Genomic DNA, 45,670 nt, shown 5'->3' with positions numbered 1-45,670 from the left:
GTTGGGCATCATGCCCGGCGTCGGGCGGGGACCGCCCGGACGCGGGGCACCCGGACGGGGTGCACCGGGACGGGGACCGCCCGCGCCGGCAGCCGCCGGACGGGGGGCACCCGGGCGCGGRCCGCCGGGACGGGGACCGCCGGCGCCGGGCTCGGCACTGCGTGGAGCACCGGGGCGGGGCATGCCCTGGGAGGTTGCAAACGGGTTGTTGCCGGGCCGCGGGCCGGCGACGCCCCCGGCCGCGCCGGCACCCGCGGGGCGGGGGGCGCGGTGGCCGTCACCACGGTTGTCGCCGCGCTCGGGGCGCGCACCGGAACGGGGCATGCCTTGCGAGGAGGCGAACGGGTTGTTGCCGGGTCGGGGGCTGCCCGCGGCCGGGGCGGCCTTTGGGGCGGGGGCCGGGGCCGGCTTGAAGCCGGGCTTGGCGGTTGCGCCCGCGGTGTTGGAGTCGGCCTGGGCCACGGCGGCGGGTGCCGTCGTCGGGCTTGGAGCCGCCGGGGACTGTGCCGCCGGGGCTGCCGCCGGGCTCGGTGCCGCGGGGGCTGCCGCCGGAGTCTGGGTTGCCGGAGGCACGTCCCGGGCCGGCGCTGCCGGTCCGGATGCCTGGGCGGGCTTGGATACCGCGGCCTTGGGGGCGGCGGGGAAGGCGTCGCGAAGCTTCTTCACGACGGGGGCCTCAATGGTGGATGATGCCGAGCGAACGAATTCGCCCAACTCCTGCAGCTTGTTCACTGCTTCCTTTGAGGTGATGCCGAGCTCTTTTGCAAGCTCGTGGACGCGGGCCTTGGCCACATTTCTCCTGTCTCGGCCCGCACCGGACAGGTACGAACCGCTTAATTCCTACTGCGACATTCCATGTCGGAATGGGCGGCTGAAGAGCACGTGAAAATGCTCATTGTTGGGCACTCATCGCTGGGTACTCATCGGGTTTCCATCGGTTTTCTGACCCGCTTTCACAAAAGGGACAATTCGGTTCGTATTGGTTACTCGCTTGGTCCGGACCACTTCGCCAGCTGCGCCTCAACAGCGCTGACATCGCTCACACCCGGCAGGGCGCGTCCGATGGCACGGCGTTTGAGGGCCAGCCGCAAACAGTCCGGGGTGGGGTGCAGCCACGCACCCCGACCAGGCATGCGACGTCGTAAATCAACCAACGCTGCCGGTTCCCCGGTGCCGTTGGTTGATTTGACCAGTCGCAATAGTTGCGTCCGGGTCGCGGTTTTCCGACAGCCAATGCAGGTCCGCACGGGTTGGGTCGAGACAGGGGTGTTGTTTCCTGTTTCAACGGCTTGCTTATCCAACTGTGTGTTGCCTCTATGGTGATGCCGAAGCGCCCTTACGGCCCGGTCGCTTCCAGTCTACCGCGCGTGGCGGCCGCTTACCTATTCCGCGGCGGCGTCGGAAACGATGTCGATTCGCCAGCCGGTGAGCTTGGCCGCCAGGCGGGCGTTTTGGCCCTCCTTGCCGATGGCCAAGGAGAGCTGGTAGTCCGGAACCACCACGCGGGCGGACCGGGCATCCTCATCGACGATGGTGACGGAGACCACTTTTGACGGTGAGAGCGAATTGGCAATGAACGTCGCGGCGTCGTCGTTGTAGTCGACGATGTCGATTTTTTCGTCGTTGAGTTCGGTCATGACGGCGCGCACGCGCGAGCCCATTTCACCGATGCAGGCGCCCTTGGCGTTAATACCGGGCTTGTTGGCCTTGACGGCGATCTTGGTGCGGTGGCCGGCTTCCCGGGCGAGGGCGACAATTTCCACGGAGTTGTCCGCGATTTCCGGGACCTCCATTTCGAAAAGCTTGCGGACCAGGCCGGGGTGGGAACGGGACAAGGTAATGGACGGTCCCTTGAGGCCGCGGTGGACGTCGACCACGAACGCGCGCAGGCGGGTGCCGTGGCGGTAGCTTTCGCCCGGCACCTGCTCGTTGGGCGGCAGCACGCCTTCCACGGCGCCCAGGTTGACCTGGATCATGTTCGGGTTGTTGCCCTGCTGGATCTGGCCGGCGACCAGTTCGCCTTCCTTGCCGCGGAATTCGCCCAGGACGTTGTCGTCCTCGACGTCGCGCAGGCGCTGGAGGATGATTTGGCGGGCCGTGCTGGCGGCGATGCGGCCGAATCCGGCCGGGGTGTCGTCAAACTCGCCGACCTTTTCGCCCTCGTCGTCCACTTCGGCGGCCCAGATGGTCACATGGCCGCTTTTGCGATCCAGTTCCGCCCGTGCGTGTTCGATGGCTCCGGGTGACTTGTGGTAGGCCATGAGCAGGGCCTGCTCAATGGTGGGGATCAGCAGATCCAGGGGGATCTCGCGTTCACGCTCCAGCAACCTCAGCGCGCTCATATCGATATCCATCTCAGCTATCCTCTCCATCGGTCGCGTCGCCGCTGGCCGGATCAAATTCCAAATAAAGCTCCGCCTCGTCCAGGCGGGCAAATTCTATTTCAACAATGCCGCGCCGAATCGCGGCAAACAAGATTTTCTCGGGCTCGCCCTGCTTGGCCTTCATGCCCTTCTTCACGGGGAGTTCCGGGCGCAGCAGGACGCCGTCGTCGTCCACGGCCAGAATTCGCCCCATCAGCTTCTCGCGATCGATGGCGTTGACCTTCACCATGCGCCCCAGGGCGCGCCGCCAGTGGCGCGGCAGGGTGAGCGGCCGGGTGGCGCCGGGGGAAGAGATTTCCAGGTCGTAGGGGCGGCCGTCGTCCCGGGGGTCGGCGTCCATCGCCTCGGATATGCTGCGGGAGACGTCCCCGATGGCGTCCAGCCCCACGCCGCCGGACTCCGTTTCGGGCAGGTCCACCACGATGGAAACGGTGCGGTGCTCCCCTGCCATGCGGACGGTGACGTCCTCCAAATAAAGGTTGGCTTGCGCCACGGTGGGCTTCAGGAGCTCGAACAAGCGCTGGGCTTCCGCCTGGGGGTCGACGCCGGACCTCAAGTTCCCCGAGATTCGGGCCGCTTTGGACCTATCCGGCTTGGTCATGGAACGCCCGCCTCCCTTTAAATGATGTTGTAGGTATATAGACTACCGAGTTTGTGCCCATGCCGTTGGACGTTTTGGCTGTGAGTAGCGACGCACGAGGCCCCGCACGGCGCATCCACACGGGCCCTGGTGTGCGCCGGACGGCCCGCTCATGAGATCATCAACAGTTGTGACTAATTCCCGTTCCCCGCGCCTCCTGCCTGCCGACGCCGCTGGCGACTCGACGCCCGCGGGATCCTCCGCCAAGCCGCGACGGGCGGGGAACCGGCGTGCTTCGTCCCCGGCGGGGTCGCCCCAGCAATCCACCACGGCTCCGGCCGCGCTGATGATCATTGGCGACGACGGCACCCCCCTCGCGCCCCCAACCTCGCCCACCGGCGGGGGGCCTGCGGCGAGTGGCTCGCCGGCCGGGCCGGCAGCGGTAACCGTGATGCCCGACGACGCCGCTCCGGGCGCGCTTGTTGCCCCGGTCGCGGCCGGCCCGGGTGACGCCGACGAGCCGGCCGCCGAGCCAGTGACCGACAAAGCCGACGCCACCGGCCCGACCCCCGACGCAGCGTCACGGGTAGTGCCTGTCGAGAGCGCCTCGCCGTCACCCATTGCATCACCGAAGGCCGAACCGGAGGGTGGCTCCAGTGCCGAAACCGGGGCCGAGCTCGGGTCCGGCGAGGAGCCCGCCTCGATCGGCGATGCAACAGCCGAAACGCTCACACCGCTCGCGACCCCGCCAACCGACGAAACAGCCCCCGAAGTCACGGCCGAGGAATCGTCCGCCGAGGTCACGGCCGACAAAACTGGTGCCGAATCCAGTGCCGAACGGGGGGCCGAGCTCGAGTCCGGAGAGGAGCCCGCCTCGATCGGCGACGCAACAGCCGAAACGCTCACACCCGCGGCGGGAACAGCCGACGAAACGGCCGCCGAAGTCATCGCCGAAGCAGCAGCCATGTCAACAGCCGGCGAAACAGCCGCCGAAGTCACGGCCGCCGAGCCGGTTCCGGCGACCCGCCGCGAGAGGCGGCTGGCCGAACAAACGCCGCAGCCCGGCGTCGTGCCCGTCCGCAATAGCCCCGTCCGGGACAGCCCCGTCCGGGACGGCAAAAAGTTGCCTGCCCGCCCGGCACCCAAAACGGTCAGGGCCACCGAAGGCACGCCGGTGGGCCGGGCGCGTCGAGGCGGGAAACTCCAAAAATTCTTCCCGTCCCTGCGCGGCTTTCTGTTCTTCCTGGTCATTGCCGCCATTGTGGTCGGCATGGGCACGGTCATTTCCGGCCAGTCCGCGGCCGACTTGGGGCCATCGCGCACCGAGGCCGCCCGGCAGGCCGCACTGGCCCAAACGAGGGTCCTGCTGGCCGAGTCGGCGGCGCTTGGGTCAACACCGGGCGCGGGAGCGAACGCGGCCTTGCTGAAGTCGGCCGCCGCCGCGTTGCAGGTCCATATCAAGGCCCTGGGCGACGGCCTGGCGCATCCGTCCCCGGAGCCATCGGCCACGGTGAAACCCGGACTGACCACCGCCGCCTTTGCCGGCGAGCTGGCAGCCAACGCCGGCAGGCTCTTGGACGAGGCAGTGGTCGCCGATGCCGCCATGGGACGGGTCTTTGCCTCCGTGGGCGCCAGCCAGCTGCTCCACGCCCAGACCCTCGGTCGGGAGAATGGCAAGTTCCTGCCCGCCTCCCCATTCCTCACGCCGCTGGAGGACCAGGGCGCCGGGGCGGGCGCGGATCCCGCACAACCAACCGTAGGGCCGCAATGCAAGTCCACCCTGGCGCCGCAGCCGGGCGTTTCAGCCGACGCGGCCCTCATCGCCGCGGCCCGCGGCGAACAGAAGGCCGTCTACGCGTACCAGGTGGCGGCCACCCGGTTGCCGGAGCCGGAATTCAGCACCGCCTCCGCCCTGCTCGTGCTGCACCAAAACCGCCTGAAGGCACTCAACGCGGCCCTGGCCACCAAGTGCCTGCCAAGGGTGACGATCGTGCCGGGCTTCGCGCTGGATTCGGCGTTCACAGCCTCCCCGTCTTCCGCCCTGGCGCGGTTGGAGGACCAGCTGGGCCGCGGCTACGGCGACCTCGCCGCACTGAGCTCGCCCTCGCCCACCCCTGTCCCGGGACTCGCGGGGCCAGGAAACGCATCCACCCCCGCAACGCCCGCCCCCGCTCCGGTGGTGTCGCCAGAGCTGCGCCGACTCGCGGTGAAGTTTTTGGCGGAATCCGCCCGCAACGAACAGCTTTGGGATGGCCGCGTCGGGGCGCTGCCAGGCTACCCTGCAGCCGTCGCGGCCCCGGCGGGTGCCGCCGCCCGCTGAGGGTAGCCATACCTCGGCGAGGACATCCTCACCTTGCTGGTGCCGATTTTCCGGTGGTGGTTTGCTGGAGGCATGAAGCGTGCACAGGACCTCGTATCCCGCCAGGACCTACCCAAAACCGCCGACGTCGCCCAGCGGCTGAACTGGCTGCGCGCGGGTGTCCTGGGCGCCAATGACGGCATTGTTTCCGTTGCCGCGATCGTGGTTGGCGTTGCCGGGGCCACGGCGGCCTCCGGCCCCATCCTGACGGCCGGCATGGCCGGCCTGGTGGGTGGGGCCATCTCCATGGCCCTGGGCGAATACGTCTCCGTCAGCAGTCAAAGCGACAGCCAAAAGGCCATGATCGCCCAGAAACGGCGGAATCTACAAGAACGCCCCGAACAAAACTTGGCCGGCCTGGCCAGGATCTACCGGGACAAGGGGCTGTCCTCCAGCACCGCGGCCCTGGTGGCCCACGAGCTGACCGCCCACGATGCCCTGGAGGCGCACCTGGCCGCGGAGCTCAACCTGGACCAGGACGACGTCGTGAGCCCCTGGCATGCGGCGTTTGCGTCCGCCATTGCCTTCACCCTGGGTGCCATCCTGCCCATGCTCGCCATCTTCCTGCCGCCGGCGGGGTTGCGCGTCCCCGTGACGTTCTTGGCGGTCCTGGCGGCCCTGGGGATCACCGGCTGGGTTGGTGCCGCGATCGGTGGCGGCTCCCGGGGCCGGGCCGCCGCCCGGGTGGTCATTGGTGGCGCGTTGGCGCTGGCGGCCACGTTTGCCATCGGCAGCATGCTCGGCGCCGCCGGTCTGGTGGCCGCGGGCTAGACTGGCTGCCGTGGCCGCCCCCATCCAGATTCCCCACGACCTTCGCCAACGCCACCGGCGCACGCCCGAGGGTCGCGCCTGGCTCTCCGTCCTGCCCCGATACGTCGCGGCCGCCGTCGAGCGCTGGAAGCTGACCGTGGACCTGCCCGAGGACACCGACCCCTGGAACGGCCACTCCGGAATCGTGATCCCGGTTCGCACGCAGGCCGGCGCGGCGGCCGCCCTGAAGATCTCCTTCCCCTATGACGAGGCCGTGCTGGAGCCGGTGGCGTTAAAGTTGTGGAACGGACAGGGCATGGTGCGGATCCTGGAATCGGACACCGCGTCGTGCGCCATGGTGATCGACCGGCTCAATGCGGGGCAGTCGCTGATCAGCGTCCCGATGGACACGGCCGTGGAGGTGTGGGGCGGCCTGGTGCGCCAACTGGGCATCCTCCCCGACGACCGCCCCGAGTGGGCTGCGATACCCCATATTGCCGGCACGGCCGAACAGTTTTCCGACGACCTTCCGGCGCGCTGGGAGGGCCTCAACCGGCCGTTCCCGCGCTGGCTGCTGGAGGCCGCGCTGGAGGTGTGCCAGACCCGGGGCGCCGTCTCCCGCCGTCGTGCCCGGGACGTGCTGGTGCACACGGACCTGCACTACCAGAACATCCTGGCCACCCTGGACGGCACCGGCTACCTTGGCATCGACCCGCAGGCAGCGATCGGCGACGCGGAATTCGCCCTGGCCCCCTGCCTGTGGAACAGGATCAAGGACCTCCCGCAGCGCAACGCGGAGGCCGCACTCCGGCGTCGTGCCGCCGCGCTGTCCGCGGCCGCCGGACTGGAGGAGGCCATCGCGGTGGAATGGGCCGTGGTGCGGGAGGTGGACAATGCGCTGTGGTACCTGGAGAACCCCGGGCACGATGGCGACGCCCAGCGGTCACTGTGGGTGGCCAGCACCATGGCGGGGCGCCCGATGCCGGGCCTGCCCGCCGCCCATGACCTCAAGACGCTTCAGTAGCCTACTTCGGCCCGCCGGCGTCACCGGTGGAGAAAGTTTTCCTGCCACACGTCCACCCCGAGTTTGACGATCAACACGGCGACGACGATCAAGAACACGACGCGGATGAACTTGCTGCCTTGCTTTACGGCCGTGCGGGCACCCAGGTAGCCGCCGGCCATGTTGGCCGCGCCCAGCACCAGCCCCACGCCCCACAGGATTGACCCGTGCGGCAGGAAGATCATGATGGCGCCGGCGTTTGTGGCCAGGTTGACGATCTTGGCCTTCGCGCTGGCTTCCAGGAATGCGTAGCCCATGAGGCTGACGAGCGCGATGACCAGGAACGATCCGGTGCCCGGGCCGATCAGCCCGTCGTAAAAGCCGATCACGGCGCCGATCGCGCCGGCCAGCAGGTAGTGGCGGCTGCCCGCATACCGCAGGGCCGTGCTTTCCCCGACGCTCGGGGAGAAGGCCGTGAAGAGGAGCACCGCCACGAGCGCGGCCACGATGATCGGTTTGAACACGGAACCTGGCAGGCTCGCCGCCACCACGGCCCCGCCCAGGCTCCCGCCCAGGGCCACCGACGCCATGGGCAGGGCGGTCCGCAGGTCCGGTTTCACCCGCCGGTAATACGTCACGGCGCTGGTGGTGGTGCCGAAAATGGACCCCATCTTGTTGGTCGCCAACGCCTGGACCGGGGTGATCCCCGGGACCATCAGCAGCACCGGCAGCTGCAGCAGCCCGCCGCCGCCCACCACCGCGTCAACCCATCCCGCGGCAAACCCCGCCACCAGGATCAACAGGATCATGGCCGTGGTGAGGTCCTCAAACCCTGAAATCATGCTTCCCCCTCGCAAGTAACCCGCAATAGATGTCGAAAAATCGACGATTTCGTCGATTTTTCGACATCAATTGCGGGTCAGATGCCTTGATTACTGACGGTCGAGGATGTACTGGACGGCGTCGGCGACGGCAATGTTTTCGGCGGCGCCGGTGGCACGGTCCTTGATTTCGACCAGACCGTCCACGAACCCGCGACCCACGGCCAGGATGGTCGGGACGCCCAACAGCTCGGCGTCGCCGAACTTGACGCCGGGGGACACCTTGGGCCGGTCGTCGTAGATGACTTCCAGTCCGGCCGCCTCCAGGTCCTCGGTGAGCTGCGCGGCGGCGGCGAAGATTTCCTCGCCGCGGCCGACGGCGACCACGTGGACCTGGGCGGGGGCCACATTGGCGGGCCAGAGCAGGCCCTTCTCGTCATGGTTGGACTCGGCGAGGGCGGCCACGGCGCGGGTGACGCCGATGCCGTAGGAGCCCATGGTGACAACCTTGAGCTTGCCGTTTTGGTCCAGGACCTTCAGGTCCAGGGCCTCGCTGTATTTGCGGCCCAAGGCGAAGATGTGCCCCATCTCGATGCCGCGGGCGGCCTCCAGCGGGCCGGAACCGTCGGGGGCCGGATCGCCTTCGCGGACCTCAACGGCCTCGATGGTGCCGTCCCATGTGAAGTCGCGCCCGGCCACCAGGCCAAAGACGTGCTTGCCGGCTTCGTTGGCGCCGGTGACCCAGGTGGAACCGGGGACGACCCGGGGATCCACGAGGTACAGCAGCTTGGTGGTGCTGTCGGCGCCGAGCACGGCGGCGTCCAGGTTCAGGCCCGGGCCGATGTAGCCCTTGACGAGTCCGGGGTGCTTCCTGAGGTCGTCCTCACCGGCCGCTTCGACGCCGACCTCGCCGCCCACGGACAGGTGCGCGCCAATGTTCGCCTCGATGCGCTTGAGGTCCACGGCGCGGTCCCCCGGGACGCCGATGACCACGATCTGGCGTTCGCCGGTGGGCAGGTCGATGGCCAAAATCACGTTCTTCAGGGTGTCGGCGGCGGTCCAGGCGCCGTCGGCACGGGGGGCGAGCTCATTGGCCGCGGCCACCAGGGTGTCGATCGTGGGGGTGTCGGGGGTGTCCCGGACGACGGCGGCGGGCGCGTTGGTGTAGTCGATGTCCGCGGGCACCACGGTGGTGACGGCCTCCACGTTGGCTGCGTAGCCGCCGGCCGAGCGCACATAGGTGTCCTCGCCGATTGCCGCCGGGTGCAGGAATTCCTCGCTCTTGGAACCACCCATGGCACCGGCGGTGGCCGCGACGGGAATGACTTCCAGGCCCAGCCGCGCGAAGATCCGCAGGTAGGCGCCGCGGTGGGCCATGTAGCTGGCGTCCAGTCCGGCGTCGTCAATGTCAAAGGAGTAGGAGTCCTTCATGATGAACTCGCGCCCGCGCAATAGGCCGGCGCGGGGCCGGGCCTCGTCCCGGTACTTGTTTTGGATCTGGTAGATGGACAGCGGCAGGTCCTTGTAGGAGGAGTACAGGTCCTTGACCAGCAGCGTGAACATTTCCTCATGCGTGGGGGCCAGGAGGTAGTCGGCGCCCTTGCGGTCCTGCAGGCGGAAAATGCCGTCGCCGTATTCCAGCCACCGGTTGGTGATCTCGTAGGGCTCCTTGGGCAGCAGCGCCGGGAAGTGGACTTCCTGGGCGCCGATCGCGTCCATCTCCTCGCGCACAATGGCCTCCACCTTGCGCAGCACGCGCAACCCCAGCGGCAGCCAGGTGTAGATGCCCGGGGCGGCCCGGCGGATGTAGCCGGCGCGCAACAGCAGCTTGTGGCTGTCCACCTCGGCGTCGACGGGGTCCTCGCGCAGGGTGCGCAGGAAGAGTGTGGAAAGGCGAAGGGCCACGCGAATTTTTCCGTTTCTTGAGTGCTGGTGCCCCGCCACCAATGGACGGGCATGTACCAATCTACCGGGTCGGCCAATCGAGCGGCGCACCCGCCCGGCGGACTTGTCCGCGGGACCGCTTGCTGCGCCGCGAAACTAATTCGAGAATTGTCTTCTCCCGGCTCTGGACAGGCGGCGATTCCGGGCCTAGCTTTAATTCATCAAGTGATGAATTATCAGCGTTGGAGGCCTTGTGTCACACCGAGCAGCCCTACCGGAGCCGCACGTCCCGCGGCTCTCCCCCACCCCGGCGGAGCCGACCACGTCGCATGCCGGGAGCGTCGACGTTGCCGACCTGACGGTGCGGCGCGGCAAGACGGACGTGCTTCGACACGTCAGCTTCACCATCCCCGAGCGCCGCATTACCGGGCTGCTGGGCCCCTCCGGCAGCGGCAAGACCACCCTGATCCGAGCCCTGGTGGGCGTCCAGAAGATCACGTCCGGGTCGGTGACGGTGCTGGGCCGGGCGGCCGGGGACGCCACCTTGCGGCACGACGTCGGCTATGTCACCCAGGCCCCCAGCGTGTACCGCGACCTGAGCGTGCTGGACAACGTTCGCTACTTTGGCGCTATGCACGGGCGGAACCGGCAGGACGCCATGGACGCCGTGACCGCCGTCGGACTCACGGAGTTTTCCCGGCGCAAGACCGCGGACCTCTCCGGCGGGCAGTTCAACCGCGTCTCCCTGGCCTGCGCGCTGGTCTCCAAGCCGACCCTGCTCATCCTCGACGAGCCCACCGTGGGGCTGGATCCGGTGCTGCGGGCCGACCTGTGGGCGCAATTTGCGGACATGGCCGCCGCCGGCACCACCTTGATCATTTCCAGCCACGTCATGGAGGAGGCCGGGCACTGCGATTCACTGCTGCTGCTGCGCGACGGCGCCCTCCTGGCCCAGCTGACGCCGGAGGAGCTGCGACGGCGCGCCGAGACGACCGATCTGGAGCTGGCGTTCCTGCGCCTGATCCGGGAAACCGCCGTCCCCGTTGACGCGCGGCCGGCCGGCAACGACACCACGGGAGGCAAGTGATGACCGGGACCATGATGTGGGCCACCTGCCGGCGGGTCCTGCAACAACTCAAGGGCGATCCGCGCAGCATCGCGCTGATCCTGGTGGTGCCGTCTGTGTTGCTGGCGGTGGTCTACTGGCTGTTCGAAAACGAAACCCTGCCGCCCGGGGTGCCGCGGACCTTCGACCGGGTGGGCCTGATGATGCTGGCCATTTTCCCGTTCGTGGTGATGTTCCTGGTCACCTCCATCACCATGTTGCGCGAACGCACGTCCGGCACGCTGGAGCGGCTGCTGACCACGCCGATCCACAAGGCGGACCTGCTGTTCGGCTATGGCCTGGCCTTTTCGCTCATGGCGGCGTTGCAGTCCCTGGTGGCCACCGCGGTCGCCTATTGGGTGTTCGGGCTGAGCATCCTGGGCAACGCCGGCTGGGTGGTGCTGGTGGCGGTGGCCAACGCCGTGCTCGGCGTGGCGCTGGGCCTGCTGTGTTCCGCGTTTGCCCAAACCGAGTTCCAGGCCGTCCAGTTCATGCCCGTGGTGGTGGTGCCCCAGATCCTGCTGTGCGGGCTCTTCGTGGCACGGGATGCCATGAACTCCGTGCTGGTGGCCATCTCCAATGTGCTGCCGCTGAGCTACTCCGTGGACGCCTTGTCCGAGATTGCCAAGAACGCCGACGCCACCCCCACCATGGTGGCCGACCTGGTGGTGGTGGCCGCGTTTGTGGTGGCCGGGCTGCTGCTGGCCTCGCTGACCCTGCGCCGGCAAACGGCATGAAGCCCGAAGGGCCGCGGCGCGGGCGCCGCGCCGGACCGTCCACCTCCCGCGAGCTGATCCTGCACAGCGCCCGCGCCCTGTTCGCCGAACACGGGTACGCGGCGACCAGCCTGCGCGAGATTGCCCGCGACGCCGCCGTGGACCCGGCCATGGTGCACCACTACTTTGGCGGCAAGGAGGACCTCTTCAACGCCTGCGTGGAATTGCCCGCCGACCCCGCCCAAGTGCTGGGCGGGGTCAGCCAAACGGCGCCCGGTGAACGCGGCGAGGCCCTCCTGCGGGCGCTGCTCACGCTGTGGGACTCCCCTGCCCAGCCGGCGCTGCTGGCGCTGCTGCGCGGTGCCGCCAGTTCCAAGACGCAAAGCGCACTGGTCCGCCAGGTGCTCCTGCGGCGCATTCTCACCCGCGCCACGGCGGGGTTGCCGGGCGATGACGACGAACTCCTGCTCCGGGGTTCCCTGCTGGCCAGCCAACTGATGGGCCTCATGGTCTCCCGCTACCTGCTGCGCCTGGACCCGCTCGCCTCCGCCACGCACAGCGAGTTGGCCGCGTTGATTGGCCCCACGCTCCAGCACTACCTCACCGGTCCGCTGCCGTCCGGAAGCGGCGCGGCCGTTGCGGGGCAGGAGCAACGCTAGCCGGAGGAATCCAGCGTTTCCCGGCACCAGGCCAGCCACGACTCCTCAAAAACGATTCCGGCGCGCAGGACGGCGTATTGCAACTCGTCCCGCCGGCTCCGCGGTACTGCGGCAAAGTCCCGCGCCGCAATGGCCAGATAGCGCGCCAAGGCGTTTTCGTGCAGGGCCTGGTGACGCAGGATTTCCGCGCGCAGGTCCACGGTGCCCAGCACCGCGGCGGCCCGCACGCGCACCAGCAACTCGTCGCGGACGGGCCGCGGGTCCGACGCCGCCCGGCTCCACCGCTCCAGCTCCGTGCGGCCGGCCGCCAGCACCTGAAAATGTCGCCGGCTCCCCCGGGCCGTGGCCAGCCCACAGGCGGCAATCAGCCCGGCGTCCTGAAGCCTGGCCAGCTCCCGGTAGATCTGCTGGTGCGTGGCCTGCCAAAAGTGGCCGATCGACTTGTCGAAACGGCGGGCCAACTCCGCCCCGGTACACGGTTTCTCCAGCAGCGACGTCATGATGGCGTGCGGCAGCGACATGGCCGCTAGATCCGAGCGGCCAGGCGCGTGCCCTGGTCGATGGCCCGCTTGGCGTCCAACTCAACGGCGACGTCCGCCCCGCCGATCACATGCACGACGGCGTTACCGCCGGCCAGTGCCGCCTGCAGCTCACGCCGCGGTTCCTGACCGGTGCACAGGATCACGGTGTCGACGGCGAGCACGGTGTCGGCGCCGTTCACGCGCAGGTGGAGTCCGGCGTCGTCAATCTTGCGGTATTCCACGCCGGGGACCATTTGGACACCCCTGGCCTTGAGCTCGGTGCGGTGGATCCAGCCGGTGGTCTTGCCCAGTCCCGCGCCCACCTTGGTGTCCTTGCGCTGAAAGAGCCCGACGCGGCGGATTGGGCGCGGCGGCACGGCCGCGATGATGCCCCCGGCGGCCGCGTACCCGGGGTCGATGCCCCATTGCGCGTAGAACTTTTCCGGCACGAGGGCGGCGCTGGCGCCCTCGGCGGTGATGTACTCGGCGGTGATGTACTCGGCCACGTCGAAGCCGATGCCGCCGGCGCCCAGAATCGCCACGTTGGCGCCCACCGGCTTTTTGTCGCGCAGGACATCCAGGTAGCTCAGGACGCTGGGATGGTCGACGCCGTCGATCGCCGGGGTGCGCGGGGTGACGCCGGAGGCGAGGATGATCTCCTCAAAGTTCCCGGCCAGCAGGTCCGTGGCGGTGGCCGGCGTGTTCAGCCGCAGCTCGACGCCGCGCAGCTGGATTTGGCGGCCAAAGTAGCGGATCGTCTCGTAAAATTCCTCCTTGCCGGGGATCTGCTTGGCGAGGTTGAACTGCCCGCCGATCTCCCCGGCGGCCTCCAGGAGCGTCACGTGGTGGCCGCGCCCGGCGGCCGTGACGGCAAACGCCAGCCCGGCCGGTCCGGCGCCCACCACGGCCAGCCGTTTGGGGACGATGGCCCGTTCGATGGGGATTTCCGTTTCATGGCAGGCGCGCGGGTTGACCAGGCACGAGGACGTCTTGCCCGCGAACGTGTGGTCCAGGCAGGCCTGGTTGCAGCCGATGCAGGTGTTGATCTCATCCGCCCGGCCGCCGGCGGCCTTGCGCAGAAAGTGCGGATCGGCCAGGAAGGGGCGCGCCATGGACACGAGGTCGGCGGCGCCGTCGGCCAGCAGGCCCTCCGCCACGTCCGGGGTGTTGATGCGGTTGGTGGTGATCAAGGGAATGCCGACGGAGCCCATGACCTTCTTGGTCACCCACGCGAAGCCGGCGCGGGGCACGGAGGTGGCGATGGTCGGGATGCGGGCCTCGTGCCAGCCGATGCCCGTGTTGATCAGCGTGGCGCCGGCCTTCTCGACGGCTTGGGCCAGCATGATGACCTCGGCCAGCGTGGAGCCGCCCTCGACGAGGTCCAGCATGGAGAGCCGGTAGATGATGATGAAGTTCTCGCCCACGCGTTCGCGGGTGCGGCGGACGATCTCCACCGGAAACCGCATCCGGTTGGCATAGGAGCCGCCCCACTGATCGCCACGGTGGTTGGTGCGTCGGGCGATGAATTCGTTGATCAGGTAGCCTTCAGAGCCCATGATCTCCACGCCGTCGTAACCGGCGGACTGGGCAAGCTGGGCGGCGGCGGCAAAGTCCTCGATGGTTCCCTCCACCTCGGCGCCGGTCAGCGCATGGGGCACCAGCGCGCTGATGGGTGCCTGGATGGCGCTGGGTCCGACCAGGCCGGCGTGCGCGGCGTACCGGCCAAAGTGCAGCAGCTGCAGCGCGATCTTCGCACCCTCGGCGTGCACGGCGGCGGTGACGACCGTGTGCCGCGCGGCCTCCTCGGCCGTGCTGAGCTTGGCCCCGCCGGTCATCGGCCGGCCGGCGTCGTTGGGGGAAATGCCGCCGGTGACCATCAGGCCCACGCCGCCGCGCGCCCGCTCGGCGTAAAACGCGGCCATCCGCTCGAATCCGCCGGGGCGTTCCTCCAGCCCCACGTGCATGGAGCCCATCACCGCGCGGTTGGGCAGCGTGGTGAACCCGAGGTTCAGCGGGGCAAAAAGGTGGGGGTACCGGTCAGCGGACATTCATGCACTCCTTTGCGCAACAAGTTGCACAATCGTAGCGCACGGAGCTTGTGGGTGGATTCAAGCGGTGGGGACTAGAACAGCACGGTGGCGAACGTGCCCACCGGTTCGAAGCCGACGCGTTCGTACACGGAGCGGGCGCGGACGTTGAAGTCGTTGACGTACAGGCTGGTGACGGGCGCGTGAGCGGTTGCGAGGGTGACGACGGCGGCCATGTAGCCGGCGCTCATCCCCCGTCCGCGGTGGCTGGGGTTCATCCAGACTCCCTGTACCTGGGTGGCATGCGGGGTGACGGCGCCCAGATCCGCCTTGAAGATCACATTGCCATCGGGCCCGCAGTGGCTGAAGGAGTGTCCGTGCTGGATGAGCCAGGCCACCCTGCGACGGTAGTTTTCCTCCCCGCCCAGGAATGGCGAGTAGCCGACTTCCTCCTCAAACATGGCCGCGGCTGCCGCCAGGACCTCGGCAAACTGTCCGCTCCGGCTGGCGGTCAACAAGGGGTTGGGGGCAACGAGCGGGGGTGTGGAGATGGCCAGCAGCGGCTGGTTCGCGCGAATCTCATGGGAGCCGATGCCGGAGCGGGACAGTTCGTCGATGATGGCCAGGACCGGCTCGGCCGGGCCGAAGATGGAGGCGTGCGGCTGCCAGTTCGCGGCCATCCAGCGGCCGAAATAGCGCCCGTGCAGGGGCGTGGCCTCGACCGGGACCACATTGGAACCGACCCAGCAGGCGGCGGCCAGGGCGGCGCCGTCGTCCTCGAAAAATCCGAGGATCACGGCACCGCTCTGGGTGGGGACGGCGCTGCCCGTTTGGCGCAGCAAGGAGTCGATGAAGACGTTGGCCACGCGATCGCGCGCGACGAGGGCCCGGAGCGCGTCCGTGTCCTCGTGGACGAGCACGCGCACCGGCCCGGGCGGGGTGGGACTACGAGATGCTAACCACGGGGCCACCCTGGACGGCATTTTCGCCATCGGACTCCATCTCTTCAGCGATTCTCATGGCTTCTGCTATGAGGGTCTCCACAATCTGGTCCTCGGGAACGGTCTTGATGACCTTTCCGCGCACAAAGATCTGGCCCTTGCCGTTGCCGGAGGCCACGCCCAGGTCCGCCTCGCGGGCTTCGCCTGGGCCGTTGACGACACAACCCATCACCGCCACCCGCAGCGGAACTTCCAGGCCCTCCAGGCCCGCGGTGACCTCCTCGGCCAGCTTGTACACGTCCACCTGGGCGCGGCCGCAAGATGGGCAGGAGACGATTTCCAGCTTGCGGGGGCGCAGATTTAGCGACTGCAGGATCTGGTTGCCCACCTTGATTTCCTCCACCGGCGGGGCGGAGAGAGAAACGCGGATGGTGTCGCCGATGCCCTTGGACAACAGGGCGCCGAACGCGACGGCGGATTTGATGGTGCCCTGAAAGGCCGGACCGGCCTCGGTGACGCCCAGGTGCAGGGGCCAGTCGCCCTGTTCGGCCAGGAGCTCGTAGGCGGCCACCATGACGACGGGGTCGTTGTGCTTAACCGAAATCTTGAAGTCGTGGAAGCCGTGTTCCTCGAAAAGGGACGCCTCCCAGACCGCGGACTCCACAAGGGCCTCGGGCGTTGCCTTGCCGTACTTCTTCATGATCGACGGTTCCAGCGAGCCGGCGTTGATGCCGATCCGGATGGAGGTGCCGTGGTCCTTGGCGGCCTGGGCGATTTCCTTGACCTGGTCGTCAAACTTGCGGATGTTCCCCGGGTTGACCCGGACGGCGGCGCAGCCGGCCTCGATGGCCGCAAATACGTACTTGGGCTGGAAGTGGATGTCGGCAATGACCGGGATCTGCGACTTCTTCGCGATGATCGGCAGGGCCTCGGCGTCGTCCTGCGACGGACACGCAACGCGGACGATGTCACAGCCCGTCGCCGTCAACTCGGCGATCTGTTGCAGCGTGGCATTGATGTCGGTGGTTTTTGTGGTGGTCATGGATTGGACGCTGATGGGCGAATCGGACCCGACGCCAACGGAGCCCACCTTGATCTGCCGGGTTTTGCGCCGGGGTGTAAGAACGGGCGGGGGTGCTTGCGGCATTCCGAGTCTGACCGGGGTCAAAATATGCTCCTTGAAGGTCTTGCGGGTGGCGCGGCCCCGGCGTGCCACGTGGCTTGCCGGTGGTGCCGCGCCATTTGTTCTAAATTGTAGGCTTGTTTCCGCGTGGTACTTCGGTGATGTGAGGTCTAAGACATGTAGGAGCTGAGCTGGCCGATGACGGGCTTCCATTCGGAAATTTTCAATCCGGTCACGCCCCCGCCAATGCTCATGGGATCCTGCTTCAACAGCTCGGCCAGCGCGGCCTCGTCGGCGGCGCGGAAAATCAGCAGCGAGCCGGCGCCGTCGCCGTACGGGCCTGAGGCCAGCACCACCTCGGCCGCCGCCTGGGCCGCCAGCCACTCGCGATGCTTGGGTCGGTGCTCGACGCGTTCGGCTTCCGCTTCGGGACCATAAACATATTCAACGGCGAAGATACTCATGAGTTCAGCTTATAACAGGAGCACTTTGACGACCGCCGCGATCACGGCCGCCCACAGCATCGACGCCAACGTGCCGATGATGAACCGCTCACTGGCCGCCGGCGTCTCCTTCAGTTCCGGGTACCGGCCCAGGCCCTTGATGGCCACCACATAGGCGATGGCCACCGGCTGGTCGACCAGAATGACAAATACGACGGCGGCCCGCTCCAACACCCCGATCAACAGTCCACCGCGCAGGACTCCGGCCACGGAGCGCGTCTCGGCCGACGGCGCCGCTTCCGGGGCGGGCGACGGCGTCATGCCCGGCACCGCATCCGGGCCCGACTCAAGGTCACCGTCGGCATCCCCGCGCTCGTGGGCGTCCACGGCCCGCACGGAATGGGACTTTGCCAGGCGCAGGACCCCGGCCGTCACGGGCCAGCCGCCCAGGCACGCGAGTGCCACGGTCAGCACAATCCACAATACGGCCACGGTTCCTCCTGTTCCGCTCCAAGCCTAACCACCGGTACCGACACTCGTGGCGGACCCGCCCGAGGCCCGCGAGGTGGCGGGCTCAGGTGTCCGCGAGCCCCAGGAGGAGCGCCGCGGCTCGACGGCCCCCTTGCTCCTCCTGCCACCCGGCGCGCAGGATCGCCTTGCTGACGGCCTGCGGGCTGACGTCCAGGACCGCGGCCACGTCCACTTGGCGCTTGGTTTCCGGACGGTTAAGCACATCCAGGACCCGCCATTCGGCGTCGGAGCGCCTGCGTACCAGGTCCCCGACCAGCACCAGGACCGCCGCCGCGGCGCCCGCGTGGCCCCCGGCCGGCTCCGGCGCCGCCCGCACGGAAAGCGGGACCCGCTCCCCTGTTTTCTTGGCCCTGTCCACCGCCTGGCGGGCCCGCACGAACGCCGTCCCGGCGCCCTCCCGGGGGCTTGCGGGCAGGGGCGCCTCGACGACGCCAATGCCAATGCCCACATACCACTGCCCCGTCCGGAGGGCTCGCATGGCAACCTCAACCACGGCATTGGGGTCATCCAGGACCCCCTGGACCTCGTCGCCCACGGACCGTTCAAAGGGCAGGACCGTCGGCACGTCACCGAGCACGCGCAGCAGCTCCGGGACCAGGTCCTCAGCCTTGCGGCTGCCGCGCTGGTCGATCGTCATGACAAACATGGCTAAATCATATTCGGTTGATTGAGAGTAATCAACTATTTTAAGGTGACAACTGTGGCTCGCGTGGCCCATGCCACAGACCCTTAGCCGTCGGAGCGCGTGAAACAGACCGTGGCCCGCGAGGCAGTGGCCGCCCCGCATCTATTTCGCGGGCCGGGGTGTGCTTCGCGGGTGGGGGTCTGCTTCGCGGGTGGGGGTCGAATACGGCTAGGCGGCGACAGCGGCCCGTGCCGCCGCCACTGCAGCATGGATTCGCCGTTCCAATTGCGCCGGTCGGTCCAGGTCGTCCCACTCAATCCGAATGAACCGCCAACCCAACTCGATGAGCCTGTTTTCACGCCGGCGTTCCGCCAGCAGGACGTCCTTGGCGGGGCGAAAGTCGAAGTACTTGGACTTTCCGTCGAATTCCAGGATCAACTTGAGCCCCGGCCACGCGAAGTCCGCCCGATACTTGGTACCGTTTGCCTCGATCTGGTGTTGCTGGACCGGCTGCGGGATGTCCATTCCCGACAAGAAGATCCTGGTCCGCGATTCTCCCGCCGACTCCGAGAGTCCGCTCAGGCTGGCCAATACGCGCCGGGCCTTCTTCACGCCTCGTTGTCCGTGCAAGGCGGCGACCATGCCGCGCATGACCTGCAGGCTGGCACCCTTGGAAAGCGCGTGATCGCCAATCACTACGGCCTGGGCAAATCCGCCAAACCGGGCGCAGTCCACCACGGTTCGCTCCAGGGATGTGGCGAACACCTGCCGGTGATTGCTCAGCGTGAACGGCACGACGTCGCGGTCATCAAGGGGCAGGTGGTGGTGCGTGACGTCCTGGGCGACGCCGACCCCGGACGGAGTCGTCGGGGTCGTGAGGTGAACCTTCGCGCCGCAATTCCACACGTGCAGCTGGTGCAGGCGGGCGGCGCTGTAGTGCGAATAGGTGGGGTGGCCGGAGGATGTAAGAATGTGGGCCAACAGCCGCATTCTGGTTTGTTCCCACGGCTTAAGCGCCGCCCAGACACTGACCCGCACGTAGGCGCCGCGACGCAGGCGAAACACCAGCCGCTGCTGCACCGCCCGGGTCAGGATCCGGTCCCCGAATCCGGCGTCCAGCAGCTGGGCCGTGGTCGCCACGTCGAACCCCGTCGGCCACGAGCGCACCAAACGGGCGCCTAATTTTTCCCTGTCCATAGTTGAGTGTTGGCAGGACCGGCTCGCGAAACAACCCCTTCAGGGCGGTCTGTGGACAACCTCGGCGCATTTGGCACCCAAGTCAGGCTGTGGAGGACGGGACGCGGATCCGCCAGAGCGACCCGGGCCCGCGACGCAGACCCTGGCCCGCGAGACAGCGGGCTGCCCAACACCTGTTTCGCGGGCGGGGGTCGGTTTCGCGGGCGGGGGTCTGTTTCGCGGGTGGGGGCACCCGGCTAGCCGAACAAGTTGACCGGCTTGACGATGTCCGCGTAGATCAACAGCGCACCCATCACCATCAGTACCGTGGCCGCCACGTAGGTGACCGGCAGCATTGCGGCGATGTCGAAGGGACCGGGGTCGCGCCGCTTGAACAGTTTGGCGACGGACCGTCGGGCGCCTTCGTAGAGCGCGCCCAGGACGTGGCCGCCGTCGAGGGGCAGCAGGGGGATGAGGTTGAAGACAAACAGGGCCAGGTTCACCCCGGCCAGGAGCCCGATCAAGGTGGCAATCCTGGCGTTGGCCGGAACCTCGGACATGGCGGCCACCTCGCCGGCCACCCGCCCCACCCCGACGACGGAGATGGGTCCGTTGGGGTCGCGCGGCTCGGTGCTGAACGCCGCCTTGGCCACGCCGAGAAGTTTTTGCGGCAACTGGAAGACGATGCCGCCGATTTGGCTGATGTTGTGCCCGACGGCGGGCAGCACGGCGGTGGCCGGTGCCGGGGCGAGCGCGGAGGCGGGCCCCATGCCGATGAACCCGACCTGGACGGTGACCGGCTTGCCGCTCGCATCCAGGGTCGGCGCCCCGTTGGCGTCAAGCACGGGCCGGGCGGTCAAAACCGGCGTGATGGCGGTGGTCACGGATGTCCCACCGCGCTGGTAGCGCAGCTGCACCGTCTTGCCGGCCGAGGCGCGGATCCATTCGGTGAGGGTGGTCCAGTTGGTGACGGGCTTGCCGTCGAAGGTGGTGATGACGTCGCCGGGGCGCAAGCCGGCCGCGGCCGCGGGCGTCTTGGTGCAGTTGCGCAGGTCCGTCGGCACCGGCTGTCCGTAGGCAATCTGGCAGGCGTTGACCTCCGCCAGCGTGGTGGTCGCCGCCGGCGTGCCGAAGCCCATGAGCAGGACCGCCGTCAGCACCACGCCGATCAGCAGGTTCATGGTGGGCCCGCCCAGCATGATGATGATCTTCTTCCAGACCGGGAGCCTGTAGAAGACGCGGTTGGCGTCGTCGGGCCCGACCTCTTCGTGGGCCAGGCTGCGGGCCTCGGTGGCCAGCGTCTGAAACATGCCGGTGCTGGAGGGGCGGACGCTTCCGTCGGCCGGATTCGGCGGGTACATGCCGATCATGGCCACGTAGCCGCCGGCCGGTATCGCCTTGAGGCCGTACTCGGTCTCGCCCTTCCGGCGTGACCACAGGGTGGGGCCGAAGCCGATCATGTATCGGGTGACGCGGACCCGGAAGAGTTTGGCCGGCACCAGGTGGCCGATCTCGTGCAGGGCGATGGAGACGACCACGCCGACGGCGACGAACACGACGCCTGCGATGAAAAGCAAAACTGTCACAACGTTCCTTCCAACCGCTCGGAACCCGACTCAGCCCTTGGCTGCCAGGAGCTCGTTGGTCCGCCGTCTGGCCCACGTTTCAGCATCCAACACGGATTGGAGTGTCAGCTCCGAAACCGGTGTGTGTTCGCTGAGAACTTCCGCAATGGTATCCACAATGTCCAAGAAGGCGATCGTGCCGGCGTGGAAGGCGTGCACCGCCTCCTCGTTGGCCGCGTTGTAGACGGCCGGGCACGTACTCCCCCGGCGCGCCGCCGCCTTGGCCAGCTCGACGGCGGGAAACGCGACGTTGTCCAGGGGCTCAAACGTCCAGGTCGCGGCCTGGGTCCAGTCGCAGGCCGGCGCGGCTCCGGGCACCCGCTCCGGCCAGCCGAGGCCGAGCGCGATGGGCAGGCGCATGTCGGGCGGGGAGCACTGCGCCAGCGTGGACCCGTCGGTGAACTGGACCATCGAGTGCACCACCGACTGCGGATGCACCACGGCCTCGATGCGCTCCAGCGGCACATCGAAGAGCAGGTGCGCCTCGATGACCTCCAGACCCTTGTTCACCAGCGTGGCGGAATTGGTGGTGACCATCGGGCCCATGTTCCAGGTAGGGTGCCGCAGCGCCTGGGCGGGTGTCACATCCACCAAGTCGGAGCGGGTCCGTCCGCGGAACGGGCCGCCGGAGGCGGTCACGATGAGCTTGTGGACCTCCCCGGCCGTCCCGGACCGCAGGGCCTGGGCCAGCGCGGAGTGCTCGGAATCCACGGGCACCAGCTGGCCGGGCCCCGCCGCATCCTTGACCAGCTGCCCGCCCACGATCAACGATTCCTTGTTGGCCAGCGCCAGGATCGCGGTCGTCGCCAGGGCGGCGAGCGTCGGGGCCAGGCCGATGGAGCCGGTGATCGCGTTGAGCACCACATCCGCGCCGTTCGCGGTGCCGGCGCCCCAGGCCGCGATGGCGGTGGAGGCATCCGGGCCCGTGAGAATCTCCGGCGTGTAGTTCGCCAGCCCGGCCGCGGCGGCCCGCTCGGCAATCAACCGGCGCAACGTCCCGGCGTCGTCGCTGGCGATGCCGACGGCCTGGGCCCGCATGCCGACGGCCTGCCCTGCCAGCAGCTCCAGGTTTCCGCCGCCGGCGCTGAGTGCGGTGACGGTGAAGCGGGGAGTGCCGTCGGGCAGCCGGGCACGGTCGACGACGTCGATCGCCTGGGTGCCGATGGAACCCGTGGAGCCAAGGATGATTACTTTCCGGTTCTGCATACTCTCCAGTATTCCGCACCTTGGGCGTGCACGGCGGGGCCAGAGGTTCGGGCGGCTAACGTCCCCAGGCTCACCAGAGGCCCCGCTCGACGGCGGCGGCGCGGATCTTGTGCAAGGAAGTGCGCAATTGCTCCTGTTCGGCGGCGGTGAGCGGGTCGAAGATTGTTTCGCGCACCATGCTCACGTGCCCCGGGGCGGCGCCGCGGACGGCATCCCAGCCCGCCTCGGTCAGCGAAATCTCCTGGCCCCGGCCGTCGGCGCTCGCCGAGCAGCGCCCGATGAGTCCCTTCGCCTCCATGCGCCGGACCATGTGCGAGACGCGGGACCGTTCCCATTCCAGGACGGCGGCCAGGTCCCCGGAGCGCACGCCCCCCGGCGGGGCCTCGGATACCGCCGCCAGGACGGCATATTCCACTCCGGACACCGCGGAGTCCCGGCTCAGCTGGCGGTCGATCGCCCGGGGCAGACCGGAGAGGAACTCGCGCAACTCGAGCCACAGGTGTTGCTCGTCGGTGCTCAGCCAGCGTGTCATGGTATCCCTCACAAGAATCGGACATTAGTTGACACATCAATTATTGCCGGTGCATGATGGAAAAACCAGCTTTAGTTGACACGTCATCTATTTTGATGGCGGTTACGGATCTCAAGGAGCAAATCGATTGACCAAGATCGCCATCGTCACAGGTTCCACCCGTCCCGGCCGCAACAACACCGGCGTGGCCCAGTGGGTCCTGGAACAGGCACAGCAGCGCACCGACGCCGAGTTCGAACTCGTTGACATTGCGGACTTCAACCTGCCGGTCCTGGATGAGGCCTACCCTGCCGGTTTCCAGAACTACCAGAACGACCACACCAAGGCCTGGTCCGCCAAGATCGCCGAATTCGACGGCTTTGTCTTCGTCGCCCCCGAGTACAACCACTCGGTAGCACCGGCCCTGGCCAACGCCCTGTCCTACCTAAGCGTGGAGTTCGCCAACAAGGCCGCAGGCATCGTCTCCTACGGCTCGGCGTTCGGCGTGCGCGCCGTGGAGCACCTGCGCGGCATTCTCTCCGAGCTGCAGCTGGCCCACGTGCAAAAGACCGGCATGTTCTCCCTGTTCACCGACTTTGAGAACTTCTCCACCTTCAAGCCGACCGAGCTGCAGGCAGCGTCGCTGGCCCCCATGCTCGATCAGCTGGTGCCGTGGGCCCACGCCTTGAAGTCGGTGCGCGAGGACGCCCTGGCCTCCGTCTAAGTCCGTTTGCCACAGTGGCCCGTCCGGGGTGATCCGGACGGGCCACTTTTGGTTTGCCCCTAGGACGCGGCGGCGCGGCGCAGGGTCCGTTGGGCGTGCAGGAGGATCGGCCCGTCCACCATGTGCCCCTTGAAGGCGAACACCCCGGTCCCGGCGGCCTCCGCGGCGGCCAGCAGCTCGGTGGCCGCCGCCACGTCCGCGTCGGTGGGCCGGTAGGCCGCCCGGATGACGGGCACCTGATGGGGATGAATGCAGGCCTTGGCGCCAAAGCCGCTGGCCGCCGCGTCCTCGGCCTCGGCGGCCAGCCCGCCCAGGTCCGCGATGTCCGCGTAGATGGAGTCGATCGCCGTTTTTCCGTGGGCGCCGGCGGCGAGCAGCATCCGCGAGCGCGCATGCATGGCGATCGCACGGTACCGGCCGTCGGCAAAGCGGCTGGAGGTCCCGCCCAGCGAGGCCACCAGGTCCTCGGCCCCCCACATCAGGGCCACCACGTTGGGCAGCTGCGCCAGGGCCTCGGCGGCCACAATGCCGGCGGCGGTCTCACAGAGCGCCACGACGTGGAAGCCTGCGAGCGCGGCAACGGCGGCCGGGTCCTGGGACTTGGCGACCATGACGGTGCGGTAGCCGGTGCGTGCCAGGGCGGCCAGGTCCAGGGCGGCCGCCTCGGTGCCGAGGGCGTTCAGGCGCACGATGGTGGTGGCCGGATCCAGCGGGTTGGCGATGAGGTCCTCGCGGGCCCGGGCCTTGGCATCGGGTGCGACGGCGTCCTCGAGGTCGAGGATGACGGCATCCGCCCGCTCGGCGGCCTTGGCATAGCGCTCGGGGCGGTCGGCCGGGGCGAAGAGCAGGGCCGGGCCCATGGTGAAGGTGGGGTCGATGCTGGGCATGAGGGTCCTTAGGCGGTCGGGGTGAGCCAGAACAGGGCGGTCCGGCTGGCGGTGCCCACCACGACGCCGTCCTGGTTGCGGCCCGTGTGAACCATGGTGACAATTCCCTGCCCGGGCCGGGACGATGACAGCCGCTTCGCCGTCACCACCGTCTCGGTGTAGAGGGTGTCGCCGTGGAACACCGGGTGCGGGAAGGAGATGTCCGTCATCCCGAGCTGAGCCACGATGGTGCCCTGGGTCAGCTGGGTGACGGACTGGCCCACCATGGTGGCCAGGGTGAACATGGAGTTCATCAGGCGCTGGCCGAACGGCTGGGTTTCACTCCAGGCCGCGTCCAGGTGCAGGGCCTGGGAATTCATGGTCATGGTGGTGAACAGGACGTTGTCCGTCTCGGTCATGGTCCGGCCCGGCCGGTGGGCGTAGACGACGCCGGTCGCCAGCTCCTCGTAGTACAGGCCGCGCTGGGTGATGACGGGGGCCAGGCTCCCCCGCCCCTCGACGGACGGTTCCGGCGCGCTCATACCACGTCCAGATCGTGCATCTCGACGTTCAGGGGGGCGCCGGTGGCGGCCACGATTTGCTCCACCGTGACGTCGGGGGCCAGTTCCTTCAGGACCAGGCCCTCGGGCGTCACCTCGATGACGGCAAGGTCGGTGATGATCAAGTCGACGCAGCCCTTGCCCGTGAGCGGCAGCGAGCAGCTTTGAAGGATCTTGGGGTTGCCGTTCTTATCCACGTGGTCCATCATGACGATCAGTTTCTTCGCCCCGAACACCAGGTCCATGGCCCCGCCCATGCCCTTGACCATTTTGCCCGGGATCATCCAGTTGGCCAGGTCGCCGTTTTGGGCCACCTGCATGGCTCCAAGCACGGCGACGTCGACGTGGCCGCCGCGCACCATGCCAAAGGACAGCGCCGAATCAAAGAACGCCGCCCCCTTGTTGACGGTGACGGTCTCTTTCCCGGCGTTGATCAGATCCGGGTCCACGTCCGCGTCCAGGGGGTAGGGTCCGGTGCCCAGGATGCCGTTTTCCGAGTGCARGACCACCTCCACGCCGGCGGGGATGAAGTTGGGGATCAAGGTGGGCATGCCGATGCCCAGGTTCACGTATTGTCCGTTGCGCAGCTCCAACGCGACCCGTGCGGCCAGTTCATTGCGTGTCAGTGCCATGGTCAGGCCTCCTGGTTTTCGGCGGGCGCGACCGGCGGGTCGGCGACGGTTCGCTTTTCGATGCGTTTCTCGCTGCCCGGGGAGCCGGCGGGGACGTGGACCACGCGCTGGATGAAGATGCCGGGGACGTGGATGTGCTCGGGGTCGAGCTCGCCGGGTTCCACGAGTTCCTCCACCTCGGCGATGGCGATCTTTCCGGCCATGGCGCAGAGCGGGTTGAAGTTCATGGCGGTGGCGTGGAAGACCAGGTTGCCGTGCCGGTCGCCCTTCCAGGCGTGGACCAGGGCAAAGTCCGGGGTCAGTGATTCCTCCAGGACGAAGTCGGCGCCGTTGAAGGTGCGCACCTCCTTGGGCGTGGAGGCGATCGCGACGCCGCCGGCGCCGTCGTACTTGCGCGGCAGGCCGCCCTCGGACACCTGCGTGCCCACCCCGGCCGCGGTGTAGAAGGCGGGGATGCCGGCGCCGCCGGAGCGCAGCTTTTCCGCCAGGGTGCCCTGCGGGGTGAGCTCCACCTCGAGCTCGCCGGCCAGGAATTGGCGGGCAAATTCCTTGTTCTCTCCCACGTAGGAGGAGATGGTGCGCCGGATGCGGCCGTCGGTGAGCAGCACGCCCAGGCCCCAGTCGTCGACGCCGCAATTGTTGGAGATGGTCTCCAGGTCCTTGGTGCCGGCGTCGTGGAGCGCCTTGATCAGCGCCACCGGGATGCCGCACAGGCCAAACCCGCCCACGGCCAGGGATGCGCCGTTGTGGATGTCGTGGACGGCTGCGGCAGCGGATGCAACCACTTTGTTAATCATCGCTCATACCTTTCATACTTCGTTCGTCGGGGGCAGCGTTCGGGGCCGGCGGCGGTGCGGCGCCTTGGTCCGCCCCTCACAGGCCCAGCTCACGGGCGATGAGCATCAATTGGACCTCGGTGGTGCCCTCCCCCACTTCGAGAATCTTCGAGTCCCGGTAGTGCCGTGCCACGGAGAATTCGTTGATGAACCCGTAGCCGCCAAAAATTTGGGTGGCGTCGCGGGCATTGTCCATGGCGGCCTCACTTGCGACCATCTTAGCGATGGCGGCCTCGGTCTTGAACGGCTTGCCGGCCAGCATGCGCGCCGCGGCATCGTAGTAGGCCAGCCGGGCCGTGTGGGCGCGGGTCTGCATGCGGGCGATCTTGAAGGAGATCCCCTGGTAGTGCCCAATCGCATGGCCAAAGGCATGGCGTTCCTTGGCGTACCGGACGGATTCATCCACGCAGCCCTGCGCGGCCCCCGTGGCCAGCGCCGCGATGGCGATGCGGCCCTCGTCCAGGATGGACAGGAAGTTCGCGTAGCCGCGCCCGCGCACGCCGATCAGGTTTTCCTCGGGCACGTGCACGTCCACCAGGGTCAGCGGGTGCGTGTCCGAGGCGTTCCAGCCCACCTTGTTGTAGGCCCGCTCCACCGTGAACCCGGGCGTGCCGTTGGGCACCAGGATGGTGGAGATCTCCTTCTTCAGCGACCCGTTGGCCCGCTCCGACGTGCCGGTCACGGCCGTCATGGTGACGAACCGGGTGATGTCCGTCCCGGAGTTGGTGATGAATTGCTTGTGTCCGTCGATGACCCACTCGCCGCCCTCCAGGCGCGCCTTGGTGGTGGTGCCCCCGGCGTCCGAGCCGGCGTCGGGCTCGGTCAGGCCGAAGCCGGCCAGCGCCTCGCCGGCGGCCAGCGACGGCAGCCACCGCTGCTTTTGCGCCTCGGTGCCGAACCGGTAGACGGGCATCGCGCCGAGGGAGACGCCGGCCTCCAGGGTGATGGCCACGGATTGGTCCACCCGCCCCAGCTGCTCCAGCGCGAGCGCCAGGGCAAAATAGTCCCCGCCCATGCCGCCGTATTCCTCCGGAAAGGGCAGCCCGAACAGGCCCATCTCCCCCATCTGCGCCACGATCTTGTACGGGAAGCTGTGTTCCTCGTCGTGTTTGGCGGACTCGGGGGCCACGACGTCATCGGCGAAGTCACGGACGGTGTCGCTGAGGTCCTGATACTCCTCGCTCAGTTCAAAGTTGGGCATTGCTCTCTCCTTCGGTCGCTTCGGACGCTGCAAGATGGTGCGGGTGGATGGTGGCCACGACCTGGTCGGCCTTGACCAGGYCCCCCACCACGACGGACAGGTGGACGGTGCCGGCGATCGAGGCCGTGAGCTGGTGCTCCATCTTCATGGCCTCGACGGCAAGGAGCACCGCACCGGCCTCCACCACGTCCCCGGTGCTGACGTTGACCACCGTGACGGTGCCGGGCATGGGCGAGCGCACATCGGGATCGGCGGCGGCGTCCTCGTGCTCGATGCCGGCGAGCATGCGCGCCGTGGCGTCCTCGCGGGTGAGCAGCGGCACCCGCGCGGTCCAGCCGCCGTCGCCGAGGATGACCATCTCCGCGACCCGGGCCAGCCGGTAGTGCCGCGGTTCGCCGTCCCAGACCAGCACGGCCCCGCCGTCCGCGACCGTGAGCCTGACCGTGTGCCCGCCGCCGCCGTCGTCGGCGGCCAGGCCCGTGACGTGCACGACGCCGGGGCGTCCGCTGACGCCGTGGGCGCCGGTGCCGCTGACCGTCACCACGCCGGCCCTGCCGGGCCCGGCACAGGAAACAAGCCACGGCGCGGGGTCCCCCACCCGCCAGCCGTCGGTGCGGGCCCACGGACCGGCCGGCGCAGGTTCGACCACCGCGCGCGACCACAGGGCCGCCGCTGCGTAGTCGGCCGCGTCGAGCTGCCGGAAGGACAGCTCGGGGAGCTTGCGTTCGATCAGGTTGGTGTCCAGCCGGCCGGCCGCCACGTCGGGGTCGGTGATCAGCAGGCGCAGGTACTCCACGTTGGTGGGCACCCCGAGCACCAGGTAGTCCCGCAGGGCCTCGTCCAGCCGGGCCAGCGCCTCGGTGCGGTCCTCGCCCCAGGCAATCACCTTGGCCAGCATGGGGTCGTAGTTGGCGGAAATCTCCAGTCCCGGCAGCAGCGAACTGTCCACGCGCAGGCCGGGCCGGTACGCCACGGATTCATCCAGGACGGCGACGGTTCCGGCGGACGGCAGGAACCCCTGCGCCGGGTTTTCCGAGTACACCCGCGCCTCCACCGCATGCCCGGCCAGCACGACGTCCGGCTGGGCGATGGTGAGCTTCTCCCCGGCCGCGATCCGCAACTGCCACGCCACCAGGTCCAGCTGCTCCCCGTTCACGCGCACCACCATTTCGGTGACCGGGTGCTCCACCTGCAGCCGGGTGTTCATCTCCATGAAGAAGAATTCCTCCGGGTTGTCATTGGAGACCAGGAACTCCACGGTCCCGGCGCCGGTGTAGTTCACGCTGGCGGCGGCGGCGCAGGCGGCGGCGCCGATGCGGGCCCGGGTGGCACCGTCGTCGTGCAGCCCGTCCAGCAGCGGCGAGGGGGCCTCCTCGATCACCTTTTGGTGGCGGCGCTGCAGCGAGCATTCGCGCTCACCGAGGTGGATGACGTTGCCGTAGTTGTCGGCCAGGATCTGCACCTCGATGTGCCGCGGCGTGGCCACCAGCCGTTCCAGGAACAAGGTGTCGTCGCCAAATGCGCTCGCGGCGACGCGCCGGGCCGTGGCGAGCGTGCCGGGCAGTTCGGCCGGCGCCCACACGGCGTGCATGCCCTTGCCGCCGCCGCCGGCGGAGGGCTTGATCAGCAGCGGGTAGCCGACGTCCGCGGCGGCCCTGACCAGGTCGTCGTCGGTGAGGCCGGGCCGGGAGATGCCCGGGACGACGGGGACGCCGGCGCCGGCCACGTGGTTCTTGGAGCGAATCTTGTCGCCCATGACGTTCAGGGCCTCTATGTTGGGTCCGATGAATGTGATGCCGGCGTCGGCGAGCGCCTGGGCGAACGCCAGGTTCTCGCTGAGGAAGCCGTAGCCGGGGTGCACGGCCTGCGCCCCGGTGTCCTGGCAGGCGGCCAGGATGGCCGGGATGCTCAGGTAGCTTTCCGTCGCGGCCGCCGGGCCGATGCACACGGCGGCGTCGGCCTCACGCACGTGGCGGGCACCGGCGTCGGCCTCGGAATACACGGCGACCGAGCGGATGCCCAGTGTCTTGAGAGTGCGGATGACCCGGCAGGCGATTTCGCCGCGGTTGGCGACCAGTACTGTCGTGAAAAGGGGTGTCATGGTGCGCTCACATTCTAAAGAGGCCGAAGGAGGTTTCCGGCAGCGGGACGCGGGAGCACACGTCCAGGGCCAGCCCCAGCACGGTGCGGGTGTCGGCCGGATCGATGACGCCGTCGTCCCAGAGCCGGGCCGTGGAATAGTACGGGCTGCCCTGGTCCTCGTACTGGGCCTTGATGGGGGCCTTGAACGCGTCCTCGTCGGCGGCGGACCATTCCTCCCCGCGCCGCTCGTGCTGCTCGCGCTTGACGGTGGCCAGCACGGAGGAGGCCTGGTTGCCGCCCATGACCGAGATCCGGGCGGCCGGCCACATCCACAGGAAGCGGGGGCCATAGGCGCGCCCGCACATCGAATAGTTGCCGGCGCCGAAGGAGCCGCCCACAATCACCGTCAGCTTCGGCACGCGGGCGGTGGCGACGGCCGTGACCATCTTGGCGCCGTGCTTGGCGATACCGCCTTGTTCGTAGTCCTTGCCGACCATGAAGCCGTTGAGGTTTTGCAGGAAGAGCAGCGGGATGCCGCGTTGGTCGCACAGTTCGATGAAGTGCGCCCCTTTGAGGGCCGATTCGCTAAACAGCACGCCGTTGTTGGCCACGATGCCCACCGGGTGGCCGTGCAGGCGGGCGAACCCGGTGACCAGGGTGGTGCCGTAGTTCTTCTTGAATTCATGGAACTTGCTGCCGTCCACCAGGCGGGCGATGATCTCGCGGATGTCGTAGGGCGTGTTGAGGTCCGTGGGCACGGCGCCGTAGAGTTCCTCCGGGTCCGCGTCGGGTTCGATTCCGGCGGTCACCTCCCAGGCCGGGGCCGCCGGGGCGGGCAGCGTGGCCACGATGTCGCGCACGATCGAAAGGGCGTGTTCGTCGTTTTCGGCCAGGTGGTCCACGACGCCGGAGATCCGCGCGTGGACGTCGCCGCCGCCGAGTTCCTCCGCCGTGACTATTTCCCCGATGGCGGCCTTCACCAGGGGCGGCCCGCCCAGGAAGATCGTGCCCTGGTTGCGGACGATGACGGTTTCATCGCTCATGGCCGGCACGTAGGCTCCGCCGGCCGTGCAGGACCCCAGGACGGCGGCAATTTGCGGAATTTTCGCCGCGGAGAGCTTGGCCTGGTTGAAGAAGATCCGGCCAAAGTGCTCCTTGTCCGGGAACACCTCATCCTGCTTGGGCAGGAACGCCCCGCCGGAATCCACCAGGTAGATGCACGGGAGCCGGTTCTCCAAGGCAATTTCCTGGGCGCGCAGGTGCTTCTTCACCGTCATCGGGTAGTACGTGCCGCCCTTGACGGTGGCGTCGTTGGAGATCACCACCACGTGGCGACCGTGCACCAGGCCGATGCCGGCGATCACCCCGGCGCCGGGGGACGCGTCGTCGTACATCCCGTTGGCCGCCAGGGGTGCGATCTCCAGGAACGGGCTGCCGTCATCGAGCAGGCGGTCCACCCGGTCCCGCGGCAGCAGCTTGCCGCGCGCCACGTGCCGCTGCCGGGACCGCTCCGGCCCGCCCAGCGCGGTGGTGCGCAGCCGTTCGCGCAGCTCCCCCACCAGGGCGCGCTGGGCGGCGGCGTTGCGCGCAAAGGCGTCGTCGGCGGGCTCGACCCGGCTTTGTAGTGTCTCCATTGACTGGTCATCCGTTCCCCGGCCCGCCGCGTGCCCCAAGGCACTGACACCTGCCGTCATCACATGCTAAGTTAATAATCACTAACTGAATTTCAGGTTAGTCTCTGAAGTCCGTGATGTCTAGCACAGGGGCCCGAATGGATTCCCAAACAGCCACCAAGCGCAGCCAGGCCAAGGCGAACCGCCGCCAGGTGCTGCTCGACGCCGCGGCCACCCTTTTTGCCCAGCGCGGCTTCAACGGCGTGTCCATCGAGGACCTGGGCCAGGCGGCGGGCGTCAGCGGCCCGGCCGTGTACCGGCATTTCAGCGGCAAGCAGGCGCTGCTCGGGGCGCTGCTGGTGGGCGTGAGCGAGGACCTGCTCGCCGGCGGCCGGGACGTGATGGGCCGGGCCCACGAAGACGCCACCGCCCTGCGCGAACTGATTGCGTTCCAGGTCAACTTTGCCCTGGCCAAGCCGGATGTGATCCGCGTCCAGGACCGGGACCTGGACAGCCTCAGCCCGGCCGATCGCAACCGGGTCCGCTCGCTGCAGCGCGGCTACGTGGAATTGTGGGTGGACGTGCTGGGCCGGCTCAGCCCCGGGCGCGACACCACGGTCTTGCGGATCCAGGCGCACGCGGTTTTCGGGTTGATCAACTCCACCCCGCACAGCGTGCACATGCACGGCCGGCCCGTGGGCACGGCCGTGGCCGGTCCGGTCCTGGAGGCGATGGCCTGGGCGGGGTTGGGCATCCCGGGCTGAGCGGGCCGCGGAAGGTACGTCGTCCGCCGGGCGCGTTGGGCCGCGTCCGCCGGGCGCCAGGGGAGGCGCCGGGCAATCCCGGCGCCTCCCTGGTCGACGGCAATGGCGTCGAGCGCAGTATTAATGAAGGTCAGTGCGCGGGCAGGCCGCCGTCGTGTCCAACGGTGTGTTCGCGCATGCTTGGCTGGATGGCGAGGACTCCTGCGACCAGGGCCACCGCACCTGCGATCCATGAGGTCCAGGCCGCACCGGTGTGTCCGGTGTATCCGGCCACCCAGGGCGAGATGAACAGCAATGCCCCGAGGATCATCTGAACCCATTCGGCAACCGGTGTACCGGGCCGGCTGAGATTCCAAGCGCCTGCGGCGATCAGCAGCACTCCGCAGCCAATCATCATGACCATGGAACTTGTCTGCTGCGTGGTCCACAATGTTGACAGCGCAGCGTAAAGGCCCGCAATTATGGCAACGTAGTCTTGCCAGCGGTTCCACCTCTTCATTGATACCAACCTCCTTAGGTTTCCCTTCAGTTGGCTCCCAAAGTGGGGGTCACATCAAATATACGTCCGACGCCACGGCGTTGCTAGAGGCCGCCGGGTCACAGTCACGCGGCGGTTTGGCCCCTCATTTCACCGGTTCAGTCAAGTGCCAGCGCCATGGCGGGATCGGCCATGACGGCCCCGACGTCGGCCAGGAACCGGGAGCCCTGCTCRCCGTCGACCAGCCGGTGGTCGAAGGACAGGCTCAAGGTCATGACCTGGCGCAGCGCGATGCCGCCCTGGTACGCCCAGGGCGTCATGCGCACGGCCCCCAGGGCGAGGATGCCGGCCTCCCCGGGGTTCAGGATGGGGGTGCCGGCGTCAATGCCAAACACGCCGATGTTGGTGATGGAGAACGTCCCGCCGGCCAGGTCCGCCGGGGGCGTCTTCCCCGACCGGGCCGTGGCCGTCAGCTGGCCCAGCGCCGCACCAAGGCCGCGCAGCCCGAGGTCCTGGGCGTCCTTGATGTTGGGCACGATCAGCCCGCGCGGGGTGGCCGCGGCGATGCCCAGGTTGACGTAGCCCATGGTCACGATCTCGTTGGCCGCGCCGTCCCACCGCGAATTCAGCGAGGGCTGGCGCCCAATCCCGATGCACACGGCCTTCGCGGCCAGCGTCAGCGGCGTGAGCTTCACGTCCGCAAATTCCTTCGACGCCCGCAGCCGGGCCAGGAACTCCATGCCGGCCGTCACGTCCACGGTGAGGAATTCCGTCACGTGGGGGGCGCTGAATGCGCTTTGCACCATGGCCGCGGCCGTGAACTTCCGCACGCCCTTGATGGGGGTGCGGACCTCCCGCGCCGTCGCGTCCCGTGTCACGGGCGACTCCGGACCCGCCACCGCGGTCGCCGCACCCTGGTCTCCGGCAAAGGCGACGACGTCCTCACGGGTGATGAGCCCGCGCTCCCCCGTCCCGGCCAATGCGGTCAGGTCGATGCCCATGTCCCGGGCCAGTTTCCGCACCGGCGGCGTGGATCGCGGCCGGTCCGCCTGCACCTGCGGGGCCGGGGCGGCCGCGGGACGTTCGGCCACGATGGTGGTGGTCGTGGTGGACGTGGCGGCGAAGGCCCGCGCGCGCCGTGCGGGCCGCTTGGAGGACTCGGGATCGGCCCCGTAGCCGACCAGCGTCGGCACCCGCTTGGGGGCTTCGTCGCTGGACGCTCCGTCGCCGGTGGACGGACCGGTCGGCGCCGCACCCGGCACGTCAAAGGTGATGATGACTTCCCCGACTTCCACGACGGTGCCGGGCTCGTGCGTGATGGCGGTGACGACCCCGGCATAGGGGGAGGGAAGCTCGACGACGGCCTTGGCGGTTTCCACCTCACCGATGACCTGGTTGAGGGTGACGGTGTCGCCGACGGCGACGTGCCAGCTGACGATTTCGGATTCGGTGAGGCCTTCGCCGAGGTCGGGAAGCTTGAACTCCTGGATCATGGTCATCCTTCCACCCCGGTCAGGGAGTTGGGGCGGCCCAGGGCGCGGTCCACGCCGTCGAGCATGCGGTCAAGGTCGGGCAGGTGGTGCTTCTCCAGCTTGGACGGCGGATAGGGGACGTCGAATCCGGTGACGCGCACGGGTGCGGCCTCGAGGTAGTTGAAGCAGCGTTCGGTCAGGACGGCGGCAATTTCGGCGCCGAGGCCGCCGGTGCGGGAGGCCTCGTGGGTGATGACCAGGCGGCCGGTGCGGCGCACGGATTCCTCGAGGGGTCCGTAGTCGACGGGTGAAAGGGAACGCAGGTCGATCACCTCCACCGACRTGCCTTCATCGGCGGCGGCCTTCGCCACATCCAGCGCCGTGCTGACCAGGGGCCCGTAGGCCACGAGGGTGACGTCGGTGCCGGGGGAAACCACGCGGGCCGCTCCCATGGCGGGGGCGTCGGCGAGGTCGGCGGCCAGGTCCACCTCGCCCTTGGTGTGGTAGCGGCGCTTGGGTTCGAAGAACAGGACGGGATCGTCGCTGGCGATGGCCTGGCGCAGCATGGTGTAGGCGTCCTGCGGGTTGGAGACGCTGATGACGCGCAGCCCGGAGGTGTGGACAAAGTAGGCCTCGGGCGATTCCGAGTGGTGTTCGGGCGAGCCGATGCCCCCGCCAAAAGGCACCCGGATGGTCAGGGGCATCTTCACATGGCCCCGGGTGCGGTAGTGCATCTTGGCCACCTGGGAGACGATCTGGTCAAAGCCCGGGTAGATGAAGCCGTCAAACTGGATCTCGCAGACGGGACGGAAACCGCGGTAGGCCAACCCCACCGCGGTGCCGATGATGGCCGACTCCGCCAGCGGCGTGTCAATGACGCGGTGGGAGCCAAAGTCCTTCATCAGTCCGTCGGTGACGCGGAACACGCCGCCGAGGGTTCCGATGTCCTCGCCGAGCAGGACCACCCGGGGGTCGTCCTCCATGGCCCGGCGGAGTCCGGCGTTGATTGCTTGGGTAAGAGTGAGCTTGCTCATGACCGGCTTCCTTCCAGCTGAGAGGTTCCTGCGGCCGTGCCGTCCGCGGCAAAGCCGGCCAAATACCGTGCGTAGTGGTCGCGTTGCCGGTCCAGGACGGCATGGCTGCCGGCATAGACGTTGTCAAAGACGGTCAGGGGTTCGGGGTCCGGCATGTTGATGCAGCCGGCGCGCAGCTCGGCGGCGACGGCGTCGGCCCGCGCGGCAATCTCGGCCTCACGGTCCGCGGTGAGCACGCCGCGGCGGCTCAGCAGCGCCCGCACCCGGTCGATCGGGTCCTTGGCGCGCCACTCCTCCAGTTCGGTGACGCCGCGGTAGCGGGTCGGATCGTCGGCCGTGGTGTGGGCGCCCATGCGGTAGGTGACGGCCTCGATGAAACTGGGGCCGCCGCCCGAGCGGGCCCGGTTCGCGGCCCAGCGGGTGGCGGCAAGGACCGCCAGGACGTCGTTGCCGTCGACCCGGATGCTGGGAATGCCGTAGCCGGGGGCCCGGCCCGCGATGGGGGCATGGGCCTGCAGGCCCACCGGTTCGGAGATGGCCCAGTGGTTGTTTTGGCAGAAGAAGATGACGGGGGCCTGGAAGCTGGCGGCAAACACCATGGATTCGTGCACGTCGCCCTGGCTGGTGGCGCCGTCGCCCAGGTAGGCGATGGCCAGGGATTCCTTGCCGTCCATGGTCAGCCCCATGGCGTAGCCGGTGGCGTGCAGTGTTTGGGCCCCGATGATGATTTGCGGGGTGGCCATGTTCACTTCATAGGGGTCCCAGCCGGTGTTGGTGGTCCCCCGCCAGGTGCTCATGATCCCGGCCAGGTCGGCGCCGCGGCAAAAGGCCACCCCGTTGTCCCGATAGGTGGGGAAGACGAAGTCGTCGTCGTTTAGGGCCCGGACGGAGCCGATCTGGGAAGCCTCCTGGCCCAGCAGCGGCGGCCACAGGGCCAGCTGCCCCTGCCGCTGCAGGGCCGTCGCCTCGACGTCGATCCGGCGGATGATGACCATGTCCGCGTAGAGCTGGACCAGCTGTTCGCTGTCCACGTCGGCGACCAGGGGCGAGAGCTCCGGATCGTCGGTTTCGGTGCCGTCCGCGGCAATAAGTTGGTGAATCCCGAGTTGTGGTGATGATCCGGAATCTAGGGTGCCGTCCAGCATCGTGTTCGCCTCCTTGCATAGTGCCCGGCGCCGGGTGGGTGCGCAGGCATTGAGTTCGGTTCTTCGGGTGGAAACCGGCTCGACCCGTTCGTGGAGGTTCTCCCCGGACGGCAGGGCGGCGTCGTTGCAACCCATACCTGTGACGATACTCACAGTAGTCAGCTGGCGCAATCGCCCTGGCAAAAATTGCGCATTATGCTCTATTCGCACCCGCGTGACCGTGCTAATCTGCGCATTATGCATACTTTGGACGGCACCGACGCCCGCATCCTTTTGGCGCTGGTCCGGGACCCCCGGCAGACGGTCGTGGCGCTGGCCCAGCAGCTGGGATTGTCCCGCAACACGGTCCAGGCCCGGATGGCGGCCCTGGAGAAGCACCATGCCTTCCTCCCCTTTGACCACCGCATCAGCCCGGCCGCCCTGGGCTACCCGCTCACGGCGTTCATTTCCGTCCATGCCCGGCAGCAGCAGCTGGAGGCGTTGGCGATTTCCCTGGCCGCCATCCCGGAGGTGTTGGAGGTGCACGGGCTCAGCGGCCGCGCGGACCTGCTGGTCCGGGTGGCGTCCACCGGGGCCGAGGACCTGTTCCGCGTCAACGGCAAGATCCTCGCGTGCGACGGCGTCAAGCGCACCGAAACCTCCCTGGCCATGAACGAGCTGGTCCCCTTCCGGCTCACACCCCTCCTGGAGCGCCGGCTGCGGGACTAGGTGGAATGGCGCTTAGCGCCTCGTCTCGTACCTGGTCAGAACCACCCCGTCGGGAAACGTCCGCGTCTCCACCAGGTTCAGGTTCACCCAGCTATCCAACGCGGTGAAGAACGGCGTGCCGCCGCCCACCAGGACCGGATGGGTCACGATCGTGTACTCGTCGATCAGCCCGGCCCGCATGGCCGCCGCGGCGAGCGTTGCACCACCAACCCTCATCGGCTCGCCGTCCCCGGCCTTGAGCCGGGTGATCTCCGCGACCGCGTCGCTCCTGACCAGGCGGGCATTCCAGTCGACCTTCTCCAGCGTCGAGGAGAACACCACCTTCGGCGTGTCCCGCCAGTTCCGCGCGAACTCGATCTGCGCCGGCGTGGCATTGGGCTGCCGGTCGCCGGTCGGCCAGTAGGAACTCATGGCCTCCCACAGCTTGCGCCCATACAGCAACAGGCCGATCGCGCGCTCCTCATCGAGCCACCACTGAAACAGCTCGTCGCTGGGCCCGCTCCACCCGAGGTCGTCGACAGGCGCGGCGATGTAGCCATCCAGTGTCAGGTTCATGCCGTAGATCAGTTTCCGCATCGCGCCATTCCTTTCGTCGGCCGGTCTCGGAAGTTTAGGGTAGTCGCTAACGAAACGCGGTGCCAAGCACCCGGTTGAGGGACCGGGGTCCGGCAGCCCGGGACGGGGCGCCCGGGCGTGCTCGCACGCCCGCCGGCGGCGCACGGAAAAGGCCCCGCCCGGCGTCGTACGCGACGCCGGATGGGGCCTTTCCCAGGGGTGCAACTTAGTGCTTGACCGCCTTTTCGGCGCCGACGCCGGTCAGCGACCGAACCTCCATTTCCGCCTGGATGCGTGACTTCTCCGTGCCCTTGTCGAGCACGGTGCCCAGCCAGCCCAGGAAGAAGGCCAGCGGGATGGAGATCAGGCCCGGGTTGGAGAGCGGGAACCAGGCGAAGTCGGCGCCCGGGATCATGGCCTTCGGGCCACCGGAGACGACCGGGGAGAAGGCAATGAGCAAGATGGCCGCCGCCAGGCCGCCGTACATGCTCCACAGGGCGCCCTGGGTGGTGAACTTCTTCCAGAACAGCGAGTAGAGGATGGTGGGCAGGTTCGCGGACGCGGCCACGGCGAACGCGAGGGCCACCAGGAAGGCGATGTTCTGGCCGTTGGCGAGAATACCGCCGCCGATCGCGACGATGCCGATCACCACAACGGTGCGGCGGGCAACCTTGACTTCCATCTCCGGCCGGGCCTCGCCCTTGACAATGACGTTGGCGTAGATGTCGTGGGCGAAGGATGCGGCGGCCGTGATGGTCAGTCCGGCCACCACCGCCAGGATGGTGGCAAACGCGACCGCGGAGATGAAGCCCAGCAGCACCGGCCCGCCAATGACGAAGGCGAGCAGCGGAGCCGCGGCGTTGACGCCGCCGGGTGCGGCCAGGATTTCCGCCTTGCCGATCAGGGCGCCGGCACCGTAGCCCAGGACCAGGGTGAACAGGTAGAAGATGCCGATGAGCCAGATGGCCCACACCACGGACTTGCGGGCTTCCTTGGCGGTGGGCACCGTGTAGAAGCGCATGAGCACGTGCGGCAGCGCCGCCGTGCCGAGGACCAGGGCCAACGCCAGGGAGATGAAGTCGAGCCGGGACGCGCCGGACTTGCCGTAGGCGACGCCGGGGTTCAGCAGCGCCTCGCCGGCGCCACCGGCCTTGGCCACGGCGGCATCCATGAGGGTGGAGAGGTTGAAGCCGTGCATGGAGAGCACGATGACCGTCATGACGGCGGCACCGATGATGAGCAGGCAGGCCTTGATGATCTGCACCCAGGTGGTGCCCTTCATGCCGCCGATCAATACGTACATGATCATGAGCCCGCCCACGACGGCGATGACGATGGCCTGGCCGAGCTTGTTGGAGCTGTCAAGGCCCAACAGGAGCGACACCAGTCCGCCGGCGCCGGCCATCTGGGCCAGCAGGTAGAAGAAGCAGACCACCAAGGTGGTGGAGGCCGCGGCGATGCGGACGGGGCGCTGCTTGAGGCGGAAGGACAAAACGTCGGCCATGGTGAACTTGCCGGTGTTGCGCAGCAGTTCCGCCACGAGCAGCAGGGCCACGAGCCAGGCGACCAGGAAGCCGATCGAGTACAGGAACCCGTCGTAGCCGTTGATGGCGATGGCGCCGGTGATGCCCAGGAAGGAGGCGGCCGAGAGGTAGTCCCCGGCAATGGCGGTTCCGTTTTGGCCACCGGAGAAGGACCGGCCGGCCGCGTAGTAGTCGGCGGCGGTCTTGTTGTTGTGGCTGGCGCGGAAGACCACCACCAGGGTGACGCCAACGAAGAGGACGAAGATCAAGATATTGATCCAGGAGGTGTCCTTCGTCTGCTCCCCGAGCGACTTTGCCAGGGGGGATAGCTGAGGCAGGGCGGATGACAGGCTCACGGTTTAGACCTCTTCCTTGGACAGATTGGCGTCGGCGATCTGGGATTCCAGGCGGGTCCGGATCTTCGCCGCCTTGGGGTCGAGCTTGCGGTTGGCGTAGGACACGTACCAGGTGGTGATCCCGAACGTGGAGAGAAATTGCAGCAGGCCCAGGATGAGCCCGATGTTGATGGACCCCCAGACCTTGGTGGACATGAATTCGTGCGCGTAGTCCGCCAGCAGAACGTAGGCGAAGTACCAGAGCAGGAAGCCTATGGCCACGGGAAAGACAAAACTGCGGTGCGTCTTGCGCAGGTCGGCAAACTCCTCCGATGCCTGCACCTCAACAAAGTCCACCGCGGAACCCTCTTGACTTGCTTGGGCTGAATTACCCATCATTCCTCCTTAGGTGATGTGATCCCTTTCACTATGGGGTGCCGCAGGTCACATTGGCCCGTGGTGGAGGGGTTCTCGCGGTAAACGGCAGCGATGATGCGCCAAGTGGCATGTATCTTCGACAAATCAACGACGCCGGGCCGTCACCGCTAGTCTTGATCCCATGTCGTTCCCCGGGTTGAGTGATTCAACGCTGCTGCTGATCATGGCCGCCGCGGCCGTCGCCGCGGCCGCCGCGGTCATCGTCGCACTCGGCCTGCGGCTCTCGCGCTCGCACCGCGAGCTGGGCACCGACGCCGAGCGCGCCACGTTCCGGGCGCTGCACTCGGCCGCCGCGGCCGGCGAGCAGCTGCGCAACGGCCTGGAGCCGGCCGGGGCCCTGAAGGCCAGCCGGCAGCTGCGCACCCTGCTCAACTGTGCCGCGTTCGCCATGACCGACGATGCGCGGCTGCTGGCCTGGGACGGTGCGGGTGCGGCCGGCCGGCAACCGGATTCGGATGCCGTCATGCTCCTGGCCGCGCATGCTCTGGGCAACGGGCGCACGCAGGTGGCCGTGCTCGACCACCAGCTGCGCACCGCGCTGGGCCTGGCCGACGCCGGCGCGGACCTCAAGGCCGCCGTCATCTGCCCGCTGAAGGTGGACTCGCGGGCGGTGGGCTGCGTGATCATCCTCAGCAAGCACCCGAGCGCCGGCCTGGTCCGGGCCACCAATGAGGTGGCGGCGTGGGTGTCCGCGCAATTGGAGCTGGCCGAGCTCAGCGCCTCCCGCACCCTCCTGGTGGAGGCGGAGGTGCGCGCGTTGCGGGCCCAGATCAGCCCACACTTCATCTACAACTCGCTCAACGCCATCGCCTCCTTCATCAACACCGATCCCGAGCGGGCGCGCGAGCTCGTGGTGGAATTTGCGGACTTCACCCGGTACTCGTTTCGCCGCCACGGCGACTACACCACGCTGGCCGAGGAATTGCGCTGCATCGACAGGTACCTGTTGCTGGAGCGGGCCCGCTTTGGCGACCGGCTGCAGATCGGCCTGCAGATCGCCCCGGAAGTCCTCAGCACCGTCATCCCGTTCCTGAGCTTGCAGCCGCTCGTGGAGAACGCGGTCCGGCACGGCATCGAGGCCAAGGAGGGGGCCGGCATGGTCCGCATTGTCGCCCGCGACCTCGGCGCCTACACGCAGGTCACCATCGAGGACGACGGCGTCGGGATGGATCCGGAGCTGCTGCGGCTGGTTTTGGCCGGCCAACGGGACGGCACGCACGTGGGCCTGCGCAACGTCGATGCCCGGCTGCGGCAGGTGTACGGCGATGACCACGGCCTGACCTTTGACACCGGGGTGGGACATGGGATGTTGATCACCATGACCGTGCCCAAGAACCAACCGGGCCATGACGCCTAAACTGTTACCCATGATCAACGTCCTTGTCGCCGACGACGAGCTGCCCGCCGTCGAGGAATTGGCGTTCTTGTTGGGCCGGGACCCGCGCATCGGCACGATTCACCGCGCGTCGGGCGGCGCCCAGGCCCTGGCCATCCTGCGCGCCGAGGGGGTGGACGCCGTCTTCCTGGACATCCACATGCCCGGACTGGACGGATTGGAACTGGCCCGGGTCATCGGTGAGGCGCCCAAGCCCCCCGTGGTCGTCTTTGTCACCGCCGACGACGACCTCGCCCTGGAGGCGTTTGAGCTGGCCGCCGTGGACTACCTGCTCAAGCCGGTGCGCGCCGACCGGCTCACCGTGACCGTGGGGCGGGTGGCCGAATTGGTGGCCCAGCCCTCGGCCGCGGTCGAGGTGGAGATGATTACCGTTGACCAGGGCGGGGTGAGCCGGCTCATCCGCTTGGATGAGGTGCGCTTTGTCCAGGCCCAGGGTGACTATGCCCGGCTGCACACTGCCGAGGCCAGCTACCTGATCAGGGTGCCGCTGGCCGATCTGGAACAGCGCTGGCAGGACTCCGGGTTCTTGCGCATCCACCGGTCCTACCTGGTGAGCATGTCGTGCGTGACGGCGTTGAAGCTGGGCGCGGCCAGGCCCACCGTGTCCGTGTCCAATGCGGACCTGCCGGTGAGCCGGCGGCACCTGCCCGCCCTGCGCGAGCGGCTCCAGGCCACCCGGGTACGGCCCTCCTCATGAGCCGCACGGGTCCCGACGGTTCGCCGGCAACCGGCCGGGTGCGGGTGGTGGCGCCGCGGAGCGAGGCCGTCCACATCCCCGGCGGTGTCAGCGTTTCACAGGAAGTCGCCGAACAATCCGCGGTGGGCGAGGTGATGGTGCAGTCCCTGATCCGTTCGCAGCTGCGGCTGGCCGTGGTGGTCGCGGCCGGGTTCGCCGCCGCCCTGCTGGGGTGCTGGATGCTCATCCGCTTTGTGCCGGCCCTCATGGACTGGCGCATCCTGGGGATCCCCGCCCCGTGGCTGCTGCTCGGCGCCGGCGTGTATCCCATCATTGGCCTCACCGCCTGGCTGTATGTGCGCGGCGCGACGAAGAACGAAAACCGCTACCGCGATCTGGTGGACGGCAAATGAACCCGGCCATCGGGTACACGGCCCTGATCTCCGTCTCGGTCATCACGGCCCTGATCGGGTTTTACGGGCTGCGGATCTCGCGCACCACCAGTGACTTTTACGTGGCCTCGCGCACGGTGCGGCCCTGGTGGAACGCCTCGGCGATCGGCGGGGAATACCTCTCCGCGGCCAGCTTCCTGGGCATCGCCGGGCTGATCGTGGTCTCGGGCATCGACGCCCTGTGGTTTCCGATCGGTTACACGGCCGGCTACCTGATGCTGCTGTTCTTCGTGGCGGCACCCCTGCGGCGTTCCGGCGCCTACACCATCCCGGACTTTGCCCAGGCGCGGCTGAACTCCACCCGGGCCCGGTATGTCACCAGCCTCCTGGTGGTGGCCGTGGGCTGGTTTTACATTGTCCCGCAGCTCCACGGGGCCGCCCTGACCATCCGCACCACCACCGGCCTGCCGTCCTGGGTGGGGGCCGGCGCCGTCGTCGTCATCGTCTGCCTGACCGTGATCACCGGCGGGATGCGCTCGATCACCTTTGTCCAGGCGTTCCAATACTGGCTCAAGCTGACCGCCCTGGCCGTGCCGGCCATATTCATTCTGCTGCTGGTCACCGGGGCCGCGGGGGGTCCGGCCGGCGGCGTGCCGGCCGGGGCGGAATTCTTCCCGGCATCGGATCCGCTGGGCGGCGACAGCACCTACCGGGTCGCGTCGCTGATGATCGCGCTGCTGTTCGGCACCCTGGGGCTGCCCCATGTGCTGGTGCGCTTCTACACCAATCCTGACGGGGCCGCGGCCCGGCGGACCACCCTGATTGTGCTGGGGCTGCTGTCCCTGTTCTACCTGTTCCCCACCGTTTACGGCGTTGTGGGGCGGGTGTTCCTGCCCGGTGGGGCGGCCCGGTCCCCCGATGCCACGGTGCTGCTGTTGCCGGGGACGCTGGTGGGCGGGCTCGGCGGGGACATCCTCTCCGCGCTGGTGGTGGCCGGCGCCTTTGCCGCGTTCCTCTCCACCACCTCCGGGTTGGTGGTTTCCCTGGCCGGGGTGATCAGCCAGGACCTGTTGGGCGGGAGTGTGCGGGGATTTAGGATCGCCGCCGTCGCCGCCGTCATCGTGCCGCTGGGGGTCGCCCTGCTGACCGATTCGCTGGGGCTGGCCGGGAGCGTGGGCCTGGTCTTCGCCTTCACCGCCTCCACGGTGTGCCCGCTGCTGTTGCTGGGCATTTGGTGGCGGGGGCTGACCGACGCCGGGGCCATTGCGGGGATGCTCACCGGCGGGGTGCTGTGCGGGGCCGCGATCATCCTTGGTGCGCGGGTGGGGGTGGAGTCGCCGTGGCACGACCTGCTCACCCAGCCGGCGGCCTGGACCGTGCCGGCCGCTTTCCTGAGCATGGTGTTGGTTTCCCTGGCCACGCCGCAGCGCCGCAGCGTCACCATGGCACGGTTCATGACGAAGCTGCACGTGCCGGAACGGCCGTTGTCCTCACCAAACCCGCGGGGCTAGTTCGCCACGTGCCGGCCCCGGGGTCCCACTTCGGTGGCGGGCTACCGGCCCGCACCCTTGTCCGCGGGCGGGTCGATGGCGGCCATCAGTTCCACGACGCGGTCCAAGAAGGCGTCAACCTGGCTCTCCTCGTACCCTGCGGCGCCCTTGACGGGGGCAAAGACGGCGCGGCGCACCACGTCGACGCTGAGCTCGCCGTTGTCCTCAATGTAGGTCAGCAGTTCCCGGCACAGCACGTCCACGTCTTCGGTGTTGTAGCTTTGCGCGTTCTTCTTGGAGGGGCGGCGGAATCGTTCGCCGTCGGGGCGGTGCAGCCGGGCCCGCAACACGGAGGCCGTCTTGCCGATTTTGAGCATCCAGGCCTTTTCGCCCTCGGCGTTGATGAGCAGCTCTTTTTCCCGCAGCACAAATTCGTCCTCGATCCGGTCCAGCGCGGCATCCACGGCCTGGGCGTTGTAGCCTCCCTTTGCCGGGTCGAATGAGGCGGAGCGCACGTCGTGGCTGGTGATGGCCTGGCCGCTGGTGTCCGGGTTCAGGAAGTAGGCGCGGGCACGGTCCAAGAACACGTCAACCTGCTTGACGTTGTAGCCGGTTTCCTTGGGGCCGACCAGCTTGAACTTCGAGGCGGTTCGGGGTTTTTCTTCCACAGTCACAGTCATTCCTAGGGGGTCTCACTATTATGGGCGGGTAGGAGGGGGGTCGTCACAGCTGGCCCAGGATGCTAAACGTAGCGTAGGCCACGGGCGCGGCAAAAAGCACGGAGTCCAGCCTGTCCATGACGCCGCCATGTCCGGGCAACAGGTTGCTCATGTCCTTGACTCCGAGCTCGCGTTTGACCATGGACTCGGCAAAGTCGCCGGACGTCCCGGCCAGGACCATGCCGATGGCCAGGGCGAGGCCCACCCACCAATGTTCGGAGAGCAGGAACACCGTGGCCGGGATGGCGACCAGCATGGCCCCGCCGACCGAGCCGGCGAAACCCTCCCACGACTTCTTCGGGCTGATTTTCGGGGCCATGGGATGCTTGCCAAAGAGTGCCCCCACCAGGTAGCCGAAGGTGTCGTTGGCGACCACGAGCAGGAGCATGATGACCACCTCGATGGCGCCGGAGTCGAGCCGGCCCACGTCCAGCGTCAGGCCGAGAGTGGGGCCGTGGTCGCCGCGCAGCATCAGGGACACAAAGCTGAGCAGGAAGGGGATCCACATGAGGGCGAAGACCCCGGCAAGGATGCTGCGCACCGCCCCCGGATCGTTATCCAGGGACCGCCACAGCATGGTGGCGGCGCAACTGGCCACCAGCGCAAACAACAGGCCCTCGGGGCCGGCAAAATAGGCGGTCGCGGGCATGGCCAGGGTGCCCACCATGATGGGGGTCAGCGGCGCCCGGATCCCCTTGGTGCCCAGGGCGCGGGTGACCTCCCAGACGCCGAACGCGGCAAATGCGGTGGCGACCACCACGAAGGCCAGCGGGAAAAACAGCAGGCTGCCGATCACCAGCACCAGCAACGCCACCCCGACGCCGATCGCGGCCGGGAGGTCGCGCCCGGCCCGGGAGGTGCGCGCCAGCCTGCCCACGGCGGCCGACGCCGGCAGCGGGGCGATGGGGCCAGGCGGCACCGGGACGACCGGTATGCCCGTGACGGAGACGGCGCTCACCGGCTGGCGGGAGACGGCCTCCTCGGCGGAGCCGGGGGCGGCGGGGCCGGCGGCCGGTTCGGGGATGGCCGCGGGGCCGGCGG

46 protein-coding genes are annotated in these 45,670 nt (G+C 68.3%); 13 read left to right on the top strand and 33 right to left on the bottom strand.

Translation table 11 applies throughout. The features are described 5' to 3' along the window. The 4 genes from AB4Y80_RS13640 to rimP form a co-directional block, all read right to left on the bottom strand. Positions 1–792, bottom strand: a 792-nt coding sequence (locus AB4Y80_RS13640) for a translation initiation factor IF-2 N-terminal domain-containing protein (protein ID WP_442214819.1), incomplete at its 3' end; no start/stop codon positions are given. A 191-nt stretch (positions 793–983) separates the two neighbouring features. Next, positions 984–1,247, bottom strand: coding sequence for a YlxR family protein (locus AB4Y80_RS13635; protein ID WP_442214835.1), 264 nt, complete (start codon positions 1,245–1,247; stop codon positions 984–986). A 135-nt stretch (positions 1,248–1,382) separates the two neighbouring features. After that, on the bottom strand, positions 1,383–2,354 hold the full coding sequence (gene nusA / locus AB4Y80_RS13630; protein ID WP_442214817.1) for a transcription termination factor NusA: 972 nt from the start codon (positions 2,352–2,354) through the stop codon (positions 1,383–1,385). A 1-nt stretch (position 2,355) separates the two neighbouring features. Further along, positions 2,356–2,985, bottom strand: coding sequence for a ribosome maturation factor RimP (gene rimP / locus AB4Y80_RS13625; protein WP_442214816.1), 630 nt, complete (start codon positions 2,983–2,985; stop codon positions 2,356–2,358). Positions 2,986–3,154: 169 nt separating this feature from the next. Here rimP and AB4Y80_RS13620 point away from each other — a divergent pair, with 169 nt between their 5' ends. From AB4Y80_RS13620 to AB4Y80_RS13610, 3 genes are all read left to right on the top strand, one after another. Further along, positions 3,155–5,284 carry a DUF4439 domain-containing protein gene (locus tag AB4Y80_RS13620; RefSeq protein WP_442214814.1) on the top strand — a complete coding sequence of 710 codons (2,130 nt, stop codon included), beginning with the start codon at positions 3,155–3,157 and terminating at the stop codon, positions 5,282–5,284. Between the two features lie 72 nt (positions 5,285–5,356). After that, on the top strand, positions 5,357–6,094 hold the full coding sequence (locus tag AB4Y80_RS13615; protein ID WP_442214813.1) for a VIT1/CCC1 transporter family protein: 738 nt from the start codon (positions 5,357–5,359) through the stop codon (positions 6,092–6,094). A 10-nt stretch (positions 6,095–6,104) separates the two neighbouring features. Then, positions 6,105–7,097 carry an aminoglycoside phosphotransferase family protein gene (locus AB4Y80_RS13610; RefSeq protein WP_442214811.1) on the top strand — a complete coding sequence of 331 codons (993 nt, stop codon included), beginning with the start codon at positions 6,105–6,107 and terminating at the stop codon, positions 7,095–7,097. A 20-nt stretch (positions 7,098–7,117) separates the two neighbouring features. On the opposite strand, the gene AB4Y80_RS13605 is transcribed toward AB4Y80_RS13610, so the two are convergent. Both AB4Y80_RS13605 and AB4Y80_RS13600 read right to left on the bottom strand, forming a co-directional pair. Then, positions 7,118–7,918, bottom strand: a complete 801-nt coding sequence (locus AB4Y80_RS13605) for a sulfite exporter TauE/SafE family protein (protein WP_442214810.1) — start codon at positions 7,916–7,918, stop codon at positions 7,118–7,120. A gap of 90 nt (positions 7,919–8,008) precedes the next feature. Further along, a complete protein-coding gene (locus tag AB4Y80_RS13600) occupies positions 8,009–9,802 on the bottom strand; it encodes a proline--tRNA ligase (protein WP_442214808.1) in 1,794 nt (597 codons plus the stop codon). A 232-nt stretch (positions 9,803–10,034) separates the two neighbouring features. Between AB4Y80_RS13600 and AB4Y80_RS13595 the strand changes: the two genes are divergently transcribed. Genes AB4Y80_RS13595 through AB4Y80_RS13585 form a run of 3 tightly spaced genes read left to right on the top strand, consistent with a single transcriptional unit; the run spans position 10,035 to position 12,261 of the window. Beyond that, a complete protein-coding gene (locus AB4Y80_RS13595; RefSeq protein WP_442214806.1) occupies positions 10,035–10,868 on the top strand; it encodes an ABC transporter ATP-binding protein in 834 nt (277 codons plus the stop codon). A gap of 11 nt (positions 10,869–10,879) precedes the next feature. Then, positions 10,880–11,623, top strand: a complete 744-nt coding sequence (locus AB4Y80_RS13590) for an ABC transporter permease (protein WP_442214833.1) — start codon at positions 10,880–10,882, stop codon at positions 11,621–11,623. Next, positions 11,620–12,261: a TetR/AcrR family transcriptional regulator gene (locus tag AB4Y80_RS13585; RefSeq protein ID WP_442214804.1), complete on the top strand. Its 642-nt coding sequence runs from the start codon at positions 11,620–11,622 to the stop codon at positions 12,259–12,261. The genes AB4Y80_RS13590 and AB4Y80_RS13585 overlap by 4 nt, the downstream gene beginning before the upstream one ends. Here AB4Y80_RS13585 and AB4Y80_RS13580 read toward each other — a convergent pair. The 11 genes from AB4Y80_RS13580 to AB4Y80_RS13530 all read right to left on the bottom strand — a co-directional run bounded on the left by AB4Y80_RS13580 (position 12,258) and on the right by AB4Y80_RS13530 (position 23,011). After that, complete coding sequence (locus AB4Y80_RS13580) at positions 12,258–12,782, bottom strand: PadR family transcriptional regulator (RefSeq protein WP_442214802.1); 525 nt, start codon at positions 12,780–12,782, stop codon at positions 12,258–12,260. The genes AB4Y80_RS13585 and AB4Y80_RS13580 overlap by 4 nt on opposite strands. A gap of 5 nt (positions 12,783–12,787) precedes the next feature. Next, positions 12,788–14,830: an oxidoreductase gene (locus tag AB4Y80_RS13575; RefSeq protein WP_442214800.1), complete on the bottom strand. Its 2,043-nt coding sequence runs from the start codon at positions 14,828–14,830 to the stop codon at positions 12,788–12,790. A 74-nt stretch (positions 14,831–14,904) separates the two neighbouring features. Beyond that, on the bottom strand, positions 14,905–15,792 hold the full coding sequence (locus AB4Y80_RS13570) for a GNAT family N-acetyltransferase (RefSeq protein WP_442214831.1): 888 nt from the start codon (positions 15,790–15,792) through the stop codon (positions 14,905–14,907). Then, positions 15,755–16,918 (bottom strand): flavodoxin-dependent (E)-4-hydroxy-3-methylbut-2-enyl-diphosphate synthase, encoded by a 1,164-nt coding sequence (gene ispG, locus AB4Y80_RS13565; protein ID WP_442214798.1) that lies wholly within the window; start codon positions 16,916–16,918, stop codon positions 15,755–15,757. The genes AB4Y80_RS13570 and ispG overlap by 38 nt, the downstream gene beginning before the upstream one ends. A 125-nt stretch (positions 16,919–17,043) precedes the next feature. After that, positions 17,044–17,337: a YciI family protein gene (locus AB4Y80_RS13560; protein ID WP_442214796.1), complete on the bottom strand. Its 294-nt coding sequence runs from the start codon at positions 17,335–17,337 to the stop codon at positions 17,044–17,046. A gap of 9 nt (positions 17,338–17,346) precedes the next feature. Beyond that, positions 17,347–17,808: a hypothetical protein gene (locus AB4Y80_RS13555; protein ID WP_442214794.1), complete on the bottom strand. Its 462-nt coding sequence runs from the start codon at positions 17,806–17,808 to the stop codon at positions 17,347–17,349. 82 nt (positions 17,809–17,890) lie between these two features. After that, positions 17,891–18,493, bottom strand: coding sequence for a MarR family transcriptional regulator (locus tag AB4Y80_RS13550; protein WP_442214792.1), 603 nt, complete (start codon positions 18,491–18,493; stop codon positions 17,891–17,893). Between the two features lie 207 nt (positions 18,494–18,700). Next, positions 18,701–19,612 carry a hypothetical protein gene (locus AB4Y80_RS13545; protein ID WP_442214791.1) on the bottom strand — a complete coding sequence of 304 codons (912 nt, stop codon included), beginning with the start codon at positions 19,610–19,612 and terminating at the stop codon, positions 18,701–18,703. Positions 19,613–19,905: 293 nt separating this feature from the next. Next, on the bottom strand, positions 19,906–21,234 hold the full coding sequence (locus AB4Y80_RS13540) for a M50 family metallopeptidase (protein ID WP_442214790.1): 1,329 nt from the start codon (positions 21,232–21,234) through the stop codon (positions 19,906–19,908). Positions 21,235–21,264: 30 nt separating this feature from the next. Further along, positions 21,265–22,479, bottom strand: a complete 1,215-nt coding sequence (dxr, locus tag AB4Y80_RS13535) for a 1-deoxy-D-xylulose-5-phosphate reductoisomerase (RefSeq protein ID WP_442214789.1) — start codon at positions 22,477–22,479, stop codon at positions 21,265–21,267. 70 nt (positions 22,480–22,549) lie between these two features. Continuing rightward, entirely contained in the window at positions 22,550–23,011 is a 462-nt protein-coding gene (locus tag AB4Y80_RS13530) for a MarR family winged helix-turn-helix transcriptional regulator (RefSeq protein WP_442214787.1), read from the bottom strand. Positions 23,012–23,138: 127 nt separating this feature from the next. Between AB4Y80_RS13530 and AB4Y80_RS13525 the strand changes: the two genes are divergently transcribed. Then, positions 23,139–23,714 (top strand): NADPH-dependent FMN reductase, encoded by a 576-nt coding sequence (locus AB4Y80_RS13525; protein WP_442214785.1) that lies wholly within the window; start codon positions 23,139–23,141, stop codon positions 23,712–23,714. Between the two features lie 59 nt (positions 23,715–23,773). Here AB4Y80_RS13525 and AB4Y80_RS13520 read toward each other — a convergent pair whose 3' ends face one another. The 7 genes from AB4Y80_RS13520 to AB4Y80_RS13490 all read right to left on the bottom strand — a co-directional run bounded on the left by AB4Y80_RS13520 (position 23,774) and on the right by AB4Y80_RS13490 (position 31,525). Next, entirely contained in the window at positions 23,774–24,601 is an 828-nt protein-coding gene (locus AB4Y80_RS13520; protein WP_442214783.1) for an HpcH/HpaI aldolase/citrate lyase family protein, read from the bottom strand. 8 nt (positions 24,602–24,609) lie between these two features. Beyond that, positions 24,610–25,122 (bottom strand): MaoC family dehydratase, encoded by a 513-nt coding sequence (locus AB4Y80_RS13515; RefSeq protein WP_442214782.1) that lies wholly within the window; start codon positions 25,120–25,122, stop codon positions 24,610–24,612. Continuing rightward, positions 25,119–25,772: a CoA transferase subunit B gene (locus AB4Y80_RS13510; protein ID WP_442214780.1), complete on the bottom strand. Its 654-nt coding sequence runs from the start codon at positions 25,770–25,772 to the stop codon at positions 25,119–25,121. Before AB4Y80_RS13510 ends, AB4Y80_RS13515 begins: the two co-directional genes overlap by 4 nt. A 2-nt stretch (positions 25,773–25,774) precedes the next feature. Further along, positions 25,775–26,569 carry a CoA transferase subunit A gene (locus tag AB4Y80_RS13505; protein WP_442214779.1) on the bottom strand — a complete coding sequence of 265 codons (795 nt, stop codon included), beginning with the start codon at positions 26,567–26,569 and terminating at the stop codon, positions 25,775–25,777. A 76-nt stretch (positions 26,570–26,645) separates the two neighbouring features. Continuing rightward, a complete protein-coding gene (locus AB4Y80_RS13500; protein ID WP_442214778.1) occupies positions 26,646–27,809 on the bottom strand; it encodes an acyl-CoA dehydrogenase family protein in 1,164 nt (387 codons plus the stop codon). Next, positions 27,796–29,910, bottom strand: coding sequence for an acetyl/propionyl/methylcrotonyl-CoA carboxylase subunit alpha (locus tag AB4Y80_RS13495; RefSeq protein WP_442214776.1), 2,115 nt, complete (start codon positions 29,908–29,910; stop codon positions 27,796–27,798). Before AB4Y80_RS13495 ends, AB4Y80_RS13500 begins: the two co-directional genes overlap by 14 nt. A 7-nt stretch (positions 29,911–29,917) precedes the next feature. Beyond that, on the bottom strand, positions 29,918–31,525 hold the full coding sequence (locus AB4Y80_RS13490; RefSeq protein WP_442214775.1) for a carboxyl transferase domain-containing protein: 1,608 nt from the start codon (positions 31,523–31,525) through the stop codon (positions 29,918–29,920). A 137-nt stretch (positions 31,526–31,662) separates the two neighbouring features. Here AB4Y80_RS13490 and AB4Y80_RS13485 point away from each other — a divergent pair, with 137 nt between their 5' ends. Then, positions 31,663–32,268 carry an SACE_7040 family transcriptional regulator gene (locus AB4Y80_RS13485; protein WP_442214773.1) on the top strand — a complete coding sequence of 202 codons (606 nt, stop codon included), beginning with the start codon at positions 31,663–31,665 and terminating at the stop codon, positions 32,266–32,268. Between the two features lie 130 nt (positions 32,269–32,398). Here the strand turns inward: AB4Y80_RS13485 and AB4Y80_RS13480 are convergent, their stop codons facing one another. The 4 genes from AB4Y80_RS13480 to pdhA form a co-directional block, all read right to left on the bottom strand. After that, on the bottom strand, positions 32,399–32,767 hold the full coding sequence (locus tag AB4Y80_RS13480; RefSeq protein ID WP_442214771.1) for an SPW repeat protein: 369 nt from the start codon (positions 32,765–32,767) through the stop codon (positions 32,399–32,401). Between the two features lie 137 nt (positions 32,768–32,904). Beyond that, positions 32,905–34,239, bottom strand: coding sequence for a dihydrolipoamide acetyltransferase family protein (locus tag AB4Y80_RS13475; RefSeq protein ID WP_442214830.1), 1,335 nt, complete (start codon positions 34,237–34,239; stop codon positions 32,905–32,907). A gap of 2 nt (positions 34,240–34,241) precedes the next feature. Then, positions 34,242–35,252 (bottom strand): alpha-ketoacid dehydrogenase subunit beta, encoded by a 1,011-nt coding sequence (locus tag AB4Y80_RS13470; RefSeq protein ID WP_442214770.1) that lies wholly within the window; start codon positions 35,250–35,252, stop codon positions 34,242–34,244. Continuing rightward, positions 35,249–36,397 carry a pyruvate dehydrogenase (acetyl-transferring) E1 component subunit alpha gene (gene pdhA / locus AB4Y80_RS13465; protein WP_442214828.1) on the bottom strand — a complete coding sequence of 383 codons (1,149 nt, stop codon included), beginning with the start codon at positions 36,395–36,397 and terminating at the stop codon, positions 35,249–35,251. The genes AB4Y80_RS13470 and pdhA overlap by 4 nt, the downstream gene beginning before the upstream one ends. Positions 36,398–36,634: 237 nt before the next feature. Between pdhA and AB4Y80_RS13460 the strand changes: the two genes are divergently transcribed. After that, positions 36,635–37,105, top strand: a complete 471-nt coding sequence (locus AB4Y80_RS13460) for an Lrp/AsnC family transcriptional regulator (RefSeq protein WP_442214768.1) — start codon at positions 36,635–36,637, stop codon at positions 37,103–37,105. A 12-nt stretch (positions 37,106–37,117) separates the two neighbouring features. Here AB4Y80_RS13460 and AB4Y80_RS13455 read toward each other — a convergent pair whose 3' ends face one another. From AB4Y80_RS13455 to AB4Y80_RS13445, 3 genes are all read right to left on the bottom strand, one after another. After that, positions 37,118–37,681, bottom strand: a complete 564-nt coding sequence (locus AB4Y80_RS13455) for a dihydrofolate reductase family protein (RefSeq protein WP_442214767.1) — start codon at positions 37,679–37,681, stop codon at positions 37,118–37,120. A 205-nt stretch (positions 37,682–37,886) separates the two neighbouring features. Then, positions 37,887–39,503: a solute symporter family protein gene (locus tag AB4Y80_RS13450; protein WP_442214826.1), complete on the bottom strand. Its 1,617-nt coding sequence runs from the start codon at positions 39,501–39,503 to the stop codon at positions 37,887–37,889. A gap of 39 nt (positions 39,504–39,542) precedes the next feature. After that, positions 39,543–39,914 carry a DUF485 domain-containing protein gene (locus AB4Y80_RS13445; protein ID WP_442214825.1) on the bottom strand — a complete coding sequence of 124 codons (372 nt, stop codon included), beginning with the start codon at positions 39,912–39,914 and terminating at the stop codon, positions 39,543–39,545. A gap of 178 nt (positions 39,915–40,092) precedes the next feature. On the opposite strand from AB4Y80_RS13445, the gene AB4Y80_RS13440 reads away from it, so the two are divergent. Genes AB4Y80_RS13440 through AB4Y80_RS13425 form a run of 4 tightly spaced genes read left to right on the top strand, consistent with a single transcriptional unit; the run spans position 40,093 to position 43,931 of the window. Beyond that, positions 40,093–41,313, top strand: coding sequence for a sensor histidine kinase (locus AB4Y80_RS13440; protein ID WP_442214766.1), 1,221 nt, complete (start codon positions 40,093–40,095; stop codon positions 41,311–41,313). Positions 41,314–41,323: 10 nt separating this feature from the next. Beyond that, on the top strand, positions 41,324–42,049 hold the full coding sequence (locus tag AB4Y80_RS13435; protein ID WP_442214823.1) for a LytR/AlgR family response regulator transcription factor: 726 nt from the start codon (positions 41,324–41,326) through the stop codon (positions 42,047–42,049). Beyond that, on the top strand, positions 42,046–42,441 hold the full coding sequence (locus AB4Y80_RS13430) for a hypothetical protein (RefSeq protein WP_442214765.1): 396 nt from the start codon (positions 42,046–42,048) through the stop codon (positions 42,439–42,441). The genes AB4Y80_RS13435 and AB4Y80_RS13430 overlap by 4 nt, the downstream gene beginning before the upstream one ends. Further along, positions 42,438–43,931, top strand: coding sequence for a sodium/solute symporter (locus AB4Y80_RS13425; RefSeq protein WP_442214763.1), 1,494 nt, complete (start codon positions 42,438–42,440; stop codon positions 43,929–43,931). The genes AB4Y80_RS13430 and AB4Y80_RS13425 overlap by 4 nt, the downstream gene beginning before the upstream one ends. Positions 43,932–43,972: 41 nt before the next feature. On the opposite strand, the gene AB4Y80_RS13420 is transcribed toward AB4Y80_RS13425, so the two are convergent. Then, a complete protein-coding gene (locus tag AB4Y80_RS13420; RefSeq protein ID WP_442214762.1) occupies positions 43,973–44,584 on the bottom strand; it encodes a DivIVA domain-containing protein in 612 nt (203 codons plus the stop codon). Between the two features lie 49 nt (positions 44,585–44,633). Beyond that, positions 44,634–45,548, bottom strand: coding sequence for a phosphatidate cytidylyltransferase (locus AB4Y80_RS13415; protein ID WP_442214821.1), 915 nt, complete (start codon positions 45,546–45,548; stop codon positions 44,634–44,636). Between the last annotated feature and the right edge of the window lie 122 nt (positions 45,549–45,670).

Source organism: Specibacter sp. RAF43, assembly GCF_052114065.1.
In the GTDB taxonomy this organism is placed as follows: domain Bacteria; phylum Actinomycetota; class Actinomycetes; order Actinomycetales; family Micrococcaceae; genus Specibacter.
This window is presented reverse-complemented; position numbering and strand designations above follow the sequence as displayed.

What these genes read in the sequence shown, in the direction of transcription:
- AB4Y80_RS13460 (WP_442214768.1), top strand. Translation starts at nt 36,635, where the DNA reads ATGCATACTTTGGACGGCACCGACGCCCGCATCCTTTTGGCGCTGGTC.
- AB4Y80_RS13455 (WP_442214767.1), bottom strand. Translation starts at nt 37,681, where the DNA reads ATGCGGAAACTGATCTACGGCATGAACCTGACACTGGATGGCTACATC.
- AB4Y80_RS13585 (WP_442214804.1), top strand. Translation starts at nt 11,620, where the DNA reads ATGAAGCCCGAAGGGCCGCGGCGCGGGCGCCGCGCCGGACCGTCCACC.
- AB4Y80_RS13500 (WP_442214778.1), bottom strand. Translation starts at nt 27,809, where the DNA reads ATGCCCAACTTTGAACTGAGCGAGGAGTATCAGGACCTCAGCGACACC.
- dxr (WP_442214789.1), bottom strand. Translation starts at nt 22,479, where the DNA reads ATGCAGAACCGGAAAGTAATCATCCTTGGCTCCACGGGTTCCATCGGC.
- AB4Y80_RS13480 (WP_442214771.1), bottom strand. Translation starts at nt 32,767, where the DNA reads ATGAAGAGGTGGAACCGCTGGCAAGACTACGTTGCCATAATTGCGGGC.
- AB4Y80_RS13435 (WP_442214823.1), top strand. Translation starts at nt 41,324, where the DNA reads ATGATCAACGTCCTTGTCGCCGACGACGAGCTGCCCGCCGTCGAGGAA.
- AB4Y80_RS13590 (WP_442214833.1), top strand. Translation starts at nt 10,880, where the DNA reads ATGATGTGGGCCACCTGCCGGCGGGTCCTGCAACAACTCAAGGGCGAT.
- AB4Y80_RS13570 (WP_442214831.1), bottom strand. Translation starts at nt 15,792, where the DNA reads ATGCCGTCCAGGGTGGCCCCGTGGTTAGCATCTCGTAGTCCCACCCCG.
- pdhA (WP_442214828.1), bottom strand. Translation starts at nt 36,397, where the DNA reads ATGCTGGACGGCACCCTAGATTCCGGATCATCACCACAACTCGGGATT.
- AB4Y80_RS13505 (WP_442214779.1), bottom strand. Translation starts at nt 26,569, where the DNA reads ATGATTAACAAAGTGGTTGCATCCGCTGCCGCAGCCGTCCACGACATC.
- AB4Y80_RS13445 (WP_442214825.1), bottom strand. Translation starts at nt 39,914, where the DNA reads ATGGGTAATTCAGCCCAAGCAAGTCAAGAGGGTTCCGCGGTGGACTTT.
- AB4Y80_RS13615 (WP_442214813.1), top strand. Translation starts at nt 5,357, where the DNA reads ATGAAGCGTGCACAGGACCTCGTATCCCGCCAGGACCTACCCAAAACC.
- AB4Y80_RS13575 (WP_442214800.1), bottom strand. Translation starts at nt 14,830, where the DNA reads ATGTCCGCTGACCGGTACCCCCACCTTTTTGCCCCGCTGAACCTCGGG.
- AB4Y80_RS13425 (WP_442214763.1), top strand. Translation starts at nt 42,438, where the DNA reads ATGAACCCGGCCATCGGGTACACGGCCCTGATCTCCGTCTCGGTCATC.
- nusA (WP_442214817.1), bottom strand. Translation starts at nt 2,354, where the DNA reads ATGGATATCGATATGAGCGCGCTGAGGTTGCTGGAGCGTGAACGCGAG.
- AB4Y80_RS13490 (WP_442214775.1), bottom strand. Translation starts at nt 31,525, where the DNA reads ATGGAGACACTACAAAGCCGGGTCGAGCCCGCCGACGACGCCTTTGCG.
- AB4Y80_RS13515 (WP_442214782.1), bottom strand. Translation starts at nt 25,122, where the DNA reads ATGAGCGCGCCGGAACCGTCCGTCGAGGGGCGGGGGAGCCTGGCCCCC.
- AB4Y80_RS13550 (WP_442214792.1), bottom strand. Translation starts at nt 18,493, where the DNA reads ATGTTTGTCATGACGATCGACCAGCGCGGCAGCCGCAAGGCTGAGGAC.
- AB4Y80_RS13580 (WP_442214802.1), bottom strand. Translation starts at nt 12,782, where the DNA reads ATGTCGCTGCCGCACGCCATCATGACGTCGCTGCTGGAGAAACCGTGT.
- AB4Y80_RS13430 (WP_442214765.1), top strand. Translation starts at nt 42,046, where the DNA reads ATGAGCCGCACGGGTCCCGACGGTTCGCCGGCAACCGGCCGGGTGCGG.
- AB4Y80_RS13520 (WP_442214783.1), bottom strand. Translation starts at nt 24,601, where the DNA reads ATGCCCAGCATCGACCCCACCTTCACCATGGGCCCGGCCCTGCTCTTC.
- AB4Y80_RS13530 (WP_442214787.1), bottom strand. Translation starts at nt 23,011, where the DNA reads ATGACACGCTGGCTGAGCACCGACGAGCAACACCTGTGGCTCGAGTTG.
- rimP (WP_442214816.1), bottom strand. Translation starts at nt 2,985, where the DNA reads ATGACCAAGCCGGATAGGTCCAAAGCGGCCCGAATCTCGGGGAACTTG.
- AB4Y80_RS13605 (WP_442214810.1), bottom strand. Translation starts at nt 7,918, where the DNA reads ATGATTTCAGGGTTTGAGGACCTCACCACGGCCATGATCCTGTTGATC.
- AB4Y80_RS13485 (WP_442214773.1), top strand. Translation starts at nt 31,663, where the DNA reads ATGGATTCCCAAACAGCCACCAAGCGCAGCCAGGCCAAGGCGAACCGC.
- AB4Y80_RS13560 (WP_442214796.1), bottom strand. Translation starts at nt 17,337, where the DNA reads ATGAGTATCTTCGCCGTTGAATATGTTTATGGTCCCGAAGCGGAAGCC.